We start from the raw sequence: 55,417 nt of genomic DNA on the forward strand, positions 1-55,417 counted from the left end.
CCGCCCGGCGCGCGCCACCGTCCCGCCGACGCTCCCGACCGCCTCGTTCCAGCCCGAACCGCCCCGCCGCGCCCGCGAGCCCGCCGGCCTGCGCCCGCGGCGCGCCGTGGCCATGCCGTGGCCGGCCGGACGCGCGCGCGCATGCCGCAGTCATTTCACGGAGGGTTTCTTGCTTCACGGCTCCAGCATCGACCCCGCGCTCATCCAGGCCTACCTGGAGACGCGCTATCACGTGCGCGGCGATGCGCCGCTCACGCTGGCGATCGGCGAGGCCAGCCCCGCGCTGGCCGCGCTGCACGCGGCGGCGGGCGTGGACTGCAGCGCGTTCGTGACGGCATGGAACCCGCACAGCCGGCCCGAGCCGGAGCCGGCCGCCAACGCGGCGCGCCAGCAGGCGCTGGCGCGCGAGCTGGCGCAACGGGGCCTGCATGCGATCGAGGGCATCGGCCAGCATCCGTCGGGCAGCTGGCCGGGCGAGGAGAGCCTGCTGGTGCTCGGGCTGGCGCTGGACGCGGCCCGGGCGCTCGGCGCGCGCCACGGCCAGAACGCGATCGTGTGGAGCGGCGCCGATGCGGTGCCGCAGCTGATCCTGCTGCGCTAGGCGACAGGCGACAAGCGATATAAGCGGCAGGCGCCGGGCGCGGGCCGCGCCGCCCGCCTCGGCCCGCCGCGCGGCTCAGCCGTTCTGCTGCGCGACGAAGCGGACTTCCACGCGCCGGTTGCGCGCGTCCTCGGGCGGCACGTTCGCGAGCGGATGCGAGTCGCCGAAGCCGGCCACCACCACGCGCTTGGCGACCTGCGCGTCGAGCTTGCCGATCAGCAGGCGCCGGGCCTCGCGCGCGCGGGCGGCCGACAGCGTGTAGTTGTCGTCGTAGACCGTGCAGAAGTGGCTGAAGTCGGTGACGGGGCGGGCGACCTGCAGGTTGTCGGTGTGCCCCTCGACGTAGATCTGGCCGCCCGGCATGCTGTCGAGGTAGGCCGAGATCTTGTCCTCGACCTGCGCGAACGCCGCCCTGGCTTCCGGCGTGATGCAGGCGCTGCCGCGCGCGAACACGTTGTCGCGCAGGACCACCTTGCCGGCCTGCGCGTCGATCGACACCAGCCCCTCGGCGCCCTGCTGCGCGAACGCGGCCTTCATGTCCTGCAGCATCTGCGCGATATGCTTGCGCTGCGCCGCCGAGCCCTGCTCCATCTCGGCCTTGTGGCGCACGTCGGCATATTGCTTCTGCACCACCGACAGCACCAGCAGCAGCATCACCACCGCCATCACGCCGGCCATCAGGTCGGCGATGGCCACCCATTCATTCGGCTTCTCTTTCATGGCGTGCGGCTTCAGGCGTCGGCGCGGCCGCTGCGCGCGCGGCGCTCGCTCGCGGGCGGCTTCGTCATCTGGATCACGGCGGTGTCGAGCCGGTTGTCGATGCTGTGCAGCGCCGCCAGCATGTCGCGGCGGGTACGGTCGTCCTTGTTCGCCGTGGCGGCCTGCCTGATCGTCGCGGCGGCGGCTTCGAGCGTGCCGGTGACGTTCTGGCTGACGTCGGCGATCCGTTCGTAGTGCCCGCCAAGCTCGGCGGTGCGGCGCACGCTCTCGGACACGGACTTGAGCCCGGAGACGATCTTCTCGCGCAGGTCCTCCACGAGATTGGTCATGGCCTGCACGTTGACGTTGAGCGTGTCGCTGGACTCGACGAAGATGCCGTGCGCCTTCTGCTGCGTCGACAGCGACTGGCCGACGGCCGCCTCGACGGACTTCAGGGTGGTGTCGACGCTCGTCGACAGCGTCGTGATGGAGCGCGAGATGTCGCCGGTGGCGTCGGACATCTTCTCCGAGATGACCGCCATGTTCTCGGCGAAGCGGCCGGACATGTCGGCGATGGTCTGGCCGAGGTCGGACTTCATGTCGTCCAGGACTTCCGCCACGCTGACGCGGAACTCGGAGATCGCGGCCTGCAGCTCGGCGGTCGAGCGCCCGGCCATGACGGCGGCGCTGGCCATGTTCGCCGAGGCTTCCGCCATCGCCGTGATGTTGGCGGACACGCCGTCGACGAACGTCTCGATGGCGTGGCGCGTGGATTCGTTGTGGACCACCAGCTCGTCCATCTTCGCCAGTTGCTGCGTGCCCTGCGCGGTCTGCGCCTTCAGGCCCGCGCGCAGCGCCGCCAGCGCTTCGAGCTGCTGCGCGTGGCGCTGCGCGCCGTCCTGCGCCTGCTGCGCGGCGTTGTCACGCAGCACGGCGCCCAGCGCGCCGATGGCGTCGACCAGCTGCCGGTTGTCCGCGACCTGCAGCTCGCGGGCCTCCTTGCGCCGGCGGTCCACCTCGGTCTTCATCTTGCCGATGCACCAGTTCAGGCGGCGCTCCTCGAAGCCGTTGCGGCTGCAATAGATCTTCAGCGTCAGGAACGCCAGGATGCCCCAGGTCGACGTCTTGAACTTGGAACCGAGGCCGTGCATCATCGACATCAGGTTGTCCATCATGCTGTCCATGCCGCCGCTGCCGGTGGCCTGCGACAGGATCACGGACGCCTTGTCGAGCGCCAGGCCCAGACCGACGAACGTCCCGAGCAGGCCCACGATCAGCAGCATGCCGGGCAGGATGTCGGCGAGCTTTTCCTGCGGCGTCGCCACGGCGGCGCTGAGGTCGTTGACGGAGCCGTGCTCGACGTCCAGCTGGCCGGCGTCGCTGCCCGCTTCATTGCCCGTTTCATTTCTCGCCTTGCCGTCGACCTCGCGGTGCCAGTTCCTCGCCCAGTTGTCGGGCGTCGCGTGCCGGCGCACGCCGCGCCATGCATGGATCACCGCCACGAAGATGACGGTGAAAAAGCCGATCTGCAGCCACTCCGGCGGGAGGACCTGCGGCAGGATGAAGTGCAGGATCTGTTCAAGCACGGCTCTCGACCTCCAGTTCGCCGCTGCGCGCGCGGCATTCTTCCTCGAAGATGTTGGCGAAGTCGATGATCAGCATCTGCTGGTCTTCGCTCAGCGCCTCCCAGGCCTTGCCGTTCTGCGCGCAGTCGATCAGGATCGTCCCGACCTCGCTGCCCTGGCGCAGCAGGTAGGCGCGGTCCTCGCTGGCGAGTTGCTCCTCGCTCTTCTCCAGCATCTGCATGAAGCCTTCGCTGGCGTAGACGTAGTTGCGCCGCTCGCGGTTGCGCTTGGCCAGGCTGTCGGCCTGCGCCTTGAGCGCGGGCACGGTGGACTGGAGCTCGGCCAGCATGGCGGCCTCGTCGGGCGCGAGATCGCCGAGCTTCCGGGCGGTCTCCAGGCGGCGCAGCAGCACCTGCTCCCTGGCCAGGCGCTGGTTGTCCGCCTGCCACTGCTTCTCGTCGGCCTGCAGGGCGACGTCCCAGGCCTTGGTCAGTTCCTCGAACACGAACGGCAGCAGCTTCTTGCCGTGGCGCGCGGCGATGATGGCGTCGAGCCTGTCGGTGTCGGCTGCCGACAGCGTCGGCTCGGGCGCGATCAGGTCCGACGCGACCTTGACGAGGAAGACGTCGTCGGCCGAGATGTCGGCGATGTCGCGCGCTTTCTCCAGCTTGTGCTCGGCGGACCTGAGCAGCTTCTGCGTGGCGCGCAGGCGCAGGTAGTGGTCGAAGCTCTGCAGCTCGCCCGCTTCGAGCAGGTTGTCGACGCCGGCGGTGGCCAGCACGTAGTCGTTGACCAGCGCGGCGAGGTCGAGCCCGTGCCGCGCTGTCTCGGGCAGGCGCGAGCGCGCTTCCTCGAAGGTCTTCTTGTGCCGGCGGGCCTGCGCCTCTTCCTCGGCGTTCATCTTCTTGCGCAGCTCGCGCGCGCGCTGGATCGCCCAGTTGATGGCTTTCTCCAGCTTTTGCAGGACCGGGCTGTTCTCGAGCTTCATCAGCGCGGTCAGCGCGGTGTCGATCGCCACGATGGCGTCGCCGAGCCAGGGGAGGCCCATATTCTTCGCCGCGGTCGCCGCCACCGCGAAGTACGGCTTGATCCGCTGCAGCACCGGGCGCACCTTGCGCCAGGTTTCCTTGACCGTGCCCACGAAGGTCTCGGCCTCGTCGGCCAGCCAGTCGATGGCCTTCACGGCGATGTTCCGCGCCGTGTCGTAGACGCTCCTGGCGGCCGAGACGAAGGCGCTCCCGACCGATCTTGCAAATGAAAACAGCCCCATGATTCCCTCTTTTCCTGTTAGTCGACGCCCAGCAGCCGCCGGGTCGTTGCGGAGTCGGCCGCGGGCCCGCGGCGGTGTTCCGGTGAACCGGCTACCTCGTCGCCGGCCTTGCGCACCTCGCCGATGGCGGCTTCGAGGTGCGCCAGCGCCAGGCCGGGCGGCTGGCCGTGCCGCTCGGCCTCGTGCAGCGCCTTGGGCAGCGCCAGCCGCATGCAGGTGCGGATCTCGCGGCCGGAGAAGCCGTCGCTGAGCGCGGCGCAGCGCGCCAGCAGGGGCTCGCGCGGGTCCCGCAGCGGGATGCCCGCGACCAGCATGCGCGACCACAGGCGCTGGCGCGCGTCGAGGTCGGGCAGGTCGAAGTGCACGTGATAGCCGATGCGGCTGCGAAACGCCTCGTCGTAGTTCTTGGCGAAGTTGGTGGCGAAGACCGCCACGCCGTCGAAGCGCTCCAGCTCGATCAGCAGCGTGGAGCGCATGGCGTTGACTTCGTTGTCCACGCCCTGCGTCACCGAGGACAGGCGCTTGCCGAGCAGGGTGTCGGCCTCGTCGAAGAACAGCAGCGCGCCGGCCGCGCGCGCGGCGTCGAACGCGGCCTGGATGTTCTTCGCGGTCTCGCCCATGAACTTGCTTTCCAGCTCGGCGATGCCCAGCGACATGAACGGCAGGTCCAGCGTGCCCGCCAGGGCCTCGGCCGCGAGCGTCTTGCCGGTGCCGGGCGGGCCGTAGAAGTTGAGGATGGTGCTCAGGCCGAGCGGGTCCACGGCGCCGAAGTCCCAGTCGACGTAGATGGTCTTGCGGTGGCGCAGCTTGGTCAGGCATTCGGCAAGGCGCAGCGCCGTGGCGTCGGACAGGATGACGTCGGCGCCGAGCCGGAAGCGCGGCGCGCGCGCGGCGAAGCGCGCGCCGTCGTCCGGCGCGCCCGGGCGGGGGCCGCGTTCGGGCGCCGCCAGCCGCCCGCCCCCGGTGGTGTTCTCGTTCAAAGCGTGTTCCCCATGTATTGCGCGGCATCCGGGCGTGGCTTGCCCGCCCGCGCCGCCCGCGCCGGCCCCGGTTCTGCCGCCGGGGCGCGATGCGAACGTCAAGTGACCTACTATCGGCAGCGGCCCGCAAAAATGGAGTCCTGCTTTCGGGGGGGATCGCGCCGGCTTCGCGGAAGTCTGTCCGCGTATCTGCGCATCGCGTGCGCAGATACGCGGACAGACTGTCTCCGCCCATTCCGGGCAAGTTATCCTCCATCCACGCCTCGACTACCTCACCACGCATGCAGCAAGACACCGAACTCCGCATCGCCAAGCGCAAGGCGCTGGCATTCCTGCTGTTCGCCTTCGCGGTCTTCATCGCCACCCTGTTCGTGCCGCACGGCTTCGCCGCCGGCTGGGTGCGCGCCGCGTCGGAGGCCGCGATGGTCGGCGGGCTGGCCGACTGGTTCGCGGTGGCGGCGCTGTTCCGCCGCATTCCGCTGCCGGGGCTGGCCGGGCACACCAACATCGTCGCGCGCAAGAAGGACGACATCGCCGACGGCCTCGCCGCCTTCGTGCGCGACAAGTTCCTCGACGTGCCGTCGGTGGTCGCGCTGATCGACCGGCACAATCCCGCGCAGGCAGTGGCGCAATGGCTGGCCGCGCCCGGCAACACGCGCGAGATCGGCGACGTGGTGGCGAAGGTGGCCGGCACCGCGCTGGACCTGATGGACGAGCGGGACATCCAGGCCGCGATCCGCCACGCGGCGCACGCCATGATCGGCAAGGTGGACCTGTCGCGCTCGGCCGCCACCATCCTCGAGAGCCTGACCGAGAACGGCCGCCACCAGGCGCTGCTCGACGCCTCGCTGGCGCAGCTGATCCGGCTGCTCAACGAGCCCGGCACGCGCGCGTTCATCGCCGAGCGCATCGTGGAGTGGCTCAAGAGCGAGCATCCGAAGAAGGAGCGGATCCTGCCCACGGAGTGGATCGGCAGCAACGGCGCCGATCTCGTCGCCGCGGCGCTGGGCCGCGTGCTGGGGCAGGTGGAGGCGGACACCACGCACCAGTTGCGCCGCGCGTTCGACGACGCCGTGGCCACGCTGATCGCGCGCCTCAAGGACGACCCGGCCTTTCACGCCCGGGCCGACCGGATCCGGCAGCAGCTCCAGGGCGACAGCGCGCTCAACGCCTACCTCGGCGGCCTGTGGGCGGACTGGCGCGGCTGGCTCAAGCAGGACCTCGCGCGCGCGGATTCCGTGGTCCACCGCAAGGTCATGGAAGCCGGCCACTGGATCGGCGCCGAGCTGGCGCGCAGCCCGTCGCTGCGCGCCTCGCTCAACGACCATCTGCGCGAAGCCGCGCGCGGCATGGCGCCGGATTTCGCGGAATTCGTCACGCGCCATATCAGCAGCACCGTGCGCGGCTGGGACGCGCGCGAGATGGCGCGCCAGATCGAGCTCAGCGTGGGGCGCGACCTGCAGTACATCCGCATGAACGGCACGCTGGTGGGCGGGCTGATCGGCGCGGTGCTGTACCTGGTCGCGCAGATGCCGGCGCTGCTCGGCCGCCTGTGAATGCGGTGGGCGCGATGAGCGCGATGAGCGTGGCCGGCGCGCCCTAGCCCGCCGTGTCGCCGCGGCCCGTGAAGAACTGCCAGAGCCGGATCATGGCCAGCGTGTCGAGGCCGCAGTAGTCCGTGAGCTGCCGCTCGATCTGCGCCTTGCGCGCGGGCGCGGTGCCGGGCGCGATGGCTTCCTGGTAGGCGCTCATGGCCATGCCGCCGTCCTGCACGCCGTCCAGCGCGTCGTAGCGCAGGTCGGGCGCGATGGCCGGCAGCACCTTCTTGATGCTCCAGCTGCCCTGCTGGTCCGGGTGGTAGTAATGCTGCTGGGCAACCGGGAGCAGGTCCACCACGCGCGCGCAGATGGCCAGCAGCGGGGCTTCCAGCGCCGCAAAGCGCGCGGCGAGCTCGCGCATGCGCGCGGTCTCGAAGGCGGCGTTGTAGACGAAGACCGGGCCGGCCTGCCCGCAGCCGGCCACCAGCGCCCGCGCGAACGCGAGCGAGGGATCGTCGCCGGACAGGTCGAGGAACGACCGGTGCTCCAGCTTGCCCGTGCGCGACAGCCGGTGCAGGCTGAACTGGAACGGCAGTTGCTGGTACGGCCGCGTGCCGGGCCAGACCGGCACCGCGAACTGGATCGTCTCGAAGTCCAGGAAAAAGGCCGGCAGCTTGTGCGCGGCGAGCTCGGCCGCGGCGCCGGCGGCGTCGAAGAAGACCTCGCCGGACAGCGTGTGCGCCTTCACGCGGCGCTGCCGGTCGTTGAGCAGGCGGTCCGGCACGTCGCGCATGTCGGCCACGCCGTCCTCTTCGATCAGCGCCTTGAGCGCCCTGGCCTGGATGCGGGGCAGCCACCGCACCGGATACTGCGCCGCCGGCTCCTGGCCGCGGCAATGGTCGAGGAAGCCGCATTCGTAGGGCGTGGCGCAGTGCCGGCCGGTGGCCTGCTCCGGCTCGCCGGCCCGCGCGGCGACGGCCTGCGCCTGCGCGATCCAGCCCTGGACCTCGCCGGCGCGCGCGAAGGCCTGTTCGGAGACGTCGGCCTCGGCCAGCAGGCCGCGGTAGTCGCCGCCGCCCGGATAGACCCACTGGCTGTCGATGTGCGCCAGCGCGATGCCGCTGAGCGGCACGCCCGCGCGCGTGGCCACGAAGGCCTGCACGGCGGTGTCGTCGAGGTGGTAGTCCTTCACGCTGGTGGATGACTTGACCTCGACCATGCGCCAGGTGCGCGCCGCGCCGGCGCCGTCCGGCAGCATGACGTCGGCGAACGCCAGCGCGCCCTCGGCGCGAAAGCCCGCCTCGAACACCGGCGCCGAACTGCCGAGCAGGTCCTGGCTGCGCGCGAAGGCGGCCTCGAAGCCTTCCGTCTGCGCATCCACCAGCGCGCCGGTGCCGCGCGGGTCATAGAGCCGGCGCGCGATCTCGCCGACCTGGTGCCCGATCGCGAAGCTCGCCTCGGTCGCGGCCGAATCGCTGCGCAGCGCCGGGCGGTGGATTTCCAGCCAGAGCCGCTTCGGGCATTGCCGGAAGGCCATTAGTTTGGATTTCGATAATAAGCGCATGGTCTTTCTGTCTTGTCGTGCCGGCGGGGGACGCCGCCTTTGTGCTGCCATCGTGCCGCCATTGTGCCGCACGCCGCGATGGCTGCGTGGCGGCCGCTCGGGTATTCTCGTGCTCTTTCCAAGAGACGACGGAGCATTCCCGTGGCGCGCATCATTCCCGACGGCTGGGAAACCCTGGAGGCCAGCGGCCCCGCCCAGCGCGAGCTGGAGACGCTCGCGGTGCTGGCGGCCGGCCTGCCGGACGGCTATACGGTCTACCACTCGGTGCACTGGACCAACGTGGCGCACGTGCACGCCATCTACGGCGAGATCGATTTCGTGGTGGTGAACCGCGCGGGGCAGCTGCTCATCATCGAGCAGAAGAGCGGCTTCCTCGACGAGACGCCCGAGGGGCTGGTCAAGCACTACGGCACGCGCTCGCGCGTGGTCTCGGTGCAGATGGGCCGCACCGCGGACGGCCTGCGCGGCAAGCTGATGCGCAGCCTGGGCGGCCAGCCGGTGTTCATCGAGCACCTGCTGTATTGCCCGGACTACACGGTGCGCAACCCGGTCACGGCGGGGCTGTCGCCGCAGCGCATCGTCGACGCGGGCCGGCGCGCGCAGCTGTGCGCCATCATTCGGGCGATCCTGCCGCCGGGCGAGGACGCGCCGGTGGCCGAGCGGATCCATCGCTTCCTGTGCGACACCATCGAGCTCGACACCGACGTCAGCGCGCTGATCGGCCAGGCGCGCACGCTGGTGAAGCGCGTGTCCGGCGGCCTGTCGCACTGGGCGCGGCAGCTCGACATCGAGCCGTTCCGCCTGCGCGTGACCGGTACCGCGGGCTCGGGCAAGACCCAGCTCGCGCTGGCCGAGTACCGCGACGCGATCGCGCGCGGGCGGCGCCCGCTCTACGTCTGCTTCAACCGCCCGCTGGCCGACCACTTCGCGCGCATCGCGCCGCCGGGCGGACTGGCCTGCACGTTCCACATGCTGTGCGAAGCGCTGCTGCGCCATCACGGCGGCGTGCCGGACTTCACGCAGCCCGATGCGTTCACGAAGCTGGTGGACGACGTGGCGCGGCTCGCGGTGCCCGGCGAATTCGTCTTCGACACGCTGATCGTGGACGAAGGCCAGGACTTCGCGCCGCACTGGCGCGACCTGGTGCTGCGGCACGCGGGCCCGGCGGCGCGCGCGCTGTGGCTGGAAGACCCGATGCAGAACCTGTACGGCCACCCGCCGGCCGAGCTGCCGGGCTGGGTGCGCCTGCGCGCGCGCAGCAACTTCCGCAGCCCGCGCCCGGTGGTGAAGCTGCTGCAGCCGCTGCTGCCGCCCGAGGTGGAGATCGAGGCCACCGCGCCCATCGCCACGGCGGAGGTGGAATTCCTGGTGTACCAGGACCATGAGCTGCTCGACCGCGTCAAGGACGGCCTGCGCCTGTGCTACTCCGACGGCTTCCGGCAGGAGGACGTGGTGCTGCTGAGCTACCGCGGGCGCGACAATTCCCGCCTGCTCGGCTACGACCAGCTCGGCCCGAACCGGCTGCGCTCGTTTACCGGCGCCTACGACGCGCAGGGCCAGCCGGTCTACTCGCAGGGCGACGTGCTGGCGGAATCGGTGTTCCGCTTCAAGGGACAGTCCGCGCCCGCCATCGTGTTCGCCGAGATCGATTTCGAGACGCTCGGCGAGAAGGAGATCCGCCGGCTGTTCGTCGGCGCGACGCGGGCGACGATGAAGCTGGTGCTGGTGCTGTCCGAGCGCGCGGCGGGTTTGCTGTACGACCGGCTGTAGGTTCTCCGGGGCGGCGCGGGAGGGGCGCGGGAGGGGCGGGCACGGCATCCCGTTGCCCGCCTCCCGCGACGGATTGCATGCCGGTGCCGCATCTGCGCACCGGATGCGCAGATGCGTGGCGACACTGCACTCCTCGGCAGAACAGGAGGGCAAGCCATGCAATTCGTCACGATTCCCGGAACCGTTTCCGGCACCGCCATCGCCACCTCGCAGGTCCGGCCGCAGCGCGTGCTGCTGCGCCGCTGGGGCTTCTCCGAGCAGGAGGCCGCGGGCCTGCTGCTCGACCTGCCGTCGCTGGAGGGCCGGCTGGCGTGGACGCTGGACGAGCAGGCCCGGCCGCGGCCCGACCTGGTCATCCACCTCGTGGATGCCACGCGCCTGAGCGGCGTGTTCGGCGGCGCGCGCTGGAACGCGATGGGCCCGGTCGACGCCATGCGCCGCGCGCGCCGGCGCGGCACCAGCGAGATCGCCCTGGTGCTGGGCTCGGCCCAGCACCTGCCGCCCGAGCGCGACGGCTGCTGGGTGCTGGCCGGCGAGCGCAGCCTGGCCGCGGCGCTCGACATCCTCGCGCGCACCGCCATCGAGCCGCTGCTGGCGCCCGGCGCGGGCCGGCGCACGGGGTTTCACGAGCTGGCGTCGATGAACGCGCTGTGCGTGCTGGCGCGCGAGCAGGAGCAGGACCGCGAGGCCCTGTCCCGGCGCATCGTCTCGGTCCTGTGGACGGCGGTCGAACGCTCGTACTCAATGCCCGCGCGCCTGCTGGTGGCCGCGCAGACGCACGTGATGGACCACGTGGACTCGTTCAACCCGAACCTGCTGCAGCGCATCCGCGCGCACCGGCGCGACACCGGCTCGCTCGACCTCGCGGCCGACATCACCATCGCCTATCCGTGGCCGGCGCCGTGCGTGCCGGCGCTATGACGCCCTATGTCCCTGACGCCTCCGGCGCCCCCGATGCGAGCGCGTCCGCGTAGGCGCGGCACGCCTGCGACAGGTTCCCGGCGATCTCCCTGCGCAGATGCGCCGGCGACAGGATCTCGACGCGGGCCGAGCGCTCCATCAGCAGGTTGCGGAATTCGACCGAGGGAATGACCGTGGCGGTGAGGCGGAAGCCGCCCTCCTCCTCGACGATCTCCTGGTCGTCGGCCAGCTTCTGCTCGCGGAACAGGTTCTTGATCTCGCTGTCTTCCCTGACGCGCAGTTCCACGCGCACCGGCGCCTCGGGGAAGAACGAGAAGAACTGGTTGTGCAGGACGTAGGCGTCCAGGTCGAAGTCCGGGTCGGCCCTGCCGGCCACCTCGGTGCAGGTGGCCTGGACGAAGCGGTCCAGCCGCAGCTGGTAGCGCTTGAAGCTGCCGTCGCTGCGCTCGCGGCTCGCCACCAGGTAAAGCACCGGCCCGCGCTCGACCAGCGCCAGCGGCACCACGTTGAACGCGGCGGGCTCCTCGCTGTCGAGCCGGGAGTTGCGGTAGCAGACCGACAGGACCTGGGTGGCATAGAGCGCGCGCCGCACGGCGTTGAGGATGTCCTCGCGGATCGGCGGCGAGCGCAGCGGATAACCGGCGTCGATGCGCACCGTCTTGGCCGCCCACGCGCGCGCGGTGGCCAGCGCCGGGTCCACCGGGCTTTCCTGCAGCACCCTGGCGGCGCCGACGAAATAATCCTCGAGCTGGCTGATGACGTGGCTCGGGAGATGATTGGGCGCATGCCGCTGCAGCGTGAGCAGCGCGATGGCCAGCTCCAGCGGCGGCCGGCGCGCCGTGCCCGAGACCGCCTTCTTGCCGGTGCGCCACCATTTCTTGTCGCGCGAGCGCCCTTCCTTGCCGACCAGGCCTTCCTCGCACAGGCGGTCCAGCGCGCGGATCACGGTGTCGCGCCCCGGCGCCTGCTCGCCATACTTCGCCTGCACGCGGGACAGCAGCTCCCCGGAGAAGATGCGCGCCTCCGCCTGGGGAGGCATGCAGGACAGGATATCGCTTTCGAGCCGTGGCCAGTTTGCCGAGGTCGCCATCTGAACTTGTCGCCTGTTTTATTTTTTCGGGAGGCGCTATCGTAGCGGATCTGCGCACGGCTTGCGCAGAAGCCATGCTAAGCGCGGCCCGCGGCGCGGCACCGTGGTTCAATAGCGTTCGTTCCATTGCATCGCAGACCATCATGACCCTGATCGACACCAAGAACCTCCAGCGCGCCGCGCACGAATTCGGCGAAGCCCGCGGCTGGGGGAAATACCACAGCCCCAAGAACCTGGCGATGGCGCTGAGCGTGGAAGCGGCCGAGCTGGTGGAGATTTTCCAGTGGAAGACCGAGGAGGAATCGCGCGGGATCATGGCGACCGACGAGCGGGAGCATGTGGAGCAGGAGCTGGCGGATATTGCGATTTATCTGTCGCAGTTGCTGAATGTGTTGGGGGTGGATCTGGATGCGGCGGTGAAGGCGAAGATGGTGGTGAATGCGGGGAAGTATCCGGTGCCGGGAGGGGAATAGGATTGGGGGAGTATTTGATTTCTTTAGAGTCGGCTTTGACTTCGGCTTCAAGGGATTTGGCTTCGAAGTTGGCTGCTTAACGTTAAGGTCAAAGTCAAAGTCAAAGTCAAAGTCAAAGGCTTTCGCTCCTCCGGAGCGACCTACTTTCTTTTGTCCGAAAAGAAAGTAGGCCAAGAAAGCGGACTGCCTGGCCGGCAGGGGCAGAAACGTTGGGATTTCTAATTGTTGGTGGTTTCGTGGTGGGGCCGGTGGTTCTGCGTGCATCTGCCGTTACCGGTGCGAGCGGCCACGACACTGCTGGCTGTAGTGGCTTCGTGGTCAGACCTATGATGGCGAGCGCACTGCTGGTTCGGCCATCTGCCGTTACCGGCTTTGGACACCACGACATAGCACCCTCATGGTTTCGTGGTGGGCATGGTGGACCCGGCGCGGGTGTGTCGGGTTTCGGCCCGCGTTGAGCGTTCTCGTGCCGGGCGCATTCCAAGCCGGGGCCACCGCGCCCACCACGAAACCAGTGCCGATCCCATGACGTGCCCATCTGCTTCGGTCGCGGCAGCAGCCTGAAGGGCTTGGGCCACCGCCATCATGCAGCGCCACCAGGAATCGAACGCCATTCGCGATGCCGCAGGCAAGCAAACCGGTAGCGTCAGCAGTCTCATCGAAGCCAGCGCCCGCACCACGAAACCAGCACCAGCCATAACGTCTGAGCGCCCAGCCCCCCTGCAAGGGGTCGTTTTCTTTTGGTTACTTTTCTTTGTCGAGACAAAGAAAAGTAACGATCTTCACCAAGCCCGAACCACCAAAACCGCTCGAGCCTCAAGGCCCACGAAAGTCCGAACAAGGACCCTAAGCTCAAGCCACCAATCAAGTTCGAGCCTCAAGGCCCACGAAAGCTAGAACAAGGACCCAAAGCCCAAACCACCAATCAAGCCCGAGCCGCCAGGCCCACAAAAGCCCGAACAAGAAAATCCGCCCCCCCAATCCCATATGTATTGATACGTTCATTCACGCCCCCGTAATACGTACCCGCCACAATCCGCTCCCGTCCCATCCCTAGCGCTTCCTCCTGGCCGTCGGCGTGCCGGCTTTCGTTCGCCCATGCCCGCGCGGGCCGCGCTTTCCATTCCATGTCCAAGACCCTGCTTGCGTTGCTGATGACGTTGTCGTGCCTGTCCGCTTGCGGCGGCGGCGACGACGGCGCGAACACTGTTGCCACGCCCGCGGCCCCCGCGCCGCAGGCGCCCGTGGCCGATGCGGTTATCCGCTGCGCGCCTGCCGTCAGCCCGAAATAAGCCAGCTCACCGGATCGCCGTCACATGTCCTCGAAGTCCCTGAAGAGTCGTCGCCAGTTTCTGAAGTTCGGAGCCGCTTCGGCGGGTGCCGCCGCCGCTTCGATGGTGCTGCCGCAAAGCATCCGCGACGCGCTGGCCATTTCCGCCAACCGCCGCACCGGCACGCTCCAGGATGTGGAGCACATCGTGGTGCTGATGCAGGAGAACCGCTCGTTCGATCATTACTTCGGCACCATGAACGGCGTGCGCGGCTTCGGCGATCCGAAGCCGGTGCCGCTGCGCAGCGGCAGGCCGGTGTGGTATCAGCCGGCCGGGCGCAACGCGGATGCGCGCACCGGCTATGCCAACGTGGGTTATGCGAACTGGCCGAAGACGAGCCAGTGGTACGAGAGCGATCCGGTGCTGCAGGCGCAGCAGAAGTACGTGCTGCCGTTCCGCCTGGACACCACCACGACCAACGCGCAGCATCTCGGCGGCACGGACCACAACTGGAAGCTCGAGCAAGGCATCTGGAAGCACTGGGACGCCTGGGTGCCGCTGAAGAGCCGCATGTCGATGGGCTACTACGATGCGCGCAAGGACCTGCCGTTCTACTACCAGCTGGCCAGCGCCTTCACCATCTGCGACGCCAACCATTGCTCGATCTTCGCCAACACCGAGCCCAACCGCCAGTACTACACCAGCGGCGCCAGCGTCTACACCATGAGCGGCTACCAGGCCGGCACCCGGAAGCGCCTCAAGGGCCAGGAGCTGGACAACAACTGGACCGCCAACATGGACCTCGACGAGGCCTGGGAAGGGCTGACCTGGAAGTGCTACGCCGAGCGGCTGCAGGAAAAGAAGATCGACTGGCGCGTGTACCAGGCGTATTCCAACTACGGCTGCAACTCCGTCGCCTTCCACAAGACCTTCCGCAAGCTCGACAAGCAGTCCGACGAGTACCGCCGCGGGCGCGCCTACGTGGGCAACAAGCTGGCCTCGAACGAGGCCGCCTACGACGAGGAGCTGGCCAACGCCATCGCCCAGGACGTGCAGAACGGCACGCTGCCGCAGGTGTCGTGGATCATCTGCCCGGACGCCTACTGCGAGCATCCGGACGCCTCGCCGGCGGCCGGCCAGGCGCTGGTGGACAAGCTGCTCAAGGCGCTGACCTCGAATCCCGAGGTGTGGGCCAAGACTGTGTTCATCATCAACTACGACGAGAACGACGGTTTCTTCGACCACGTGCCGGCCTACGTGCCGCCGGTCAACACCGCCATGTACGGCTACCAGGGCCAGAGCACGGTGTCGGTGGACGAGGAAAACTACAACGGCGTGCCGATCGGCCTGGGGCCGCGCGTGCCGATGATGGTGGTGTCGCCGTGGAGCAAGGGCGGCTGGGTGTGCTCGCAGGTGTTCGACCACACCTCGGTGCTGCGCTTCATCGAGGCGCGCTTCGGCGTGCCGTGCGAGTACATCTCGCCGTGGCGCCGCGCGGTCTGCGGCGACCTGACCTCGGCCTTCGATTTCACCAAGCCCAACGGCGACCTGCCCACCGACCTGCCCAACACCACGTACTACAAGGCGGACGCCGATGCGGCCCGCACCCGTCCGAGCCCGGCGGTGCCGTCCGCGCCCACGCGCCCGGTGCAGGAGGTCGGCCAGCGCCGCGCGCGCGCCTTGCCCTACGAGCTGTTCGCGCACGGCCGCGCGGATGCCGACGGCAAGCGCTTCTGGATCGATTTCGCCAACACCGGCGCGGCCGGCGCGGGCTTCATCGTCTATGCCAACGGCGCCACCAGTTACGCCGAGCCGGACAAGCCGCACGACCAGGACGACACGGTGTTCCCGCCCGCCACCTTCGACGCGCTCAACAACGGCGGCGGCGTGTGGCAGTACACCGTCGAGGCGGGCAAGAGCCTGTCCGACAACTGGATGCCGCAGCCGGCCGGCGCGCAGGATGGCCGCTACGATCTCTCCGTCTACGGTCCCAACGGCTTCCTCAACCAGTTCCGCGGCAAGCTCGGGCAGGCCGGGCCCGAGGTGGCGGCCTGCTACGACATCACCAACGGCAAGCTGCTGCTGACGCTGGTCAACCAGGGCAAGCAGGCGTGCGTGATGTACGCCGCCAACGGCTACGACAGCGCCGACGCGCGCACCTACCATCTCGCGCCCGGCGTCTCGCAGCAGGACAGCTGGGACCTGAGCGCGACCAGCCAGTGGTTCGACGTGCGCCTTACCACGGACGCCGGCGACGGCTTCCTGCGCCGCTTCGCGGGCCATATCGAAACCGGCCGCCACAGCCTGACCGATCCGCGCATCGGCGGCGCCGCGGTGGACATGCTGTGAACCGCGCCCGCACAGGAACCGTCATGAGCAAAATCGGAACGCGCGCCATGCGCACTCTCGCGGCCGGCGCGCTGGCGCTGGCCATGCTGCTGGCCGCCTGCGGCGGCGACGGCACGGCCCCGGCCGCCGGCGCGCTGCCGCCCGCGGACGCGCCGCCCGCCGCCGGCACGCGCCGCGTGCTGCTGATCGGCATGGACGGCGTGAACTATCCCGAGCTGCGCGCCGCGCTGGCGCAGCAGCAGGCGCCGGCGCTGGCGCAACTGACGCTGGGGCCGGCCTATACCGGCGGCGTCAGCGGCACGGTCACGCAGCAGGAAGCGCTGGCCGGCCCCGGCTGGGCCACCCTGCTCACCGGCACCTGGGCCAACCGGCACGGCATCACCACCGACCAGGGCGGGCAGCTGCTGCGCGCCGACACGCTGTTCGCGCGGCTGCGGCAGGCGCGCGCGGGCGGCAAGATCGCCGTGGCCGCGGGCTGGAGCACGCTCGCGCAGCAGCTGGGCGCCGACGCCTGGGCCAGCCGCATCGACAGCCTGGTGGACTGTGCCGGCGTGGACGCCTGCGTGACCGACGCCGCGCTGCGCGCCGTGGCCGACCGCGACTATGGCGTGGTGGTGGCCAACTTCCACGCGCCGGCGCAGGCCGCCGGCGGCCTGGACAGCGACTACCGCCGCGCCCTCGCCACGCTGGACCAGCAAGTGGGCCGGCTGATGGCGGCGCTGCAGGCCAGCAGCACCGCCCGTCCCGGCGAGGACTGGCTGGTGGTTGCCACCACCAGCCGCCCGATGCGCGCGAAGGACTACGCGCCGGATGCCGCGGCCATCGACGACACCAGCTTCATCGGCCTGAACCGCGCCGGCAACGCCGTCTTCGCCGCCTCGGCCAGGGACGCGATGCCGGCCTCCAGGGCCGACCTCTACACGCGCCCGGGCATCGCCGACGTGACGCCCACGGTGCTGGACTTTCTCGGCGTGGCGCCGGTCGCCGCGCAGTACGCGATCGAGGGCCAGTCGCTGCTCGGCACGCCCGGCGTGCAGCAGTTGCGCGCCAGCGCCGGGCGCGACGCCGGCAGCGTCAGCCTGAGCTGGAAGCTGGCGCCGGACGCCGCGCCGCCCGCGCGGATCGAGATCTACCGCGACGGCGTCAAGGTGGCTACGCTCGCCGGCGACGCCACCGGTTATGTCGATGCCGACGTCGGCCTGGCCGGCAAGCCCGAAGGCACCTACCGCTTCGACTACGTGGTGATGGCCGGCGCGGTGCCGCTCGCCTACCGCGCGGCCATCGCCTACGTGCCGCCGATCGTGCTGCCGGCCACGCTGCTCGACCGCCTGATGCACTTCTTCTCGTTCGACACCGGCCTGGCCGACACTCGCAGCGCCGACGCGCTGCGCGCGCTGGAGACCCCGGCGCCGGCGCCGCTGTCCGGCGACGACGGCTTCGGCGGCAGGTCGCTGGCGATCGACCCGGACAGGACCAGCTACGACCTGCCGAGCGACGTGCCGCTGCAGCCGCAGTTCTCGGTCGGCTTCTGGTACAAGTCGGACGCGCAGCAGGCGTGGCTGCCGGTGCTGACCAACAAGGACTGGAATTCGGGCGCCAACCGCGGCTTCATCATCGGGCAGTCCTCGGCCGGCACCATGACCTTCAACTTCGGCGACGGCTCGCGCCGCGCCGATGCGTTCATGGGCTTCACCGCCAACCAGTGGGTGTATGTCGCGCTGACCGTCGACACCGTGGCCAAGACCGCCACCGCCTATATCGCCGACCCGGTGCTGGGCGTGCGCAGCACCGCCATGAACCTCGGCACGCTGACGATGGCCAACCTGCGCGACACGCGCCTGGTGCTCAACGAGGACACCACCGGCACCGCCTATCCCGGCTACACCGCGCCGACGGCGGTCGCGCCCGAGTACAACGACCTCGCCTTCTGGTCGCGCGTGCTCGATGCCACCGAAGTGAAGGCGCTGTACGCCGCGGGCAAGTCGCTGTCGACGCTGAATCCGTAGCGCGATCGCCGGCATTGCCGGCATTTCCGACAATGCCGGCGACGCACGGCAAATGCCGAACGGTTTGCTCCCCTCTCCCGCCCGCGGGAGAGGGCCGGCACCCCCACGAAGTCGCCACCCGCCCCACGCGCGAGCCCCCGTTCATCAGCGCGGCGCGCAAACCACCCCCTGCCTTGCCGCGCATCCGCCACAACACTCCGAGTACCGCCAGGGCGCGATCCCGCGCGCATTCCCGGCAGAATTTCCTAGACTGCTAAGGATCGGCCCCGCCGCCGGCCATGTGCCGGCTCTAGTACAGGAGTCCGGCATGAGCGACCAGCTTCTCGTTGGCACCGGCAAGGGCCTGTTCATGTGGCGGCGCGACGGCGCGGGCGGCTGGCGGCAGGCGGCCGTGCATTTCCTCGGCGCGCCGGTGAGCGCGGCGCTGGCCGATCCGCGCAGCGGCACGCTCTATGCGGCACTTGGGCGCGGGCGCGGCGTGCGGCTGTGGCGGCGCCGGCCGCGCGACGCGGACTGGGACGGCTGCGGCCTGCCGGCCTACCCGCCGCAACTGGTGTCGGGCGCCGGGCCGGGCGGGCTCGCGCTGCAGCGCATCTGGGTGCTCGAGGCGGGCGGGCCGGACGACCCCGGCGCGCTGTGGGCGGGCACCATGCCGGGCGGCCTGTTCCGCTCGGCCGACGAAGGCGGCAACTGGGCGCTGAACCGGCCGCTGTGGGAACGTCCCGAGCGCCGCGCGTGGGCCGGCCACGGCTGCGAGGTGCCGGGCATCCACTCGGTCTGCGTGGATCCGCACGACAGCCGCCACGTCACCATCGCGGTGTCGTGCGGCGGCGTGTGGCAGACGCGGGACAGCGGCATCAGCTGGGTCCGCACCGTCACCGGCATGGCGCCGTCGCGCGACGAGCACGGCCAGCACCAGGACCCGCTGCGGCTGGTGCAGTGCGCGGGACACGCGCATGCCATGTGGGTGCAGCACCGCGGCGGCATGTTCCGCTCCGGCGACGCGGGCATGACGTGGCAGCGCCTGCGCGCGGGCACGGCGGGCATGCTGGGCACGGCGGGCTTCGGCCTGACGGTGGCGGCGCATCCGCATCGGCCCAACACGGCGTGGTTCGTGCCGCTGGCCGCCGACCACTGCCGCGTGCCCGTGGACGGCCGGCTGGCGGTCAGCCGCACGCGCGACGGCGGGCGCAGCTTCGAGCCCTGCGACGACGGCCTGCCCGCCGCGCCGGCCTACGACGTGGTCGACCGCCACGGGCTGGCGGTGGACAATAGCGGCGAATGCCTGGCGCTGGGTTCCACCACCGGCAGCCTGTGGATGTCGGAGAATGGCGGCGAGCACTGGAAGCTGCTGACGGCGCATCTGCCGCCGGTGCACTGCCTGCGTTTCTGCTGAATCCGCTTTCCGGTTTTTCTTTCTTCTTGCTTTGCCTTTCTGACAAGGATGCGCGCGCATGGCTGGAACCAGTGCCGGGAAAAAGAACGCGGCGGCGGCCGCACAGAGCGTCCAGAGCGCCCGCGTCGGCATCGGCGGCTGGAACTTCGCGCCGTGGCGCGGCAGCTTCTATCCGGCGAAGCTGGTGCAGAGCCGGGAGCTCGAATACGCCAGCCGCCACCTCACCGCCATCGAGATCAACAGCACCTATCACGGCACGCAGAAGCGCACCTCGTTCGCCAGGTGGCGCGACGAGACGCCCGACGATTTCGTGTTCTCGCTCAAGGCCTCGCGCTTCGCCACCAACCGCCGCGTGCTGGCCGAGGCGGGCGAGTCGGTCGAGCGCTTCCTGGACAGCGGCATCGCCGAGCTGGGCGACAAGCTCGGCCCCGTGGTGTGGCAGTTCGCGCCGACGAAACCGTTCGAGGCGGAGGACTTCGAGGCCTTCCTCGCGCTGCTGCCCGATGCGGTGGAAGGCCGCAGGCTGCGCCACGTGCTCGACGTGCGGCACGACAGCTTCATGACGCCGGACTATCTCAGGCTCGCGCGCAAGTACAAGGCCGCCACGGTGTTTACCGATTCGCCGAAGTTCCCGTCGTTCGCCGACCTCACCGCCGACTTCGTCTACGCGCGGCTGATGTGCAGCAGCGAGAAGATCGGGACCGGCTACGCGCCGGCGGACCTCGATGCGTGGCGCGCCCGCGTGCAGGCCTGGGCCGCGGGCGGCGCGCCCGAAGACCTGCCGCGCGTGGAAGGCAAGGCCGCGGCCGCGCGCGGGGGCGAGGTCTTCGTCTTCTTCATCAACGGCGCCAAGGAGCGCGCGCCCGCGGCGGCCGGCGCGCTGCTGGCGCGCCTGGGATGGGCGCCGCCGCCGTGGGACGAAGGCGGCAAGGCCGGCGGCAAGACCGGTACCGAAGTCGTCACCGGGACCGCAATCAAGACCACCGTCAGGACCACTACCAAGACCGCCGCCAAGGCCCGCGGCGCAGCCAAATGAGGGCGGGCGCCAGCCCGCTATAATCCGGCATGAACTCAAGCCCCGAATCCGCCGCGGCGTCTGCCGCCGGCGCCTCTTTCTCCCGGTTGCCCCTTTCGCCCGCCACGCTGGCGACGCTCGAGCAGCTCGGCTACCAGACCATGACGCCGATCCAGGCCGCCAGCCTGCCGGTGGCGCTGGCCGGCCAGGATCTGATCGCGCAGGCCAAGACCGGCAGCGGCAAGACCGCCGCGTTCGCGCTGGCGCTGCTCAACCGGCTCGACGCGCGCCGCTTCGACGTGCAGGCGCTGGTGCTGTGCCCCACGCGCGAGCTGGCCGACCAGGTCACGCAGGAGATCCGCCGCCTGGCGCGCGCCGAGGAGAACATCAAGATCCTGACGCTGTGCGGCGGCACGCCGATGCGCCCGCAGGTCGACAGCCTGGCGCATGGCGCACATATCGCCGTGGGCACGCCGGGGCGCATCATGGATCACCTGGAGCGCGGCACGCTGGTGCTCGACGGGCTCAACACGCTGGTGCTCGACGAAGCCGACCGCATGCTCGACATGGGCTTCTTCGACGACATCGCGCACGTGGCGCGCCAGTGCCCCAAGGAACGCCAGACGCTGCTGTTCTCGGCCACCTATCCCGAGGGCATCGCGCGGCTGAGCCAGCAGTTCCTGCGCAAGCCGCACGAGATCAAGCTCAAGGAGCAGCACGACGACAGCAAGATCCGCCAGCGCTTCTACGAGGTCGAGGAAGGCCAGCGCCTGAACGCGGTGGCGCTGCTGCTCAACCACTACCGCCCGGTCAGCACGCTGGCGTTCTGCAACACCAAGGCGCGCTGCCGCGACCTGGTGGAGCTGCTGCGCGCGCAGGGCTTCGAGGCGCTGGCGCTGCACGGCGAGCTGGAGCAGCGCGAGCGCGACCAGGTGCTGGTGCAGTTCGCCAACCGCAGCTGCTCGGTGCTGGTGGCCACCGACGTGGCCGCGCGCGGCCTCGACATCGCGCAGCTGGAGGCGGTCATCAACGTCGACGTCACGCCCGACCCCGAGGTCTACGTCCACCGCATCGGCCGCACCGGCCGCGCCGACCAGGACGGCATGGCGCTGAGCCTGGCCAGCATGAACGAGATGGGCCGCGTGGGCAACATCGAGCAGCAGCTCGGCGTGGAGATGGAATGGCAGCCGCTGTCCGCGCTGGCGCCGGCCAGCAGCGAGCGCCTGCTGCCGCCGATGGTCACGCTGCAGATCCTCGGCGGGCGCAAGGAGAAGATGCGCCCCGGCGACATCCTCGGCGCGCTCACCGGCGAGGCCGGCTACGCCAAGGAGCAGATCGGCAAGATCAATGTGATGGAGATGTCCACCTACGTGGCGGTGGCGCGCGGCATCGGCCGCGAGGCCGTGCGCAAGCTCAACGATGGCAAGGTCAAGGGCAAGCGCGTGAAAGTGCGCATGCTGACCGAGTGAGGGCGGCGCGCCGGCTGCCGCGGGGCCGCGCCCGATGAAGACGCCGAAGCGGCTGCAGCCGCTGGTCGAGGAAGGCCTGGTCGACGAAGTGATGCGCCAGCTCATGAGCGGCAAGGAAGCCACCGTCTACGTGGTGCGCTGCGGCGGCGAGATCCGCTGCGCCAAGGTCTACAAGGACGCGGCGCAGCGCAGCTTCCGCCAGGCCGCGACCTACCAGGAAGGGCGCAAGGTCAAGAACAGCCGGCAGGCGCGCGCGATGGAAAAAGGCTCGCGCTACGGCCGCAAGGTGGCCGAGGAAGCCTGGCACAACGCCGAGGTGGACGCGCTGTACCGCCTGGCCGCCGCCGGCGTGCGCGTGCCCACGCCCTACCTGTGCTTCGAGGGCGTGCTGCTGATGGAGCTGGTGGTGGACGCCGCCGGCAATGCCGCGCCGCGCCTGAACGACGTGGCGCTGGACGAGGCCACGGCGCTGGCCTTCCACGACGCGCTGCTCGGCCAGGTGGTGCGCATGCTGTGCGCTGGCGTGGTGCACGGCGACCTGTCCGAGTTCAACATCCTGGTCGATGCCGAAGGCCCGGTCATCATCGACCTGCCGCAGGCGGTGGACGCCGCCGGCAACAACGACGCCAGCGCCATGCTCGAGCGCGACGTGGACAACCTCGCCTTCTACTTCGGCCAGTTCGCGCCGCAACTCAACGGCACGCGCTACGGCAAGGAAATCTGGGCGCTCTACCAGGCCGGCCTGCTGCATCCCGGCATCGCGCTGAGCGGCCAGGTGGCGGTCGACGACACGCCCGTGGACGTGGACGCGGTGCTGCAGGAAGTCGAGGACGTGCGCCTCGAGGAAGAAGCGCGCCTGCGCTACCTGCAAAGCGCGGAGTAAGCCGCCGGCGTTGCTGCTGCCGTTACCCGCCGCGCACCATGCCGGCGCGGGCCGCCGCCGTTGTTCATTTCCCTGCATTCTGGTCTGAAGCGTTTTTACAAAGATTCGTGGGCGTCACCCTGTAAGACGCGCGCCGCGAGTGCTAATCTGAAAGCGCCGGGCCGCGCCGCGCAAGACTTGCGCGCGTGGCCCGACGCACCCGCCGGCGCGCGGGCGGTGGCAAATCGAGGCTGCAAATCCTTCGGACGGAACAAGGAGTGGGTGATGAAAACCGCACGGCAGGTTCTGGAATCCAAGCCGACCCAGGCTATCTACAGCATCACGCCCGGCGCCACGGTGTATGCCGCGCTGCAGCTGATGGCGGAAAAGGGCATCGGCGCGCTGCTGGTGATCGCGCAGGGCGACATCGTCGGCATCCTCAGCGAGCGCGACTACGCGCGCAAGGTGATCCTGATGCAGCGCACCTCGCGCGAGACCTTCGTGCGCGACATCATGACCTCGGCGGTCATCTACGTGCGCGCCGAGCAGAGCACCGACGAATGCATGGCGCTGATGACCCAGCACCGCCTGCGCCACCTGCCCGTGATGGACGGCGACAAGCTGATCGGCATGCTGTCCATCGGCGACCTCGTGAAGGACATCATCTCCGAGCAGAAATTCATCATCGAGCAGCTCGAGCACTACATCACCGGCAGCGTGCACCCGTAGCGCCGCCCTCGCCGACCCGCAGCCGACGTCCGTCCGGACGGCGGCCGCGGGTCGCGCGCGACACTTCCCCCGCTGAATCCGGCACGCCGCGTTCCGTCCGCGGTCATGCGCAATCGCGCGCAACGGTGCGCAACGATGCGCAACCGTGCCGCGGCAAGCCCCCAAAACACGCCAACGTCCGGCAACGCGCCGCGGCGGCCCTCCGCGCAAGCGCGCAAACCGAGTTAGCCTTGCACTTGATATTCAGTATCCGCATATAATTATGCGTTCGCTGAATTAGGCCGGCCCGCCGCGCGCAAGCGCAGCACCGGGTACGCACTAGCTCGGCTGAACTCCCTGTTGCGGCCATGTTCGCTGCTGTACGCCGGCAAACGCCACACGTTGCCGGCGGTTCGCCGCGGGCGGCCGTCCGGCCTACGCGTTCCCGCCCGCCCCGATGCCAGCCTCCGCTTCCGCCCCCGCCACGCCCGCCCTGAGCCACCAGGACATCATGCGCGTGATCGGCGGCATCATCCTCTGCATCCTGCTTGCCTCGCTCGACCAGACCGTGGTCATCCCGGCGGTGCCCGCCATCGCCAACGACCTGAACGGCTTCGGGCACCTGTCGTGGATCGTCACGGCCTACCTGATCACCTCCACGGTATCCACGCCGCTGTACGGCAAGCTGTCCGACAGCTACGGCCGGCGGCGCCTGCTGATGCTGGCCATCGCCCTGTTCATCCTGGCCTCGGTGGCCTGCGCGATGGCCGCGTCGCTGGAGCAGCTGATCCTGTTCCGCGCCTTGCAGGGCATCGGCGGCGGCGGTTTGATGTCGCTCGCGCAGGCGGCCATCGCCGACGTGGTGGCGCCGCGCCAGCGCGGGCGCTACCAGGGCTACCTCGCCACGGTGTGGGCGGTGGCGTCGATCGCCGGCCCGCTGGTGGGCGGCTGGACCTCGGACCACCTCTCGTGGCGCTGGCTGTTCTGGATCAACGTGCCGCTCGGCGTGCTGGCGATGTTCATGTGCCACCGCGGCCTGAGCCAGCTGCAGGCGCGCGGCGGCGCGGCGCGCGTGGACTGGGGCGGCGCGCTGCTGCTCACGGTGTCGATCGTGGCCTTCCTGCTGGCGATGAGCTGGGGCGGCGACGTCTACGACTGGGTGTCGCCGCAGATCGCCGGGCTGGCGCTGCTGGCGGTGGCCGCGCTGGCCGGGCTGGTCTGGCAGGAGCGCCGCGCGGCGGACCCGATGCTGCCGCCGCGCCTGTTCGGCAACCGCGCCTACGTGCTGGGCGTGGCCGCGTCGGCGATGGCGGCGCTCAACATCTTCCTGTGCATCTTCGCGCTGCCGCTGCATTTCCAGCTGGTGCGCGGCGCCGGCGCGGCGCAGTCGGGCCTGCTGGTGGTGCCGTTCCTGCTGTCCACGGTGGCCGGCAACTTCGTGGTGGCCGGGCTGGCGCCGCGGCTGGGGCGCATGCGCGGCATCCTGACCGGCGGCTTCATCGCCGCCGCGCTGGGCCTGCTGGGGCTGGTGGCGGTCTCGCCCGGCACGCCGGTGGCGCTGGAGCTGCTGGCCATGACGGTGGCCGGCGTGGGCCTGGGCATGACGATGGTCGGCACGCTGATGAGCGTGCAGAACGTGCTCGAGCGCCGCGATACCGGCGCCGGCACCGGCGCGCTGCTGGTGCTGCGCTCGCTGGGCAGCGCCTTCGGCGGCGCGCTGGCGGGCACGCTGCTGACGCTGGCCTTCCACAACGCGCTGCATGCCTCGGGCGTGACGCAGGCGCTGGACCTGGGCGCGCTGCGCCACGGCAGCGAGACGCTGGCGCGGCTCTCGCCGGCGGTGCGCGACACGCTCACCGGCGGCGTGGAGACCGGCTTCCGGCTGATCTTCGCCGGTGGCGCGCTGGCCGCGCTGCTGGCGCTGGCGATCGTGCGGCGCATGCCGGACGCGGAGCTGCGCAGCAGCGTGACCGAGCACGGCGCCGCGCTGGCGATGGATTGAGGGGCCCGGCGCATCGTTGCCCGCGGGTCGGCGTAAACTACGCTCACCCTGATCCCGGAGTGCCCTCCATGCGCCGTCTTCCCGCCCAGCGCCCGCGCGCGCTGCGTTCGACCACCGTATCGACCGCCGCGCTGGCCGGCGCGCTGGCGCTCGCCGCGGCCGCCGCCGTCGTGACGCCGCGCCCGGCGCGCGCCGCCGATGCGCCCACGCCCGCGGCCCAGCCCGCGGGCGCCTGCCCGGCCGCGCTCAATTTCAAGTTTCCGCGCCTGCAGGACGAGGCGCCGCAGAACCTGTGCCAGTACGCCGGCAAGGTGGTGCTGGTGGTCAACACCGCCAGCTACTGCGGCTTCACCCCGCAGTACGAAGGGCTGGAGGCGCTCTACGCCAAGTACCGCGAGCGCGGCCTGGTGGTGCTGGGCTTCCCGTCCAACGACTTCTCGCAGGAGCCGGGCTCGTCCAAGGAGATCGCGGACTTCTGCTACAACACCTACGGCGTCAAGTTCCCGATGCTGGGCAAGTCGCACGTGCGCGGCAGCGAGGCCAATCCTATGTACGCGCTGCTGGCGAAGGCGTCCGGCACCACGCCGAAGTGGAATTTCTACAAGTACCTGATCGACCGCAACGGCGAGGTGGCGGGCAGCTTCAACAGCGCGACCAAGCCGGACGACAAGCAGTTCGTCGGCAAGATCGAGCAGTTGCTGAACGCCACGCGCTAGCCGGCCGCCCGCCGCCGGCGCGCCGGCGGCGGGCGCCATACCCGATCCGGCGCCGGATTCGGCACCCGATTCCACCGTTCCTTGATCCGCGTCAAGCCGCCACCGCGCCGCCGTCGCTACTTTCGCCGCTTTGGGGAGAGACAAGAGCGATGGCCATCACGCTGTACGACGCCGGCGGACACACCTGCCTGATGTTTTCCGACCTGGTCGAGGAAGAGCACGGCGAGGTGGTGCAGACCAACCAGTTCCTGGTGGTGGACCACGGCCACGGCGCGCTGATCGACCCCGGCGGGCAGATGACCTACAGCGAGCTGTACCTCGCCATCGGCCGCTACTTCCCGCCCAAGCAGCTCGACTACGTGCTCGCCTCGCACGCCGATCCGGACATCGTCGCCTCGGTCGGGCGCTGGCTCTCCGCCTCCGACAGCCGCATCGCGATCTCGCGCGTGTGGGCGCGCTTCCTGCCGCATTTCTGCCAGGCCGGCCGCACCGAGGGGCGCATCATCTCCATCCCCGACGCCGGCATGCCGATCGCGCTCGGCCAGAGCACGCTGCTGGCGGTGCCGGCGCACTTCCTGCACTCGGAAGGCAACTTCCAGTTCTACGACCCGGTCAGCAAGATCCTGTTCTCGGGCGACCTCGGCGCGGCCCTGACCAGCGCGAGCGAGGCCAGCGAAACGGTGCGCGATTTCGATGCCCACACGCGCGCCATGCTGCCCTTCCACCAGCGCTACATGAGCGGCAACCGCGCGTGCCGGCTGTGGGCCAACATGGCGCGCGGGCTCGACATCGAGTGGATCGTGCCGCAGCACGGCCCGTCGTTCCGCGGCAAGGCGATGGTGACGCAGTTCATCGACTGGGTGGCCACGCTGGCGTGCGGGCTGGACCTGCTGAGCCAGGACGACTACCGGCTGCCGCCCATGCCCGCGGCGCGCGCCTGACGCCGGGCCGTCCGCGGGACCGGCGCCGGTCCGCCCCGCTCGCGTCCGGCCGCGCCATCGATTGCGCTCGATCGCGCTCGGTCGCACTCAACCGTGTCCAGCCGCGCCGGCCGCGCCCGGTCCCGCTCAATCGCGCGCCAGCCCTTCGGCCACCAGCGCCTCGCGCACGCGGGGCCGCGCCGCCACGCGCGACAGGTAGGCCTGCAGCGCCGGATACGGGTTCAGCGGCATGCGCAGGATCGTGGCCCAGTTGACGATGGCGAAGCCGTACGCATCCGCCACGCCGAAGCGGTCGCCGGCCAGGTAGTCGCGCGTGGCGAGGTGGCGGTCGAGCTCGGCGAAGCGCAGCGCCACCTTGGCCTTGCACGCCTCGCGCGTGCTCTCGGCGGTTTCCTTGTGCCACAGCCACGGGCTGAACACCTTGTGCAGCTCGGTGGAGACCAGCGTGAGCCAGCCCACCGCCTCCAGCCGCGCCACCGTGCCGGCCGGCGGCAGCAGCGCGGCGGCGGGCGCGAGGTCGGCCACGTACTGCAGCAGCGAGGCGGCCTCGGTGTGGCGCGAGCCGTCGTCCAGTTGCAGCATCGGCACGTAGCCGCGCGGGCTGACCGCGTAGAAATCGGTGCTGCCGTTCTCGGCCTCGGCCAGCGTGTGGGTGGCGAGGTCCACCTTGGCCAGCGTGAACGGCAGGCCCGCTTCGCACAGCGCGATATGGACGGCGAGCGAGCAGGCGCCGGGGGTGTAGTAGAGCTTCATCGGGATGATTCCTCTTGGAGGCTTCGGGGTTTGCCGCCACGGCTTGTGACGGGCGTGCGGGCAGTCTAGGATTGCGGATATGCAATCGCAATGCGCGCGGCTGCAAGCAATCAATGCGGATCTGCAATGCCCTACCAACTGACCTCCCCGGATCTCGACATCGTGCTGGCGCTGGTGCGCGGCGCGACCCTGGCCGAGGCCGGGCGGCGGCTCGGGCTCGACGCCTCCACCGTGTTCCGCGCCCTGCAGCGCATCGAGAAAGGCCTGGGCCGGCGCCTGTTCGAGCGCAGCCGCGCGGGCTACCTCGCCACCGAACTGGCGCAGCAGTTCGCCCAGCACGCCGAGCGCATCGAGGCCGAGCTGGGAGCGGCGCGCGCGCAGGCGTCGGTGAGCGCGGGCACGGTCACGGGGCTGGTGCGCATCACCACCACCGACACCGTGCTGCACGGCATGGTGCTGCCGGCGCTGGCGCCGCTCGGGCGCGCCCATCCCGGCCTGAGCTTCGAGCTGACCGCCACCAACGAACTCGCCAGCCTGACCCGGCGCGATGCCGACATCGCCGTGCGCGCCACGCGGCAGCCGCCCGACCACCTGATCGGCCGGCGGCTCGGCCCGCTGCGCGTGGCGGTGTTCGCCTCGCGCGAGCTGCTCGCCGCGGCGGGCGTGGCGCCGCCGCGCGACGGCGGCAGCGTGACGCCGGCGGCATTGGCCGCCCTGCCCTGGACCGCGCCCGACGAAGCCATGCCCGACCATCCTTCGGTGCGCTGGCGCCGCAGGCACCTGCCGCGCGTGTCGCCGCAGTACCGCGTCAACAGCATCGCCGGCGTGGTGGAGGTCATCGAAGGCGGACTCGGCATCGGCATCATCTCGCTGATGATCGGGCGCCGCAGCGGCCGGCTGGTGCAGCTCACCGGAGCGCTCGACGAATGCGACACCGACCTGTGGCTGCTGACCCATCCCGAGTCGCGCCACCTGCGCCGCATCGCCACCGTGGTCGCGCATCTCGCCGGGCACGTGCGGCTCGACGGGCAGGCGGACGAATGAGGTGGACCGATAAAGTGGACCGATAAAGTGGACCGATAAGGCGGACGGATAAGCGTGCCGCCGCCAATGCGGATATGCTGCGCCGGTGAGCCGAAAGCGGGCAGCCAAAAGAAAGTCCGCCGGCCGTTCCGTCACCAAAGCCAAGCCAAGGAGAAACAACGATGAAACTGGTACGTGTGGGCAAGCCCGGCGCCGAGCGCCCGGGACTGATCGATGCCGAGGGCCGCGTGCGCGACCTGTCGGGCGTGATCGACGGCCTGGGGCCGCAGCAACTGTCGGCCGGGGCGCTGGCGAAGCTGGCCGCGCTCGACCCGGCCGCGCTGCCGGTGGTGCAGGGCGAGCGCTTCGGCGTGCCCTGGAGCGGCATCGGCAAGATCGTGGCGATCGGCCTGAACTACGCCGACCACGCCGCCGAGGCCGGCATGCCGCTGCCGGCCGAGCCCATCGTCTTCCTCAAGGCCAACAGCTCGCTCAACGGCCCCGACGACGCGGTGATGCTGCCGCGCGGCTCGGTGAAGACCGACTGGGAAGTGGAACTGGGCGTGGTAATCGGCAAGCTCGCGCGCGACGTCTCGCGCGAGGAAGCGCTCTCGCACGTGGCCGGCTACTGCGTGGTCAACGACGTCTCCGAGCGTGAATTCCAGATCGAGCGCGGCGGCACCTGGGACAAGGGCAAGGGCTGCGACACCTTCTGCCCGGTCGGCCCGTGGCTGGTCACGCGCGACGAAGTGGCCGACCCGCAGGCGCTCGGCCTGTGGCTGGACGTGAACGGCGAGCGCGTGCAGAAGGGCAGCACCGCCACGATGGTGTTCGACGTGGCCACGCTGGTGAGCTACGTCAGCCGCTTCATGACGCTGCACCCGGGCGACCTGATCTGCACCGGCACGCCGCCGGGCGTGGGCATGGGCTTCAAGCCGCCGCGCTACCTCAAGGCCGGCGACCGCATGCGCCTGGGCATCGACGGCCTCGGCGAGCAGGCGCAGACGGTGGTGGCCTACGCCAAGGGGTGACGCCGCCGGCCGGTGCGTCATCGCGATGGCGACGCACCGGCCGGTGCGTGCGAAGTGGCGGCGAAGGAAAAGCGAAGGAAAAGCGAAGGGAAGGGCGGCCAGCGATCGGCCGCTTTTTTCTTTGCTGCCGCGCTTTGCTTTGGCGCATGGTTTTCTCCCCTCTCCCGCCCGGCGGGACAGGGGCCGGGGGAGAGGGCCGGCGCCCGCCGAAGCCACCGCGATCGCATCGCCCCGCACCCGCATGACGCCACGCGCGCAACGCAAACGGAGCACTCCGCATCGAAGCTGTACCGCCGGCGACACCTCATGCCGGCAAGCCACGCGGCAGGCCATCCCCAGGAAAACCGCCGCGGGAAACGGCGGCTTGTGATCCCATCCCCCGCCGCGAGTTCCCCCTGTGATCCCCGCGCGCGCAAACCGTCCCCCGTTCGCAACACTTCCCGCGCGATTTCGCTACAAAGGGTTAAACCGTTTGCGCTCCCCGGCCAGCGTGAAATACTGTTTTCTATACGCCTCGAACACGAGCCCGCCATGTCAGAACACGCCCCCGAACTGATGGAGTCACTGCTCGCCGACTCCGATCCCGATTCCGCTTTTTCCCGCCCGCAATCAAGCCCATCTTCCGGTCCATCCTCCGGCTGCGCTTCCGGCCCTTCCGTCTTCTCCGCCCGCGTTGCCCGCTTCTGCGAACTCGCCGACACCGTCGACAGCCGCGACGAGCTCGAAGCCATCCGCCACAGCATCCACCAGCATCCGGAACTCGCCTTCGACGAAGTGCGCACCGCCGAGCTGGTCGCCAGCCAGCTCGAAGGCTGGGGCTACGAGGTGACGCGCCACGTCGGCGGCACCGGCGTGGTCGGCCGCCTGCGCCAGGGCGACAGCCCGCGCACCGTCGGCGTGCGCGCCGACATGGACGCGCTGCCGATCCACGAGCGCACCGGCCTGCCCTACGCCAGCCTCAACGCCGGCAAGATGCATGCGTGCGGGCACGACGGCCACACCACCGTGCTGCTGGGCGCCGCGCGCCAGCTTGCGCGCACGCGCAATTTCAACGGCACCGTGCACCTGATCTTCCAGCCCGCCGAGGAAATCGGCGCGGGCGGCGGCGCCGAGCGCATGCTGGCCGACGGCCTGTTCGAGCGCTTCCCGTGCGACGCGATCTTCGGCCTGCACAACCATCCCGGCGTGGAGACCGGCACCTTCATGTTCCGCAGCGGGCCGTTCATGGCCGCCTGCGATACGGTGGCCATCACCATCCGCGGCAAGGGCGGCCACGCCGCGCGCCCGCACCAGTCGATCGACCCGATCCTGGTCGCCGGCAGCCTGGTGATGGCGCTGCAGAGCGTGGTCTCGCGCAACGTCGACCCCAACGAGACCGCGGTAGTCACCATCGGCACGCTGCACGCCGGCCACGCGCCCAACGTGATCCCGGAAAGCGCCAAGCTCGAACTGAGCGTGCGCTCGTTCAACCCGGACGTGCGCCGCACGCTGGAAGCGCGCATCACGCGGCTGGTGACGTCGCACGTGGAAGGTTATGGCGCCACCGTGGAGATCGACTACATCCGCGGCTACCCGGTGCTGGTCAACAGCGAGCGCGAGACCGAGTTTGCCCGGCAGGTGGCCGAGGAACTGGTCGGCCCGGACAAGGTGGTGGGGCATTTCCCGCTGATCGCCGGCAGCGAGGACTTCGCCTACTTCCTGCAGCAGCGCCCGGGCTGCTTCGTGCGCATGGGCAACGGCACCGGCCAGCCGCTGCTGCACAACGCCGGCTACGACTTCAACGACGAGAACCTGACGATCGGCGCGGCGTATTGGACGCGGCTGGTGGAGCGGTATCTGGCGTGACCCGCGGGTGCCGCGCCGGAGTGCGGCGACGGCGCGGCGATGGAGTGACGATGACATGGCGGCAGCGCGGCGTCGGGGCCGGTCCGCGCCCGGCCGCGGCGCACGTCTTCGCGCCGGCATGGCGTGCGGGTTTTCGTGAATTTCGCTATTAACGGCCGTACCTGCATCAGCCATGCCGGGCCTGCGGGCGTCGTGCCGGGAATGTCTGGCGGCGGGGTTCGCGGTCCGGGATCTTGGCTGCCGGTCCGGCTGTCGCCGGCCAGAGTTTGCCGGCCGTGCGCGCCTGCCAGGTACGCGGCAGGCCAAGCAGGCAGGCTCGGGCACGCAGTCCCGGGTACGCGGCGAGGCATCCCCGGCCGGTGCCGGAGCTACCTGAAGAAAGCGCTCGGCGGCACGCCGAACTGCTTGCGGAACATCGTCGAGAAGGCGCTCGGGCTGTCGTAGCCGAGGTCGAGCGCCACGTCCACCACCTTGGCCCCCGCGGCCAGCCCTTCAAGCGCGGCCAGCAGCCGTGCCTGCTGGCGCCACTGCCCGAACGTCATGCCGGTCTCGCGCGCGAAACGGCGCTGGATGGTCTTGGGGTCCATGCCGAGCCGTTCGCCCCACTGCGCCAGCGTGAGCGCCGTGTCGGGCGCGCCGACGATGGCCTCGCAGATCTGGCGCAGGCCGGCGTCGGCCGGGCGCGGCAGGTGCAGGGGCAGGGTGGGCACCAGCATCACTTCGTCCAGCAGCAGCCGCATCAGGCGCCCGTCGCGCGAATCGGCCTTGTAGGGAATCAGGATGTCGATGGCGGCGAGGATCAGCTCGCGCAGCAGCGGGCTGATGCCGAGCACGGTGCAGCGCGTGGGCAGGTCGGCGGCGGCGTCGGGGCGGATGTAGGCGGTGCGCATGCGCACGTGGCCGACCATGCGGATCCAGTGCACGGTGCCGCCCGGCATCCACATGCCGCGCGTGGGCGGCACGATCCACTGGCCCTCGGCGGTGGCGACCACCATCACGCCGTGCACGGCATGGACCAGCTGCGCGTGCGGATGCTGGTGGGGCTTGGTGACATGGCCGGGCAGGTAGTCGGCCGCCATCGCGGTGACGGGCATGGGGCCGCGGTCGTAGCGCAGGTAGGCCGGCGCGGCGCTGTGGGTGTCGGCGCGGTCCTCGGCGTGGGCCGGGAGGTGTGGTGCGAGGTGCGGCGCGAGGTGGGGAGGGCGGTGTGACGGATCGAGGGGATCGGGCGGCGCGAGCGGCATGCCGGGCATGCCGGACGGCGGCGTGGCCGGCGCGCCATCCGCATCATCCGCGCGCGCGCGGGCGGTGGCCGGGCGGCGGCGCTGGCCGGTCGTGGCGGTAATGGCAGTAGCGGTGGTAGCGGCAGTAGCGGCGGTCGTGGCTGCGGTAGCCGCGGCGGCTGCGGTGGCGGGACGGCGCGGCATGTCCTTTTCTCCAAGGTTCTGGCCCTATTCTCGCAGGACAGGCGCCATCGCGCCAATTAGCATGGCTGCCAGATTCCCAATCTTGTTGTCTCTCCAGCCCCCGACTCCATCATGAGCAGCCGCATCGACACCGCGCCAGGCGGCGCGACCGCCTCGCCGCAGGGCCAGGCGCAGCCTTCCCACAGTACGCAGTCCGCCGAGCGGACCGGTTTCCGCGTGCTGTCGGCGATCAGCTTTTCGCATTTCCTCAACGACATGATCCAGTCGCTGATCCTGGCCATCTATCCGATGCTCAAGGGCGGCTTCAACCTCAGCTTCACGCAGATCGGCCTGCTGACGCTGACGTACCAGATCACGGCGTCGCTGCTGCAGCCGGTGGTGGGCCTGTACACCGACAAGCATCCCAAGCCGAAGTCGCTGCCGATCGGCATGGGCTTCACGCTGTGCGGGCTGCTGCTGCTGTCGGTGGCGCCGACCTACGGCGTGCTGCTGGTGGCGGCCGCGCTGGTGGGCACGGGTTCCTCGATCTTCCATCCGGAGTCGTCGCGCGTGGCGCGCATGGCCTCGGGCGGCCAGCACGGGCTGGCGCAGTCGATCTTCCAGGTCGGCGGCAACGCCGGCAGCGCGGCGGGCCCGCTGCTGGCCGCGGCGATCGTGCACCGGCAGAGCAGCCTGGCGTGGTTCTCGGTGGCGGCGCTGCTGGCCATCGCCGTGCTGTGGCAGATCGGCGGCTGGTACGGCCGCGAGCTGGCCCACACCGCGCGCAAGCGCAAGGCCGCCGCCGCCGTCTCGCCGCTGCCGCGCAGCACCGTGGTGCGCGCCATGATCGTGCTGATGCTGCTGGTGTTCTCCAAGTATTTCTACATGGCGAGCCTGAACACCTACTACACGTTCTACCTGATGGAGCGCTTCGGCCTGGACCGCCAGAGCTCGCAGATCTACCTGTTCGCGTTCCTGTTCGCGGTGGCGGCCGGCACCATCCTGGGCGGCCCGATCGGCGACCGCATCGGCCGCAAGCGCGTGATCTGGGCGTCGATCCTCGGCGTGGCGCCGTTCACGCTGATGCTGCCGCACGCCAACCTGTTCTGGACCGGCGTGCTGTCGTTCATCATCGGCTTCATCCTGGCCTCGGCATTCTCGGCCATCCTGGTGTTCGCGCAGGAGCTGATCCCGGGCAAGGTGGGCATGGTGTCGGGCCTGTTCTTCGGCTTCGCCTTCGGCATGGGCGGCATCGGCGCCGCGGTGCTGGGCACGCTGGCCGACGCGCACGGCATCGAGATGGTCTACCAGCTGTGCGCGTTCCTGCCGCTGCTGGGCCTGCTGGCGGTGTTCCTGCCCGACCTGGGCGGGCGCAGGAAAGCGGCCTGAAGCTGACCTGAAACGGGTTTGAAGCTTGCCCGGCGGCGGCCCGAAAGCGCGGCCCGGCGGCGGCCCGAAGCCCACCTGAAACCGGACCGATCCGGCAGCCGGAGCCCGCCGGAAATCCGCCGGCCAGCTTCCGCCGGCGCGGGCGCGGCGCACTCGCAAGTGGCGTGAGGCGCACCGCAATGGCGGCGGCGCATGCCGCGCGCACCACGGCGGTGCGCGTGGCCGGCCGCGCCGGCGCCCGCCGCTTTCAGGCGCGCCGCGCCGCGCGGCCGGGCTGCTGCTGCTGGACGATCACGCCATACCAGCCCAGCCCGGCGTAGGTTTCGTAGCCGGGCGTGCGCGCGAACGCCACCAGCGCGCCGTCGGGCGCCTCGTACCAGCCGGCGGGATTGCCCTGGTCCTGCAGCGCGAAGGTCTCGGCCAGCGCGCCGGCGCCGTCGGAGGCGGCGATCACGCGGTGCTGCGCGTCCACCAGCAGGCAGCGGGTGCGCTGCCAGTCCTCGGCCGACAGGCGCACGCCGCCGACCACGGCCTGCGCCTGCGGCGCCCAGTTGAAGAAGATCGCCAGCACGCCCTGCGGCGCGCCGTCCGCGCGGCCGCCGGCGCGGATCGCGGTGGCGTAGGTGGCCACGCTGGCGTTGTCGAGGAAGCGCGAGACGGTGATGTCGTGCGCGACGTAGTCGTCGCCGGAGCGGGTCGCCATGGCGCGCTGGAACCAGTCCACGCCGCGCACGACGCGCCCGGCCACGCCCGGGTAGTTGCGCGGGCGGCCGTTGGCGATGACGCGGCCCTGCGCGTCGATCACCCAGAGATCGAGATATACCGTGTAGCTGTTGAGGATGACGCCGAGGCGCTCGCTGGCGAAGGCGGCGGCCGCGCCGTCGCCGGGCCGGCTCGCGGCGGCCACGATGGCCGCGTCGGTGGCCCACCAGCGCACGTCGCAGGAGCGCTCGTAGAGGTTGCGGTCGATCACGTCGATCATGTTCAGCGCCAGGTCGGCCAGGCGCTGGCCCTGGTGGCCGCGCATCTGGCGGATCATGGCGTCGCCCAGTTGCGTCAGCTCGGCGATCGAGCCGCCCAGCTCCGTGGTGAGCTCGCCGGTGATGCCGGAGATGCGTTCCGAGACGTGCTTGACCTGGTTGGCCACCACGCTGAAGCCCCGGCCGGCCTCGCCGGCGCGCGCGGCTTCGATGAGCGCGTTCAGCGCCAGGAACCGGGTTTCGCGGTTGATCTCGGCAATGCTGGAGATCTTGTTGTCCGCGATTGTGCCCACGTGATGGGACAGCTCGACGATGCGTTCCGCGCTTGCCATACGGTATCTCCCATTCAGATCACTGACCCGCCAGGCGCGAGGCGTGTGCTGTGAGGAGATGGCGGTATCCCGGCCGCACCGGTTGTCCTGTCCCGCGCCTGGTGAATCACCATAGGCGAGAAACGTGCCAGCCCGGACGCATGGCCCGGGCCGGTCCGGCGGAGAGGTTCAGCGCCCGGTCTTGTCCTGCGACACGTCCATGATCATGCGCGTGAGCAGGTACAGGCGCGGCGTGACCGAGTTCAGGTCGACGTACTCGGCGTCGTTCGAGTGCGCGCCGAAGCCGCGCAGGCCGAAGCGCTCGATCACCGGCGCCTTGGTCGCCGCGGCGGCGAAGGCCGCGTCGGTGCCGCCGCCTTCGGCGGTGTCGTAGACCAGCAGCTTCTCGCCGATCTCGCCGTACACGCCCTGCGCGTGCGCGGCCAGCTTGCGCGCCGCGTCGGTGACTTCGAGCGGCGGGCGGCGGCGCTCGAACTTCACCTCGACGCGGGTATCGGGGATGAGCTGCTTCTTCACGCGCTCCTGCAGCGTGTGCTCCAGGCCGTCGTAGTCGGCCGTGCGCAGCACGCGCACGTCGGCCTGCGCGGTGGCGATGGCGGGAATCACGTTGCGGTTGGTGCCGGCCGACGAGATCGTCCAGTTCACCTTGAGGCCGGTGTCCGGGTTGGACAGGTCGCGCATCTGCAGGATCTGGTGCGAGAGCTCGTACAGCGCGTTGCGGCCCTGCTCGGGCGCGCTGCCCGCGTGCGAGGACTTGCCGTGCACGGTCAGCGAGATCGCGCCGATGCCGCTGGTGGCCAGCGACAGCCGGTCGCCGGTCACGCGCGTGGCCTCGCACGAGAACACCGCGTCCTGCTGGCTGCCCATCTTGGTCAACATCGCGCGCGCGCCCGGCGAGCTGATTTCCTCGTCGCCGTTGATCAGCACGGTGAGCGTGCCGTAGTCCTTGAAGCCCATCTTCTGCAGGATCGCCACGGTGTGCAGGATCACGGCCACGCCGTTCTTGTCGTCGGCGATGCCCAGGCCGTAGGCGCGGTCGCCGTCGACGCGGAACGGCTGCTGCGCCAGCATGCCGCGCAGGTAGACCGTGTCCATGTGGCCGATCAGCATGATGTTGCGTTTTCCGGTGCCCTTGAACTGGGCCATCACCATCTTGCCCACGTCCTTGGGCGTGTCTTCCATGCGGTAGACGTCGGCCGGCGCGATCAGTTGCGCCTCGCCGCCGAGCGCGGCCAGGCGGTCGCGGATCAGCGCGGCGATGCGGTCCAGGCCCTCGATGTCCTTGCTGCCCGACTCGATCGAGACCAGGTCCTTGAGGGTGGCGATCAGCGCCGGCTTTTCCTGCTGCGACAACTGGTAGGCCGGCTCGACCGGCGCGGCCTGGGCGGCTTGCGCGGCGCCGGCGCAGAGCAGGGCGGCGAGCCTCAGCGAGGGGCGCAGCGAAGCACGGGCCGCCGGGCGGCGCAAGGACGCGCCGGAGCGCGGGCGGATGGACAGGGGCATGCGGGTGGTCTCCGGAATGAGCGGGGTGAAAAGCGAAGAGGGTAACAGCGCGGGCCGCCGTATGGGTAGCGAACGCGGCGGCGGGCAGCAGGCGCGCCATTGCGCGCGCCGGCGTGCGGGCAGACTCGCGGATGAACGGCTGTGCCGCTTGCAGGCTTCGTGCCCGGGCCGGTTGCGGCGACGGTCGGCGTGCCGCTGCCGCTGCCGCTGCCGCTGACACCGACACCGACACCGACACCGACACCGATGCCGATGCCGATGCCGATGCCACCGGCACGGCACCCGGTCCGCCGTGCGGGGCCGGGGTGGAATCGCTTCCCAATCTGCTCCCAACCGGCCCTGAACAGGCCCCCAACCAGCCCCGAACAGACGCGAAACCGGCGCACGGAAGCGCTCCTGCAACAGGTCGACCCGGCGGAAATGAAACCCGCCCCGTTTTTGCGGCATCATGGCGGGCATGACGTCCGTTGCGCCTCCTTCCCATCCCAAGCCCGCGCCCGCCATCCGCGCCGCCTGCGGGCACTGTCTCGCGCTGGCCGCCGATCCGCGCCGGCGCGAGCCGCACGAGCGCCTGGCGCTCAAGCACACCGCGCCGCTGGTGAGCCAGAGCGCCGCCGGCGTGCCGTTCAGCATGCTGACCTTCACCTGCCGCGAATGCGGCACGACGTGGCGGCTGTACGACCGCGCCAACGAACTGTTCGTGTCGTGGGTGCCCGAGTGCGCGCTGGAACCCGCGGAACCGGGCTCCGGCCCGCGCGGTGGCGCGCCGGCGATCGGCTAGAATCGGTCCTTCGTTTTCCATCCTCTCCGCGGTCCCGCCACCGCCGTGCCTGCCATGTCCGCCATGCCCGCTTTCCGCCGAATTTCCCTGCTGGCCGCCGCCGCGTCCGCCATCGCGGCGAGCCTGTCTGCCGGTCCCGCCGCCGCCGCCACCGCCGATGCCTACCCCTCGCGCCCGATCCGCCTGATCGTGGCCTATCCCACCGGCGGCATCAGCGACGCCGTGGCGCGCGCGCTCGGCGAGCGCCTGTCGGCGCAGATGGGCGGCTCGGTGGTGGTGGAGAACAAGGCCGGCGCCGGCGGCAGCATCGGCATCGACGCCGTGGCCAAGGCCGCGCCGGACGGCTACACGCTGGGCTTCGCCTCGACCAGCCCGCTCACGCTCACCCCGCACGTGGGCCACGTCAACTACGACCCGCAGCGCGACATCGCGCCGGTGATGAGCGTGATGTACTCGCCGGTGCTGGTGGTCGCCACGCCGAGCTTCGCCGGCAAGTCGTTCCAGGACCTGCTGGCGCAGGCCAAGACCCGACCCGGTTCGGTGCGCTGGGCCACCTCGGGCCTCGGCACGATCGGCCACGTCATGCTGGAGCAGGTCAAGTCCAAGGCCCATGCCGACCTGACACTGATCCCCTACAAGGGCGCCGGCCAGCAGATGAACGACGCGCTCGGCGGCCAGTTCGAGGTGATGAGCACCAACGCCAGCCCGATGCTGACCCAGCACATGGAGGCCGGCCGCCTGCGCGCGCTGGCGGTGGGCGCGCCCAGGCGCATCGCCTCGCTGGCGGGCGTGCCCACGCTGGCCGAACTCGGCTACCCCAAGGCCAACCTGACCTCGACCTTCGGCATCTTCGCGCCGGCGCGCACGCCGCCGGCCATCATCGCCCGGCTCAACGCCGAACTGAACAAGGCGCTGGCCGAGCCCGAGGTGCGCGAGCGCCTGCTCAAGGGCGGCGAAGTGCCCACCGGCGGCACCGCCGCGCAGTTCGCCGCGGCGATCCGCGCCGAGTACGACGACAACGCGCGCATCGTCAAGGAAGCCGGCATCAAGGCCGACTGAGCGGCCATCGCGGATCATCGGACGGCCCCGCTGGCGCCGCCCCGGCTGCGGCTGCCGCGCTCCGGCCGGCCGGCGCCCGCGGGTGTATCGGCGGGTTCGGACGCGGCGATTGGCGCGGCGATTGGCGCGGCGTCCGACGCAACGACCGATGCGGCAGCCAGCGCGTCAGCCGGCGCAACCGCCGGCATAACGAGGTCGAGCCGGCACCCGATCGCATATACCGACGACAGCCGCACGCCGTTGCGCGGCTGCAGCGCCAGCTTGGCGCGCAGGCGCGACAGGTGGCTGTCCAGCGTGCGCGAGCCGCGCGGCATCGCGCACCGCCACACCGCCAGTTCGACGGCCCGGCGCAGCAGCAGTTGCCCGGCATGGCGGAACAGCAGCACCGCCAGCTCGAATTCCTTGGGCGACAGCCTGACCTGCCGGCCGCCGACGAAGGCGCGCCGCTCGTCCAGCGCGAAGCGGTAGGGGCCGAGTTCGAGCCGGTCGCGCCGCGGCGCCGGCACGCGCCGCAGCAGCGCCTGCACGCGCGCCGCCAGCTCGGCGCCGCGCACCGGCGCGGGCACCACGGCATCGGCGCCGAGCGCGATGCATTCGGCGATGTGCGCCTCGCCGCCGCGCCCGCCCAGCACCATCACCGGCAGCGCCCCGCCCAGCGCGCGCCGTATCCACAGCAGCACGTCGCGCGCGGGGATGCCGGGAATCTCCCACGCCAGCAGCAGCAACGCGCAGGGCTCGCTGCGCAGCGCCTGCATCAGCGCGCGGCCTTCGCGGAAGCGCGCGGTGTCGTGCCCGCCCAGCGCGAGCATCTGCTCCAGCCGCAAGGCCCGGGCCGGGTCGTCCTCCAGTATCGCGATTCGCATGCGGCGTCTCCTGGCGCGGCAGGGGTGCCGCTTTGCCAATGATCGTGCGGCCGCCGCCGCGGCGGAATGCGAAAACTCTCATATGCCGGCCCGCCGTCCGGGCATGTAATGGCATGGAGCCCCCGCATTGCCGGGCATGCCGGGGCGCCGGCGCACCGGCCGCCGCGAGATCCGGTGCGTGAAATCCGGCGCGTGAAATCCGGCGCGCGAGATCCGGCGCGCGAGATCCGGCGCATGAGATCCGGTTTGCGAGATCAATGCGCGAGATCGATGCACGAGACCAACCAACGCGAGACCGGCCAGCTATGGGAATGAAGATCGCTTCACTGGAAGACCATCCCGCCGAGGCGGCCCTGATCCGGCGGATCCTGGGCGAGGCGGGGCACGACTGCATGACCTTCGGGCGCAGCCGCGAGATGCTGCTGCGCCTGCGCGAGGAGAACTTCGACCTGCTGCTGCTCGACTGGCACCTGCCCGACCTGTCCGGCAAGGAGGTTCTGACCTGGGTGCGGGCCAACCTCGACCGCCGCGTGCCGGTGATGTTCGTGACCGGCCGCAGCGCCGAGGAAGACATCGTCGACGGCCTCGCCACCGGCGCCGACGACTACATGCTCAAGCCGGTGCGGCGCGGCGAGCTGCTGGCGCGCACCGCGTCCCTGCTGCGGCGCGCCTACCCGGAGCCCGGCAGCGGCTGCGCGCGCGTGGCGCTGGCCGGCTACGTGTTCGATTGCGCCGCGCGCACGGTGGTGCGCGGCGCCACGCCGCTGCGGCTCACGCCGAAGGAGTTCGACCTCGCCGTGCTGCTGTTCCGCAACGAGGGCCGCATCGTGTCGCGCGACCATATCGTGGCGGCGGTGTGGGGGCGCGAGATCTCGCCGCTGTCGCGCACCATCGACACGCACATGTCGCGCGTGCGCAGCAAGCTGGGGCTGGCGCCCGAGCACGGGCTGCGGCTGCTGCCGGTCTACACGCACGGCTACCGGCTCGAGCTGGTGCCGGCCACGGCGTGGGGTCGCGCGAGAGCGGGGGATAGCGGGTGAGGGAGGGCGAGGAGGGCGAGGAGGGCGAGGAGGGCGAGGGCGAGCGAAACGCCGGGACGGCGGCCCGTACGCGGATGCGGATGTGCAGCTGGCCCGCGCATGGCTTGCCCGGCTGCCGCCGCCACTGTCATGCCCATCGCCGATGCCGCCGATGCCCGCCAAAAGCAAGAAAGCCCCCGAAGGGGCTTTCTTGTCGGCTGGAACCTGAAGTGTCCCCGCGTGGGGCGGGGACTTGCCCGTGAAGGCAATCAGGCCAGGAACGATCAGAAAATGTGGCGGATGCCCAGGGCTGCGCCGGTCTGGTTGTTCCTGCCCGGCAGTTCGGTCTGCGTGCCGCCGGTCAGCTTGTTGTAGTCCACGGTGCCGTAGACCTGGGTGCGCTTGGACAGCGAGTACTCGGCCAGCAGCACGCCGGTGTAGCGGTTGCCTGCGTTGTTCGCCACGCCGTTCGCGTCCTTGACGTGGTCGCCGTAGAACACGCCGGTCAGCGCCAGGGCCGGGGTCAGCTGATAGGTCAGACCCAGGTAGCCGATCATGTCCTTGCGCGGGTTGGCCGTGAAGTTGCCGGCCGGCACCGCGTTGGCGCTGCCTGCGGCCAGCGCGTCGCCGTTCAGGCTGGCGTCGACCGAGCCGGTGCGGTCCTTGCCACCGACGTAGCCGAGGAACACCTTGGCCGGGCCGATGCTGTACTTGCCGGACGCGCCCCACATCTGCTGCTTGTTGCCGTTGGCGTCACGGGTTTCCTGGAACACGGCGCCGACGCCGAACGGACCGAACGTGTACGCGGCGCGGGTACCCCAGTACTGCGACGAGGTGAAGCTGCCCGCCTTCTCGCCGAAGCCGTAGCTGGCGCCGACGTTCAGGCCGCCGAACTTGCCGTCGTAGCTGACCACGTTGTTGTTGCGGAAGTTGGTCAGGAAGAACGGCCAGGCGTTGCCGGTGTAGTTGCCGATGGTCAGCGGATCGTAGTCGCCGAAGAAGTTGAAGCCTTCGGTGTACTGGCGGCCCAGCTTGATGGTGCCGAAATCACCCGACAGGCCCACGTAGGCCTGGCGACCGAACAGGCTGTTGTTCTGGTTGGCGCGGCCGGTATCGGGATCGAAGCCGTTTTCCAGCTGGAAGATCGCCTTCAGGTTGTTACCCAGGGCTTCGGCGCCCTTGATGCCCCAGCGGCTGTTGGTGATGGCACCGTTGGTCAGCTGGAACTGGTTGTCGTTGGCACCGTTCGAGTTGCTGGTGTAACGGATGCTCTGGTCGACGATACCGTACAGGGTAACGGACGACTGAGCGTAGGCGCTGCCGGCCAGCAGCGTGCCAATTGCGAGGGTCAGGGCTGATTTCTTCATAGTGCTCCTTTTCTGTTCTGTCGTGTCCGCTGCCGGATCACGGTGGCGGACGGGTTTACGTTTCGTGTAAACGCCGCGAAAATTTAACAAAACGGAAAAGATTAGGACACTAATGGACGTTGTTGGCCGCCTCTAAGCGGGCAAATGGTGCAAAAACCGTTGTGATGCCGCGACAAAACGACAAAATGGTGCAGCGCGAAATGACCGTGGTGCAGCCTGCTTACCCCGCCGTGGGAGGGCTTTCAGCCCGGTTTTCCGGGGCTCGGGTTGGCTGAGGAACCGGGTCGGCCGAGACGGCGCGCGAGGCCGGCAGCGAAGCGCGGCGAGGCCGGCGCCTGGCGAGCCGCCGTGACGCCGCATCGGGCGGCTTGCCGGCGCGCCCGGCCAACGCACCCGGCCAACGCACCCGGCCAACGCGCTAGGTCGACGCGCTAGGTCGACGCGCCTAACACGCGCCCGATCACGCACCCAGTCAACGCACCCGGTCAGGCCCAGTCAGGCGCGCTCAACGAACCCGCTCAACGAAGCCGGGATGCGGGGCATCAGCCCTGCGGGATCTCGATCTTGACCTCGAGCACCTCCAGGTTGTCCTGGCGCTCGAGGCTCACGCGCAGGTCCTGGTCGCTGATTTTCACGTATTTCGAAATGACCGCGACCAGTTCGCGCTGCAGGGCGGGCAGGTAGTCGGCCGGCGCCGAATGGCCGGTGCGTTCGTGGGCGAGAATGATCTGGAGCCGCTCCTTGGCAACGGAGGCGGATTTCTTTTTCTCGCCGAGCAGGAAGGACAGGATCGACATGGTGGCAGGCCCTCCTTACTTGTTGCCGAAGATGCGGGAGAGCAGCCCCGGCTTCTGGTAGTCGGTGAAGCGCATCGGCTTGTCCTTGCCCAGGAAGCGGTCGACCACGTCGCCGTAGGCGTCGGCCACGTCGCTGCCTTCCAGGTGGATGGCCGGCGTGCCCTGGTTGGAGGCGTGCAGCACCGCCTCCGACTCCGGCACCACGCCGATGAGCTTGATGCGCAGGATTTCCTGGATGTCGGTCAGCGACAGCATCTCGCCGCCGTGCACGCGCTTGGGGTTGTAGCGCGTGATCAGCAGGTGTTCCTTGATCGGCTCGCCGCCTTCGCTGGCGCGCTTGGTCTTGGACGCCAGGATGCCCAGGATGCGGTCCGAGTCGCGCACCGAGGACACTTCCGGGTTGGTCACGACCAGCGCCTCGTCGGCGAAATACATGGCCAGCAGCGCGCCCGACTCGATGCCCGCGGGCGAGTCGCACACGATGTACTCGAAGCCCATCTCGACCAGGCCGTTGATGACCTTTTCCACGCCTTCCTTGGTCAGCGCGTCCTTGTCGCGCGTCTGCGAGGCCGGCAGGATGAACAGGTTCTCGCACTTCTTGTCCTTGATCAGGGCCTGGTTCAGGTTGGCCTCGCCCTGCACCACGTTGACCAGGTCGTACACCACGCGGCGCTCGCAGCCCATGATCAGGTCGAGGTTGCGCAGGCCGACGTCGAAGTCGATCACGGCAGTCTTGTGGCCACGCAGGGCCAGCCCGGCGGAGAAGCTGGCGCTGGTGGTGGTCTTGCCTACGCCTCCCTTGCCGGAGGTCACAACGATGATTTTTGCCATGGCTCTTGGATCCAGTAATGGTTGAAGCTTGCGCTGCTGTGGTTGGTGCTCGGCGGCGGTGTTACTTCATCCGGAGCGGTTCGAGGATCAGTTTTTCGCCGTCCAGGCGTACCTGGGCGGGCTTGCCCAGCACGTCGGCGGGCAGCGACAGTTCGCCGGTGCGGTAGATGCCGGCGATGGAAAGCAGTTCGGGTTCCAGGCAGGTGCAGAAGATGCGCGCCTGCGTGTCGCCCTTGACGCCCGCCAGCGCGCGGCCGCGCAGCGGGGCATAGACGTGGATGTTGCCCTCGGCGATGACCTCGGCGCCGTAGCTGACCAGGTCCAGGATCACCACGTCGCCGGCGGCGTAGACCTGCTGGCCCGAGCGCAGCGGCTTGTCGATCAGCATGGTCGGCACGCTGCGCGCGGCGGCGTCCGCCACCGTGGCCGCGACCACCTCGGCCGCGGCCTGCGCCGGCCCGGGCGGGGCTTCCGCCGGGGCCGCGGCGGGCCCCTCGGCCGGCCCGGCCTGCGTAGTCTGCGTGGCCGGCGCGGCTTCTTCGCGGCCGCCGCGCCGGCTGTGGCTGTCCAGCAGCGGCAGGCCGAAGGACGCCGCCCAGCCGTGCTGGGCCTCGCGCGCCACCACGCCGATGGCGCGGGCCTTGAGCTGGGCCAGGGTCTCGATCACCGTGTCGAGCGCGATCCGCTCGTCGCCTTCCAGGCGGCGCAGGTCGAGGGCGACGACATCGTTGGAGAAGAAATCGGGGGTCGATTCGAAGCGGGACAGGAGGTCGTCCCGCAGCGCTGCCATGTCAGCGGACTTGAGCGCGAGGAGGAGGGCGTCGACGTTGCCACTGCGCAGTTCGAAGCGTGGCGATTTCTTCTGGGACATAGTCGGTGACCGTGGAAATGGGACATTCTAACGTCAGCTGGAGGCAGAACTGTAACAAATACCCCTGCCGGGCTTTCCAGTGCCGGATGGGGCGCGCGCCAGGCCGCCGCGGCCACCCGCCGCGCACGCGGCCGCACTTCGTCGCACTTCGTCGCCCTGCGCCGCAGGGCGGCCGCATGTCCGCTGCCGGTTCGTCGCCGGTTCGCCGCCGCGCCGCCCCCGCGCGGGCCGCGCTCTTGTTACGATTGCGCCATTCGGACAAGGGAGCAGGCATGGGTGCGATCGTCAACAGCGTGGCTTACCGCGACGGCAAGCGGCTCGGGGATGTGGCGGTGGACGAGATCAGCGACGCCATCGCGGTGCCCGGCACCTTCGTCTGGCTCGGCCTGCACGAGCCGGACCTGCCGCTGCTGCGCAAGGTGCAGCAGGAATTCGGCCTGCACGACCTCGCCGTGGAAGACGCCCTCGACGCACACCAGCGCCCCAAGCTGGAGACCTACGGCGACTCCATCTTCGTCGTGCTCAACACCGCCCAGCTGGTGAACGAGGAGGTGGTGGTGGGCGAGACTCACCTGTTCGTGGGGCCGCGCTACGTGGTGTCGGTGCGCCACGGCGCCAGCAGTAGCTACGCGCCGGTGCGCGAGCGCTGCGAGAGCGACCCGCGCGCGCTCGCCAACGGGCCGGGCTACGTGCTCTACGCGCTGATGGATTTCGTGGTGGACCACTACATGCCTATCGTCACGCGGCTCGAGGACGCCTTCGAGCAGCTCGAGCAGGGCATCTTCCGCGACGAGTTCGACCGCGCCGCCATCGAGCACCTGTACCACATCAAGCGCCAGGTCCTGCGCCTGCGCAACGCGGTCTACCCGATCGAAGAGATCTGCGGGCAACTGATCCGGTTGCACGAGGAACTGGTGCCCAAGGAGCTGCGCGCCTACTTCCGCGACATCGAGGATCATGCCAGCCGCCTGGTGCGCACGCTCGACGTGGTGCGCGAAATGCTGACCACCGCGGTGCAGGTCAACCTGGCGCTGGTCACTGTCGGCCAGAACGAGATCGTCAAGCGCCTGGCCGGCTGGGGCGCCATCCTGGCGATTCCCACCGTGGTGTTCAGCCTGTACGGGATGAACTTCAACTTCATGCCGGAGCTGAAGTTCCACTACGCCTACCCGACCGTGATCGGCGTGACCGCGCTGGCCTGCGCGGGGCTCTGGCGCAAATTGCACAAGTCGGGCTGGATCTAGCCGGACGGGTGCCCGGCGCGGCTTGCGCCGGTGCGTTTCAATTGCCGCAAGCGGCGGGCTGATCTTTGCCGGCCACCGCGCGCCACCACCACTCCCCCGTCTTTATATCTTCTTTACACCCCCCTTCCCCCTCTCTACCCCGTTTTTACCGCGCCATCCCTAACCTGCCATCTGTGAATCACTCACGGTGTTTGTCATGGACGGGATCTATTTCATTGGTTTGTTGCTGTTCGGTGCGCTGACCGGCGCACTGCTGGCGCTGTGCGCCGCGCTGGGTGGCAAGCCGCCGGGCGCGGCCGACGGTCCGGGAGCGGACGGCGCCGACGCGCGCCGCAAGGACAGCGCCGCGGACAGGAGGCTGTGATGGACTGGGCCGATCTGCTGGGCGGCGTGCTCGCCGCTGCTGTCTTCATCTACCTCCTGATTGCCCTGTTCCGGCCGGAGAAATTCTGATGTCAACCGAATTCCTGGGACTGCTCGTCCTCTACCTCGCCATCCTGCTGGCGCTCGCGCCGTTCCTCGGGCGCTACATCCGCCGCGCGATGGAGGATGGCGGCTACCGCGCCACCGCCTGGGGCCGGCCGCTGGAGCGCCTGCTGTACCGCGCGGGCGGCGTGCGCGCCGACGCCGGCATGGGCTGGAAGCAATACACGGTGGCGCTGGTCGCCTTCAACATGCTGGGCGTGGTGGCGGTCTACGCGCTGCAACGGCTGCAGGCGTGGCTGCCGTTCAACCCGCAGGGCTTCGGCGCGGTGTCGCCGGACTCGGCCTTCAACACCGCGGTGAGCTTCGTCTCCAACACGAACTGGCAGGGTTATGCCGGCGAATCCACCATGAGCTACCTCACGCAGATGCTGGCGCTCACGGTGCAGAACTTCTTCTCGGCGGCCACCGGCATCGCCGTGGTGTTCGCGCTGATCCGCGGCTTCGCGCGCCAGAGCGCGGCGACCATCGGCAACTTCTGGGTGGACGTCACGCGCTGCACGCTCTACGTGCTGCTGCCGCTGTCGGTCGCCTTCGCCGTGGCGCTGGTCGGCCAGGGCGTGATCCAGAACTTCGACGCCTACAAGGAAGTCGCGCTGGTGACGCCCATCGAGTACAGCCAGCCCAAGGTGGACGCCGCCGGCCAGCCGGTGCTCGACGCCAAGGACGCGCCCGTCACCGAGGCCATGAAGACCGGCACGCAGACGCTGGCGATGGGCCCGGTGGCCTCGCAGGAAGCCATCAAGATGCTCGGCACCAACGGCGGCGGCTTCTTCAACGCCAACTCGGCGCATCCGTTCGAGAATCCGACCGAACTGGCCAACCTGCTGCAGATGCTGGCCATCTTCCTGATTCCGGCGGCGCTGTGCTTCACCTTCGGCGAGATGGTCAAGGACCGCCGCCAGGGCGTGGCGGTGCTGGCGTCGATGACGGTGATCTTCGTGGCGATGGCGTGCGTGGCGGCGCTGTCCGAGCAGCAGGCCAATGCCGCGCTGGCGGGTTTGCCGGTCGACCACGTGGCCAGCGCGCTGCAGGCCGGCGGCAACATGGAAGGCAAGGAAACCCGCTTCGGCATCGCCGCCAGCGCGCTGTTCGCCACCATCACCACGGCGGCCTCGTGCGGCGCGGTCAATGCCATGCACGACTCCTTCACCGCCATCGGCGGGCTGGTGCCGATGCTGCTGATGCAGCTCGGCGAGGTGGTGTTCGGCGGGGTTGGCTCGGGCCTGTACGGCATGCTGGTGTACGCGGTGCTGGCGGTCTTCATCGCCGGCCTGATGATCGGCCGCACGCCCGAATACCTGGGCAAGAAGATCGAGGCCTACGAGATGAAGATGACCGCGGTGGCGATCCTCGTCACGCCGCTGCTGGTGCTGCTCGGCACCGCCGTGGCGGTGATGGTGGAGGCCGGGCGCGCGGGCGTGTTCAACCCCGGCACGCACGGCTTCTCGGAGATCCTCTACGCGCTCTCGTCGGCGGCCAACAACAACGGCAGCGCCTTCGCCGGGCTGTCGGCCAACACGCCGTTCTACAACGGGCTGCTGGCCGCGGCGATGTGGCTCGGCCGCTTCTGGATCATCGTGCCGATCCTCGCGCTGGCCGGCTCGCTGGCCGCCAAGAAGCGCGTGCCGGTGACGGGCGGCACCATGCCCACGCACGGCCCGCTGTTCGTGGTGCTGCTGGTCGGCTCGGTGCTGATGGTGGGCGCGCTGACCTACGTCCCGGCGCTGGCGCTGGGGCCGGTGGCGGAGCAATTGCAGGGCGCCGTGGTCACGGCGGCAGGAAAGTAGCCCGGGGCCGCCCGCCCGCCGCGCATCGCCGCGCGGGCGGCATCCCCAGGCAGATCAGCGTATTGCGGAGAAACGCATGCAACAAGAATCGATGGTGACGCGCGGCAAGCAGGCCGGCGCGGCACCGGCAAGCACCACCCCGGCGGCCACTGGCGGCGCGCCGGCCCCGGGCGGCACCCACAAGGCAGGCGCCCACCAGGGCGGCGGCCACCAGCGCCCGCCGCGCGGCGGCATGTTCGCGCCCGAGCTGGTCAGGCCGGCCCTGCTCGACGCGGTGAAGAAGCTGTCGCCGCGCGACCAGCTGCGCAACCCGGTGATGTTCGTGGTCTACGTGGGCAGCATCCTGACCACCATCCTGTTCTTCCGCGCGCTGTTCGCGCCCGCCAGCGCGGGCGGCGAGAGCGCGGGCTTCATCCTCGCGGTGTCGGTGTGGCTGTGGTTCACCGTGCTGTTCGCCAACTTCGCCGAGGCGCTGGCCGAAGGGCGCAGCAAGCAGCAGGCCGAGGCGCTGCGCGGGCTCAAGACCACCGTCACCGCGAAACTGGTCAAGGAAGGCCGGCGCGACTGGCGCGCCGCCGGCGCCACCGAGGCGCGCGCGGCCACCGCGCTGCGCCGCGGCGACGTGGTGCTGGTCGAGGCCGGCGACATGGTGCCCGGCGACGGCGAGGTGATCGAAGGCGTGGCCTCGGTCGACGAAAGCGCCATCACCGGCGAGTCCGCGCCGGTGATCCGCGAGTCGGGCGGCGACTTTTCCTCGGTGACGGGCGGCACGCGCGTGCTGTCGGACTGGATCGTGGTGCGCATCACCACCAATCCGGGCGAGAGCTTCATCGACCGCATGATCACGATGGTCGAGGGCGCCAAGCGCCAGAAGACCCCCAACGAGCTGGCGCTGACCATCCTGCTGGTGGGCCTGACCATCGTGCTGCTGCTGGCCACCGCCACGCTGCAGCCGTTCTCGGTGTACAGCGTGCTGGTGACGAAGGCCGGCATGCCCGTCACCATCACCGTGCTGATCGCGCTGCTGGTGTGCCTGATCCCCACCACCATCGGCGGGCTGCTGTCGGCCATCGGCGTGGCGGGCATGAGCCGCATGATGGAAGCCAACGTGATCGCCACCTCGGGCCGCGCGGTGGAAGCCGCCGGCGACGTCGACGTGCTGCTGCTCGACAAGACCGGCACCATCACCCACGGCAACCGCCAGGCCGCGCGCTTCATCGCCGCGCCCGGCGTCGGCGCGCAGCAGCTTGCCGAGGCCGCGTGGCTGTCGTCGCTGGCCGACGAGACGCCCGAGGGCCGCAGCATCGTCACGCTGGCGCGCCAGCAGTCCGGCGCCGCCGCGCCCGACATCAGCGCGCTGCGCCCGATCTTCGTGCCGTTCACCGCGCAGACCCGCATGAGCGGCGTGGACGCGGGCGGGCGCAGCGTGCGCAAGGGCGCCGCCGACGCCGTGCGCCGCTACGTGACCGAGCGCGCCGGCAAGTTCCCCGAGGCGGTGATGCAGGCCGTGGACGACGTGGCCCGCGCCGGCAGCACGCCGCTGGTGGTGGCCGAGTCGTTCGACGACGGCCGCGGCGAGACCGTGCGCGTGCTCGGCGTGGTCGAGCTCAAGGACATCGTCAAGTCCGGCATCCGCGAGCGCTTCGGCGAGCTGCGCAAGATGGGCATCCGCACCGTGATGATCACCGGCGACAACCGCCTCACCGCGGCCTCGATCGCGGCCGAGGCGGGCGTCGACGACTTCCTCGCCGAGGCCACGCCCGAAGCCAAGCTCAAGCTGATCCGCGACTACCAGGCCGAAGGCCGCCTGGTGGCGATGACCGGCGACGGCACCAACGACGCGCCCGCGCTGGCGCAGGCCGACGTGGCCGTGGCCATGAACAGCGGCACGCAGGCGGCCAAGGAAGCCGGCAACATGGTCGACCTCGACAGCAACCCGACCAAGCTGATCGAGATCGTGGAGATCGGCAAGCAGATGCTGATGACGCGCGGCTCGCTGACCACCTTCAGCGTGGCCAACGACGTGGCCAAGTACTTCGCCATCATCCCGGCCGCGTTCGCCACCACCTATCCGCAGCTCAACCTGCTCAACGTGATGGGCCTGGCCACGCCGGCCTCGGCCATCCTGTCGGCGGTGATCTTCAACGCGCTCATCATCGTGGTGCTGATCCCGCTGGCGCTGCGCGGCGTGGTGTATCGCCCGCTCGGCGCGGCCGTGCTGCTGCGGCGCAACCTGCTGGTCTACGGCCTGGGCGGCATCCTGGTGCCGTTCGTCGGCATCAAGATCATCGACATGATCCTGGTGCTGTTCGGCTGGGCGTGAGCCACGCCCGCGTCCAGGTCCATACCCAAGCCCGCGCACCGCACCCGCAAAGACATTGAACGGAGTCATCATGCATACCCAAGCCACAGCCCCCCGCGGCGTCAATGGCCAGTCCGAAACGCCCGTGCAGGGCGGCCTGCTGCGCCCGCTGCTGACGCTGTTCGTCGCGCTGTCCGCCGTCACCGGCCTGCTCTACCCGGGCGTCGTCACCGGCATCGCGCGCGCCGTGTTCCCGCACCAGGCGGCCGGCTCGCTGATCGTCAAGGACGGCAAGGCGGTCGGCTCCGAGCTGATCGGCCAGCCCTTCTCCGACCCGAAGTACTTCTGGGGCCGCTTGTCGGCCACCGCGCCGATGCCCTACAACGGCGCCGCCTCGGTCGGCTCCAACTACGGCCCGAGCAACCCCGCGCTGACCGACGCCGCGCGCGCGCGCATCGACGCGCTGCACGCGGCCGACCCGGCCAACCAGGCGCCGGTGCCGGTCGATCTCGTCACCGCCTCGGCCAGCGGCCTGGACCCGCACATCAGCCCGGCCGCCGCGCAGTACCAGGCCGCGCGCGTGGCGCGCGCGCGCGGCCTGCCGGCCGAGCGGGTGCAGGCGCTGGTGGCGGCCAATACGCAAGGGCCGCTGCTGGCGGTGCTGGGCGATCCGGTGGTCAACGTGCTCAAGCTGAACCTGGCGCTGGATGCGGAAAAGCCGTGACGGCGCGGGCTTTGCTCCCCTGTCCCGCGCGCGGGACAGGGGCCGGGGGAGAGCGCCGGCGCATCAACCGCCGCCGCGCCCGGCCGCGCGCCGCCGTGGCACAATCGTCCGCATCCTCCCGCCTTGCGCGCAGCGCGCCTTCCCATGCCTGACACCGCCACGCGCGACACGCCGCCGCGGCCCGATCCCGACGCCCTGCTGCAACGCATGCAGGCCGAGGGCGAGCGCGCCGCGCGCGGCAGGCTGCGCGTGTATTTCGGCGCCTCGGCCGGCGTGGGCAAGACCTTCGCCATGCTGGCCGCGGCGCGCGCGCTGCGCGAGCAGGGCAGCGACGTGCTGGTCGGCGTGGTGGAAACCCACGGCCGCGCCGAGACCGAGGCGCTGCTCGACGGCCTCGAGCGGCTGCCGCCGAAGGCCATGCCGCACCAGAAGCTGGACGGCCGCGTGCTGCACGAGTTCGATCTCGACGGCGCGCTGGCGCGGCACCCGGCGCTGATCCTGGTCGACGAGCTCGCGCATTCCAACGCGCCCGGCAGCCGCCATCCGAAGCGCTGGCAGGACATCGAGGAACTGCTCTCGGCCGGCATCGACGTGTGGACCACCGTCAACGTCCAGCATCTCGACAGCCTCAACGAGGCGGTCGGCGGCATCACCGGCATCCGCGTGTGGGAGACCGTGCCCGACACGGTGTTCGACGATGCCGACGAAGTGATCCTGGTGGACCTGCCCGCCGACGAGCTGCTGCGGCGCCTGCGCGACGGCAAGGTCTACATGCCGGAGCAGGCGCGCACCGCGGCCAGCAATTTCTTCCGCAAGGGCAACCTGATCGCGCTGCGCGAGCTGGCGCTGCGCCGCACCGCCGACCGCGTGGACGACGACGTGCGCGCCTACCGCCACGCCGAATCGATCCGCCCGGTGTGGCGCACGCGCGAGGCGGTGCTGGCCTGCATCGGCACCGGCGACGATGCCGCGCAGGTGGTCAAGAGCGCGCGGCGGCTGGCCGGCCAGCTCGATTGCGACTGGCACGTGGTGACGGTGGCCACGCCGCGCCTGGCGCCGCTGGCCGCGCCGGCGCGCGCCAGCCTGGAAGCGGCGATGCGGCTGGCCGAGGAGCTCGGCGCGCGCACCGAGACGCTGGCCGGCAGCGACATCGTGCAGGCCGTGACCGGCTACGTGCGCCGCCACAACCTGACCAAGGTGGTGGTGGGACGCGCGCCCGGCGCGTGGCACCGCGCCGGCGGCGGCGTGCTGGCGCGCGGCCGCGCGCTGCTGGCGCTTGCGCTGGCGCCGTTCCTGGGCGCGCGCGCGTGGCTGTTCGGGCGCCACAGCTTTGCCGATTCGCTGGCGCTGGGCTGCCCCGAGATCGACGTGATCCGCGTGGCCGCCGACGCGATGGCGGCCGACGCGCGCGGCCGCGCGCAGCCGGCGGCGGGACCGGGTTCGCGCGCGGACGTGCGCGGCGACCTCGATGCCGGCGCGGCCGGCGTGGCCGACGGCGAGCGCGGCGTGGCGGCGCGTCGCCTCGACTACCTGTGGGCGGTGGCGTGGTGCGCCGGCGCCAGCGTGCTGTCGGCGCTGGCGCGGCCGTGGTTCGAGCTGGTCAACATCGCCATGCTGTTCCTGGCCGCGGTGGTGGCGGTGGCGCTGCGCCACGGGCGCGGGCCGGCCGCGCTGGCCTCGGTGGTGTCGGTGGCGGCCTTCGACTTTTTCTTCGTGCCGCCGCGGCTGTCGTTCTCGGTCAGCGACGTGCAGTACCTCGTGACCTTCGTGGTGATGCTCACCGTGGGCCTGGTGATCGGCCAGCTGACCGCCGGGCTGCGCGAGCAGGCGCGCGTGTCGGTCGAGCGCGAGACCGAGGCGCGCACGCTCTACGAGCTGGCGCGCGAGCTGTCGGCCGCGCTGGTGCCCGAGCAGATCGTCGCCATCGGCAGCCGCTTCCTGCAAGCCGCGCTCGGCGCGCGCTCGGCCTTTTTCCTGGTCTCGCCCAAGGGCCGCCTGATGGCGCCCGCGGTGGACCCGGACCAGCGCGCCAGCGGCGCCATCGACCCGGTGCTGGCGCAATGGGTGTTCGACCACGGCCAGCCCGCCGGCACCGGCACCCACACGCTGCCCGGCAGCACCGTGCTCTACCTGCCGCTCAAGGCGCCGATGCGCACGCGCGGCGTGCTCGCGGTGGAGCCGCAGGCGTGGCGCGCGCTGGCGCAGCCCGAGCTGCGCCGCCAGGCTGACGTGTTCGCCACGCTGATCGCCATCGCCATCGAGCGGCTGCACTACGTGGAGGTGGCGCAGCAGGCGCTGGTGTCGATGGAGTCCGAGCGGCTGCGCAGCTCGCTGCTGGCCGCGGTCTCGCACGACCTGCGCACGCCGCTGACCAGCCTGGTCGGCATGGCCGAGACCATGCAGCGCGCCGAGCCGCCGCTGCCGCCGCCGCTGGCCGAGACCGTCGCCGCCATGCGCGAGCAGGCGCTGCGCATGCGCACGATGGTCATCAACCTGCTCGACATGGCGCGCCTGCAGAGCCGCGACGTGCACATGCGCAAGGAGTGGCAGTCGTGCGAGGAAATGGTCGGCGCGGCGCTGGCCGCCATGCGCGACGCGCTCGCGCGCCACCGCGTGTCGGTGTCCGGGCTGGCCGCGCTGCCGCTGGTGGAATGCGACGCCGTGCTGATGGAGCGCGTGCTGTGCAACCTGCTGGAGAACGCCGCCAAGTACACGCCGGCGGGCACCGCTATCCGCGTCTCGGGCGAGCTGGCCGACACCGAGGTGCGGCTGGTGGTGGCCGACCAGGGCCCGGGCGTGCCGCGCGGGCAGGAACAGTCGATCTTCCAGAAATTCACGCGCGGCGAGCGCGAATCGGCCACCGCCGGCGTGGGCCTGGGCCTGGCCGTGTGCGAAGCCATCGTGCAGGCGCACGGCGGGCGCATCTGGGTGGAGAGCGCGGGCGGAGACGATGGCGAAGGCCGCGGCGCGCGCTTCGTGGTGGCGCTGCCGCGCGGCACGCCGCCCGCGGTCGAGCCCGAAGCCGCGGCGGGCGCAACACACAAGGAACCTCACTGAGATGGCATTCGATTTTTCGCCCACGGTACTGCTGGTCGAGGACGAGCCGCATATCCGCCGCTTCGTGCGCGAGGCGCTGCAGGCCGAAGGCTGCGCCGTGCACGAGGCCGAGACGCTCAAGCGCGGCCTGATCGACGCCGGCACGCGCCAGCCCGACATCGTGATCCTCGACCTCGGCCTGCCCGACGGCGACGGCATGACGCTGATCCGCGAGATGCGCACCTGGACCGAAGTGCCGGTGCTGGTGCTGTCCGCGCGCAGCGGCGAGGACGACAAGATCGCCGCGCTCGACGCCGGCGCCGACGACTACCTCACCAAGCCGTTCGGCGTCGGCGAACTGATCGCGCGCGTGCGCGTGCTGCTGCGCCGGCACGCCCGCCTCAATCCCCAGGGCAGCGCGCTGGTCGCCTTCGGCGACGTGCAGATCGATCTCGCCAACCGCGTGGTCACGCGGGCCGGCGAGGACGTCCACCTGACACCGATCGAATACCGCCTGCTGGCGGTGCTGATCGCGCACCGCGGCAAGGTCATGACGCACCGCGAGCTGCTGCGCGAGGTGTGGGGGCCGGCGCATTCGGAGAGCAGTCACTATCTGCGTGTCTATATGGGGCACCTGCGGCAGAAGCTGGAGAGGGATTCGGCGCAGCCGGTGCATTTGATGACGGAGTTGGGGGTGGGGTATAGGTTTGTGGGATAGGGGTTTGTTTGTGTTTTGGCTTTAAAGTCGAAGTCAACTTCTTAACGTCAAAGTCAACATCAAA

Annotated in this window: 46 protein-coding genes; 31 read left to right on the top strand and 15 right to left on the bottom strand. The window is 70.4% G+C overall.

Features of this window, described 5'->3' with window-relative positions:
- The first annotated feature begins 169 nt into the window (after positions 1-169).
- Positions 170-601: a DUF3293 domain-containing protein gene (locus tag KF708C_RS05570; RefSeq protein ID WP_020204185.1), complete on the top strand. Its 432-nt coding sequence runs from the start codon at positions 170-172 to the stop codon at positions 599-601.
- Positions 602-676: 75 nt separating this feature from the next.
- Here KF708C_RS05570 and KF708C_RS05575 read toward each other — a convergent pair whose 3' ends face one another.
- From KF708C_RS05575 to KF708C_RS05590, 4 genes are read right to left on the bottom strand one after another with little or no spacing between them, the layout of a single operon-like run.
- Positions 677-1,321, bottom strand: a complete 645-nt coding sequence (locus KF708C_RS05575) for an OmpA/MotB family protein (RefSeq protein ID WP_020204184.1) — start codon at positions 1,319-1,321, stop codon at positions 677-679.
- Between the two features lie 11 nt (positions 1,322-1,332).
- The gene (locus KF708C_RS05580) at positions 1,333-2,886 is read right to left on the bottom strand and encodes a hypothetical protein (protein WP_059411009.1); all 1,554 of its coding nucleotides are present in this window, start codon (positions 2,884-2,886) and stop codon (positions 1,333-1,335) included.
- A complete protein-coding gene (locus KF708C_RS05585) occupies positions 2,879-4,135 on the bottom strand; it encodes a hypothetical protein (RefSeq protein WP_059411010.1) in 1,257 nt (418 codons plus the stop codon). Before KF708C_RS05585 ends, KF708C_RS05580 begins: the two co-directional genes overlap by 8 nt.
- A gap of 17 nt (positions 4,136-4,152) precedes the next feature.
- Positions 4,153-5,115 carry an ATP-binding protein gene (locus tag KF708C_RS05590; RefSeq protein WP_063922975.1) on the bottom strand — a complete coding sequence of 321 codons (963 nt, stop codon included), beginning with the start codon at positions 5,113-5,115 and terminating at the stop codon, positions 4,153-4,155.
- Positions 5,116-5,396: 281 nt separating this feature from the next.
- Between KF708C_RS05590 and KF708C_RS05595 the strand changes: the two genes are divergently transcribed.
- Positions 5,397-6,671, top strand: coding sequence for a DUF445 domain-containing protein (locus tag KF708C_RS05595; RefSeq protein WP_020204180.1), 1,275 nt, complete (start codon positions 5,397-5,399; stop codon positions 6,669-6,671).
- Positions 6,672-6,714: 43 nt separating this feature from the next.
- On the opposite strand, the gene KF708C_RS05600 is transcribed toward KF708C_RS05595, so the two are convergent.
- Complete coding sequence (locus KF708C_RS05600) at positions 6,715-8,190, bottom strand: DUF2779 domain-containing protein (protein WP_082079442.1); 1,476 nt, start codon at positions 8,188-8,190, stop codon at positions 6,715-6,717.
- A gap of 168 nt (positions 8,191-8,358) precedes the next feature.
- Here KF708C_RS05600 and KF708C_RS05605 point away from each other — a divergent pair, with 168 nt between their 5' ends.
- Positions 8,359-9,987 (top strand): ATP-binding domain-containing protein, encoded by a 1,629-nt coding sequence (locus KF708C_RS05605; RefSeq protein ID WP_059411012.1) that lies wholly within the window; start codon positions 8,359-8,361, stop codon positions 9,985-9,987.
- Positions 9,988-10,143: 156 nt separating this feature from the next.
- The gene (locus KF708C_RS05610; protein ID WP_059411013.1) at positions 10,144-10,908 is read left to right on the top strand and encodes a hypothetical protein; all 765 of its coding nucleotides are present in this window, start codon (positions 10,144-10,146) and stop codon (positions 10,906-10,908) included.
- Positions 10,909-10,912: 4 nt separating this feature from the next.
- On the opposite strand, the gene KF708C_RS05615 is transcribed toward KF708C_RS05610, so the two are convergent.
- Complete coding sequence (locus KF708C_RS05615; protein WP_059411014.1) at positions 10,913-11,998, bottom strand: helix-turn-helix transcriptional regulator; 1,086 nt, start codon at positions 11,996-11,998, stop codon at positions 10,913-10,915.
- 143 nt (positions 11,999-12,141) lie between these two features.
- Between KF708C_RS05615 and KF708C_RS05620 the strand changes: the two genes are divergently transcribed.
- The 12 genes from KF708C_RS05620 (at position 12,142) to KF708C_RS05670 (ending at position 27,206) form a co-directional block, all read left to right on the top strand.
- The gene (locus KF708C_RS05620; protein WP_020204175.1) at positions 12,142-12,471 is read left to right on the top strand and encodes a nucleotide pyrophosphohydrolase; all 330 of its coding nucleotides are present in this window, start codon (positions 12,142-12,144) and stop codon (positions 12,469-12,471) included.
- A 1,127-nt stretch (positions 12,472-13,598) separates the two neighbouring features.
- On the top strand, positions 13,599-13,763 hold the full coding sequence (locus KF708C_RS35480; protein ID WP_156173742.1) for a hypothetical protein: 165 nt from the start codon (positions 13,599-13,601) through the stop codon (positions 13,761-13,763).
- 24 nt (positions 13,764-13,787) lie between these two features.
- Positions 13,788-16,091, top strand: a complete 2,304-nt coding sequence (locus KF708C_RS05625) for a phosphocholine-specific phospholipase C (protein ID WP_082079443.1) — start codon at positions 13,788-13,790, stop codon at positions 16,089-16,091.
- Positions 16,092-16,114: 23 nt separating this feature from the next.
- Positions 16,115-18,097, top strand: coding sequence for a LamG-like jellyroll fold domain-containing protein (locus KF708C_RS05630; protein ID WP_059411016.1), 1,983 nt, complete (start codon positions 16,115-16,117; stop codon positions 18,095-18,097).
- 307 nt (positions 18,098-18,404) lie between these two features.
- Positions 18,405-19,493, top strand: a complete 1,089-nt coding sequence (locus KF708C_RS05635; protein ID WP_059411017.1) for a WD40/YVTN/BNR-like repeat-containing protein — start codon at positions 18,405-18,407, stop codon at positions 19,491-19,493.
- 58 nt (positions 19,494-19,551) lie between these two features.
- Entirely contained in the window at positions 19,552-20,529 is a 978-nt protein-coding gene (locus tag KF708C_RS05640) for a DUF72 domain-containing protein (protein WP_059411018.1), read from the top strand.
- Between the two features lie 29 nt (positions 20,530-20,558).
- On the top strand, positions 20,559-21,977 hold the full coding sequence (dbpA, locus tag KF708C_RS05645) for an ATP-dependent RNA helicase DbpA (protein WP_059411021.1): 1,419 nt from the start codon (positions 20,559-20,561) through the stop codon (positions 21,975-21,977).
- Between the two features lie 34 nt (positions 21,978-22,011).
- Positions 22,012-22,860 (top strand): PA4780 family RIO1-like protein kinase, encoded by an 849-nt coding sequence (locus tag KF708C_RS05650; protein WP_020204656.1) that lies wholly within the window; start codon positions 22,012-22,014, stop codon positions 22,858-22,860.
- Between the two features lie 264 nt (positions 22,861-23,124).
- Positions 23,125-23,568 carry a CBS domain-containing protein gene (locus KF708C_RS05655; RefSeq protein ID WP_020204655.1) on the top strand — a complete coding sequence of 148 codons (444 nt, stop codon included), beginning with the start codon at positions 23,125-23,127 and terminating at the stop codon, positions 23,566-23,568.
- Positions 23,569-24,058: 490 nt separating this feature from the next.
- The gene (locus KF708C_RS05660; RefSeq protein ID WP_082079444.1) at positions 24,059-25,549 is read left to right on the top strand and encodes an MDR family MFS transporter; all 1,491 of its coding nucleotides are present in this window, start codon (positions 24,059-24,061) and stop codon (positions 25,547-25,549) included.
- Positions 25,550-25,617: 68 nt separating this feature from the next.
- Positions 25,618-26,265 (top strand): glutathione peroxidase, encoded by a 648-nt coding sequence (locus KF708C_RS05665; RefSeq protein WP_059411025.1) that lies wholly within the window; start codon positions 25,618-25,620, stop codon positions 26,263-26,265.
- A gap of 149 nt (positions 26,266-26,414) precedes the next feature.
- Positions 26,415-27,206: an MBL fold metallo-hydrolase gene (locus KF708C_RS05670; protein WP_020204649.1), complete on the top strand. Its 792-nt coding sequence runs from the start codon at positions 26,415-26,417 to the stop codon at positions 27,204-27,206.
- Between the two features lie 126 nt (positions 27,207-27,332).
- Here the strand turns inward: KF708C_RS05670 and gstA are convergent, their stop codons facing one another.
- Positions 27,333-27,959 (bottom strand): glutathione transferase GstA, encoded by a 627-nt coding sequence (gene gstA / locus KF708C_RS05675; protein ID WP_059411029.1) that lies wholly within the window; start codon positions 27,957-27,959, stop codon positions 27,333-27,335.
- Between the two features lie 126 nt (positions 27,960-28,085).
- Between gstA and KF708C_RS05680 the strand changes: the two genes are divergently transcribed.
- From KF708C_RS05680 to KF708C_RS05690, 3 genes are all read left to right on the top strand, one after another.
- On the top strand, positions 28,086-29,003 hold the full coding sequence (locus tag KF708C_RS05680; RefSeq protein WP_059411031.1) for a LysR family transcriptional regulator: 918 nt from the start codon (positions 28,086-28,088) through the stop codon (positions 29,001-29,003).
- A gap of 161 nt (positions 29,004-29,164) precedes the next feature.
- Positions 29,165-30,013 carry a fumarylacetoacetate hydrolase family protein gene (locus tag KF708C_RS05685; protein ID WP_059411033.1) on the top strand — a complete coding sequence of 283 codons (849 nt, stop codon included), beginning with the start codon at positions 29,165-29,167 and terminating at the stop codon, positions 30,011-30,013.
- A gap of 531 nt (positions 30,014-30,544) precedes the next feature.
- Positions 30,545-31,858 carry a M20 aminoacylase family protein gene (locus KF708C_RS05690; RefSeq protein ID WP_029043944.1) on the top strand — a complete coding sequence of 438 codons (1,314 nt, stop codon included), beginning with the start codon at positions 30,545-30,547 and terminating at the stop codon, positions 31,856-31,858.
- Between the two features lie 368 nt (positions 31,859-32,226).
- Here the strand turns inward: KF708C_RS05690 and KF708C_RS05695 are convergent, their stop codons facing one another.
- Complete coding sequence (locus KF708C_RS05695; protein ID WP_059411055.1) at positions 32,227-33,111, bottom strand: AraC family transcriptional regulator; 885 nt, start codon at positions 33,109-33,111, stop codon at positions 32,227-32,229.
- Between the two features lie 285 nt (positions 33,112-33,396).
- On the opposite strand from KF708C_RS05695, the gene KF708C_RS05700 reads away from it, so the two are divergent.
- On the top strand, positions 33,397-34,653 hold the full coding sequence (locus tag KF708C_RS05700; RefSeq protein WP_020204643.1) for an MFS transporter: 1,257 nt from the start codon (positions 33,397-33,399) through the stop codon (positions 34,651-34,653).
- 247 nt (positions 34,654-34,900) lie between these two features.
- On the opposite strand, the gene KF708C_RS05705 is transcribed toward KF708C_RS05700, so the two are convergent.
- Together KF708C_RS05705 and KF708C_RS05710 are read right to left on the bottom strand one after the other, a co-directional pair.
- On the bottom strand, positions 34,901-35,965 hold the full coding sequence (locus KF708C_RS05705) for a methyl-accepting chemotaxis protein (RefSeq protein WP_059411035.1): 1,065 nt from the start codon (positions 35,963-35,965) through the stop codon (positions 34,901-34,903).
- A 168-nt stretch (positions 35,966-36,133) separates the two neighbouring features.
- Positions 36,134-37,468: a M20/M25/M40 family metallo-hydrolase gene (locus tag KF708C_RS05710; protein ID WP_020204641.1), complete on the bottom strand. Its 1,335-nt coding sequence runs from the start codon at positions 37,466-37,468 to the stop codon at positions 36,134-36,136.
- A 448-nt stretch (positions 37,469-37,916) separates the two neighbouring features.
- Between KF708C_RS05710 and KF708C_RS05715 the strand changes: the two genes are divergently transcribed.
- Positions 37,917-38,249, top strand: coding sequence for a hypothetical protein (locus KF708C_RS05715; protein ID WP_020204640.1), 333 nt, complete (start codon positions 37,917-37,919; stop codon positions 38,247-38,249).
- Positions 38,250-38,312: 63 nt separating this feature from the next.
- Positions 38,313-39,308 carry a Bug family tripartite tricarboxylate transporter substrate binding protein gene (locus KF708C_RS05720; RefSeq protein WP_059411057.1) on the top strand — a complete coding sequence of 332 codons (996 nt, stop codon included), beginning with the start codon at positions 38,313-38,315 and terminating at the stop codon, positions 39,306-39,308.
- Between the two features lie 14 nt (positions 39,309-39,322).
- Here the strand turns inward: KF708C_RS05720 and KF708C_RS05725 are convergent, their stop codons facing one another.
- Complete coding sequence (locus KF708C_RS05725; protein ID WP_059411037.1) at positions 39,323-40,171, bottom strand: response regulator transcription factor; 849 nt, start codon at positions 40,169-40,171, stop codon at positions 39,323-39,325.
- 311 nt (positions 40,172-40,482) lie between these two features.
- Here KF708C_RS05725 and KF708C_RS05730 point away from each other — a divergent pair, with 311 nt between their 5' ends.
- Positions 40,483-41,211: a response regulator transcription factor gene (locus KF708C_RS05730; protein ID WP_020204637.1), complete on the top strand. Its 729-nt coding sequence runs from the start codon at positions 40,483-40,485 to the stop codon at positions 41,209-41,211.
- Positions 41,212-41,474: 263 nt separating this feature from the next.
- Here the strand turns inward: KF708C_RS05730 and KF708C_RS05735 are convergent, their stop codons facing one another.
- From KF708C_RS05735 to minC, 4 genes are all read right to left on the bottom strand, one after another.
- The gene (locus KF708C_RS05735; RefSeq protein WP_020204636.1) at positions 41,475-42,557 is read right to left on the bottom strand and encodes a porin; all 1,083 of its coding nucleotides are present in this window, start codon (positions 42,555-42,557) and stop codon (positions 41,475-41,477) included.
- Positions 42,558-43,099: 542 nt separating this feature from the next.
- Positions 43,100-43,354 (bottom strand): cell division topological specificity factor MinE, encoded by a 255-nt coding sequence (gene minE / locus KF708C_RS05740; RefSeq protein WP_006164360.1) that lies wholly within the window; start codon positions 43,352-43,354, stop codon positions 43,100-43,102.
- Between the two features lie 15 nt (positions 43,355-43,369).
- Positions 43,370-44,185: a septum site-determining protein MinD gene (gene minD, locus KF708C_RS05745; protein WP_020204635.1), complete on the bottom strand. Its 816-nt coding sequence runs from the start codon at positions 44,183-44,185 to the stop codon at positions 43,370-43,372.
- A 61-nt stretch (positions 44,186-44,246) separates the two neighbouring features.
- Entirely contained in the window at positions 44,247-45,056 is an 810-nt protein-coding gene (minC, locus tag KF708C_RS05750; RefSeq protein WP_020204634.1) for a septum site-determining protein MinC, read from the bottom strand.
- A 272-nt stretch (positions 45,057-45,328) separates the two neighbouring features.
- On the opposite strand from minC, the gene KF708C_RS05755 reads away from it, so the two are divergent.
- From KF708C_RS05755 to kdpE, 8 genes are all read left to right on the top strand, one after another.
- A complete protein-coding gene (locus tag KF708C_RS05755) occupies positions 45,329-46,300 on the top strand; it encodes a magnesium and cobalt transport protein CorA (protein WP_020204633.1) in 972 nt (323 codons plus the stop codon).
- Positions 46,301-46,496: 196 nt separating this feature from the next.
- Positions 46,497-46,664 (top strand): hypothetical protein, encoded by a 168-nt coding sequence (locus KF708C_RS35485; RefSeq protein ID WP_020204632.1) that lies wholly within the window; start codon positions 46,497-46,499, stop codon positions 46,662-46,664.
- On the top strand, positions 46,664-46,753 hold the full coding sequence (gene kdpF / locus KF708C_RS05760) for a K(+)-transporting ATPase subunit F (protein WP_020204631.1): 90 nt from the start codon (positions 46,664-46,666) through the stop codon (positions 46,751-46,753). The genes KF708C_RS35485 and kdpF overlap by 1 nt, the downstream gene beginning before the upstream one ends.
- Positions 46,753-48,573 (top strand): potassium-transporting ATPase subunit KdpA, encoded by a 1,821-nt coding sequence (gene kdpA, locus KF708C_RS05765; protein WP_059411039.1) that lies wholly within the window; start codon positions 46,753-46,755, stop codon positions 48,571-48,573. The genes kdpF and kdpA overlap by 1 nt, the downstream gene beginning before the upstream one ends.
- 76 nt (positions 48,574-48,649) lie before the next feature.
- Positions 48,650-50,896 (top strand): potassium-transporting ATPase subunit KdpB, encoded by a 2,247-nt coding sequence (kdpB, locus tag KF708C_RS05770; protein WP_020423867.1) that lies wholly within the window; start codon positions 48,650-48,652, stop codon positions 50,894-50,896.
- Between the two features lie 70 nt (positions 50,897-50,966).
- Entirely contained in the window at positions 50,967-51,599 is a 633-nt protein-coding gene (gene kdpC / locus KF708C_RS05775; RefSeq protein ID WP_059411042.1) for a potassium-transporting ATPase subunit KdpC, read from the top strand.
- Between the two features lie 144 nt (positions 51,600-51,743).
- Positions 51,744-54,656 (top strand): DUF4118 domain-containing protein, encoded by a 2,913-nt coding sequence (locus tag KF708C_RS05780; protein ID WP_156173743.1) that lies wholly within the window; start codon positions 51,744-51,746, stop codon positions 54,654-54,656.
- Between the two features lies 1 nt (position 54,657).
- The gene (kdpE, locus tag KF708C_RS05785) at positions 54,658-55,353 is read left to right on the top strand and encodes a two-component system response regulator KdpE (protein WP_020204626.1); all 696 of its coding nucleotides are present in this window, start codon (positions 54,658-54,660) and stop codon (positions 55,351-55,353) included.
- Positions 55,354-55,417: the final 64 nt, after the last annotated feature.

It is taken from the genome of Cupriavidus basilensis (assembly GCF_000876015.1).
Lineage (GTDB): Bacteria > Pseudomonadota > Gammaproteobacteria > Burkholderiales > Burkholderiaceae > Cupriavidus > Cupriavidus basilensis_B.

Excerpts from the sequence above, each read along its gene's own strand:
- KF708C_RS05575 (WP_020204184.1), bottom strand. The coding sequence starts at position 1,321 with ATGAAAGAGAAGCCGAATGAATGGGTGGCCATCGCCGACCTGATGGCC.
- KF708C_RS05585 (WP_059411010.1), bottom strand. The coding sequence starts at position 4,135 with ATGGGGCTGTTTTCATTTGCAAGATCGGTCGGGAGCGCCTTCGTCTCG.
- KF708C_RS05595 (WP_020204180.1), top strand. The coding sequence starts at position 5,397 with ATGCAGCAAGACACCGAACTCCGCATCGCCAAGCGCAAGGCGCTGGCA.
- KF708C_RS05600 (WP_082079442.1), bottom strand. The coding sequence starts at position 8,190 with ATGGCCTTCCGGCAATGCCCGAAGCGGCTCTGGCTGGAAATCCACCGC.
- KF708C_RS05610 (WP_059411013.1), top strand. The coding sequence starts at position 10,144 with ATGCAATTCGTCACGATTCCCGGAACCGTTTCCGGCACCGCCATCGCC.
- KF708C_RS05615 (WP_059411014.1), bottom strand. The coding sequence starts at position 11,998 with ATGGCGACCTCGGCAAACTGGCCACGGCTCGAAAGCGATATCCTGTCC.
- KF708C_RS05620 (WP_020204175.1), top strand. The coding sequence starts at position 12,142 with ATGACCCTGATCGACACCAAGAACCTCCAGCGCGCCGCGCACGAATTC.
- KF708C_RS35480 (WP_156173742.1), top strand. The coding sequence starts at position 13,599 with ATGTCCAAGACCCTGCTTGCGTTGCTGATGACGTTGTCGTGCCTGTCC.
- KF708C_RS05625 (WP_082079443.1), top strand. The coding sequence starts at position 13,788 with ATGTCCTCGAAGTCCCTGAAGAGTCGTCGCCAGTTTCTGAAGTTCGGA.
- KF708C_RS05630 (WP_059411016.1), top strand. The coding sequence starts at position 16,115 with ATGAGCAAAATCGGAACGCGCGCCATGCGCACTCTCGCGGCCGGCGCG.
- KF708C_RS05635 (WP_059411017.1), top strand. The coding sequence starts at position 18,405 with ATGAGCGACCAGCTTCTCGTTGGCACCGGCAAGGGCCTGTTCATGTGG.
- KF708C_RS05640 (WP_059411018.1), top strand. The coding sequence starts at position 19,552 with ATGGCTGGAACCAGTGCCGGGAAAAAGAACGCGGCGGCGGCCGCACAG.
- dbpA (WP_059411021.1), top strand. The coding sequence starts at position 20,559 with ATGAACTCAAGCCCCGAATCCGCCGCGGCGTCTGCCGCCGGCGCCTCT.
- KF708C_RS05650 (WP_020204656.1), top strand. The coding sequence starts at position 22,012 with ATGAAGACGCCGAAGCGGCTGCAGCCGCTGGTCGAGGAAGGCCTGGTC.
- KF708C_RS05655 (WP_020204655.1), top strand. The coding sequence starts at position 23,125 with ATGAAAACCGCACGGCAGGTTCTGGAATCCAAGCCGACCCAGGCTATC.
- KF708C_RS05660 (WP_082079444.1), top strand. The coding sequence starts at position 24,059 with ATGCGCGTGATCGGCGGCATCATCCTCTGCATCCTGCTTGCCTCGCTC.
- KF708C_RS05665 (WP_059411025.1), top strand. The coding sequence starts at position 25,618 with ATGCGCCGTCTTCCCGCCCAGCGCCCGCGCGCGCTGCGTTCGACCACC.
- KF708C_RS05670 (WP_020204649.1), top strand. The coding sequence starts at position 26,415 with ATGGCCATCACGCTGTACGACGCCGGCGGACACACCTGCCTGATGTTT.
- gstA (WP_059411029.1), bottom strand. The coding sequence starts at position 27,959 with ATGAAGCTCTACTACACCCCCGGCGCCTGCTCGCTCGCCGTCCATATC.
- KF708C_RS05680 (WP_059411031.1), top strand. The coding sequence starts at position 28,086 with ATGCCCTACCAACTGACCTCCCCGGATCTCGACATCGTGCTGGCGCTG.
- KF708C_RS05685 (WP_059411033.1), top strand. The coding sequence starts at position 29,165 with ATGAAACTGGTACGTGTGGGCAAGCCCGGCGCCGAGCGCCCGGGACTG.
- KF708C_RS05690 (WP_029043944.1), top strand. The coding sequence starts at position 30,545 with ATGTCAGAACACGCCCCCGAACTGATGGAGTCACTGCTCGCCGACTCC.
- KF708C_RS05695 (WP_059411055.1), bottom strand. The coding sequence starts at position 33,111 with ATGCCCGGCATGCCGCTCGCGCCGCCCGATCCCCTCGATCCGTCACAC.
- KF708C_RS05700 (WP_020204643.1), top strand. The coding sequence starts at position 33,397 with ATGAGCAGCCGCATCGACACCGCGCCAGGCGGCGCGACCGCCTCGCCG.
- KF708C_RS05705 (WP_059411035.1), bottom strand. The coding sequence starts at position 35,965 with ATGGCAAGCGCGGAACGCATCGTCGAGCTGTCCCATCACGTGGGCACA.
- KF708C_RS05710 (WP_020204641.1), bottom strand. The coding sequence starts at position 37,468 with ATGCCCCTGTCCATCCGCCCGCGCTCCGGCGCGTCCTTGCGCCGCCCG.
- KF708C_RS05715 (WP_020204640.1), top strand. The coding sequence starts at position 37,917 with ATGGCGGGCATGACGTCCGTTGCGCCTCCTTCCCATCCCAAGCCCGCG.
- KF708C_RS05720 (WP_059411057.1), top strand. The coding sequence starts at position 38,313 with ATGCCCGCTTTCCGCCGAATTTCCCTGCTGGCCGCCGCCGCGTCCGCC.
- KF708C_RS05725 (WP_059411037.1), bottom strand. The coding sequence starts at position 40,171 with ATGCGAATCGCGATACTGGAGGACGACCCGGCCCGGGCCTTGCGGCTG.
- KF708C_RS05730 (WP_020204637.1), top strand. The coding sequence starts at position 40,483 with ATGAAGATCGCTTCACTGGAAGACCATCCCGCCGAGGCGGCCCTGATC.
- KF708C_RS05735 (WP_020204636.1), bottom strand. The coding sequence starts at position 42,557 with ATGAAGAAATCAGCCCTGACCCTCGCAATTGGCACGCTGCTGGCCGGC.
- minE (WP_006164360.1), bottom strand. The coding sequence starts at position 43,354 with ATGTCGATCCTGTCCTTCCTGCTCGGCGAGAAAAAGAAATCCGCCTCC.
- minD (WP_020204635.1), bottom strand. The coding sequence starts at position 44,185 with ATGGCAAAAATCATCGTTGTGACCTCCGGCAAGGGAGGCGTAGGCAAG.
- minC (WP_020204634.1), bottom strand. The coding sequence starts at position 45,056 with ATGTCCCAGAAGAAATCGCCACGCTTCGAACTGCGCAGTGGCAACGTC.
- KF708C_RS05755 (WP_020204633.1), top strand. The coding sequence starts at position 45,329 with ATGGGTGCGATCGTCAACAGCGTGGCTTACCGCGACGGCAAGCGGCTC.
- KF708C_RS35485 (WP_020204632.1), top strand. The coding sequence starts at position 46,497 with ATGGACGGGATCTATTTCATTGGTTTGTTGCTGTTCGGTGCGCTGACC.
- kdpF (WP_020204631.1), top strand. The coding sequence starts at position 46,664 with ATGGACTGGGCCGATCTGCTGGGCGGCGTGCTCGCCGCTGCTGTCTTC.
- kdpA (WP_059411039.1), top strand. The coding sequence starts at position 46,753 with ATGTCAACCGAATTCCTGGGACTGCTCGTCCTCTACCTCGCCATCCTG.
- kdpB (WP_020423867.1), top strand. The coding sequence starts at position 48,650 with ATGCAACAAGAATCGATGGTGACGCGCGGCAAGCAGGCCGGCGCGGCA.
- kdpC (WP_059411042.1), top strand. The coding sequence starts at position 50,967 with ATGCATACCCAAGCCACAGCCCCCCGCGGCGTCAATGGCCAGTCCGAA.
- KF708C_RS05780 (WP_156173743.1), top strand. The coding sequence starts at position 51,744 with ATGCCTGACACCGCCACGCGCGACACGCCGCCGCGGCCCGATCCCGAC.
- kdpE (WP_020204626.1), top strand. The coding sequence starts at position 54,658 with ATGGCATTCGATTTTTCGCCCACGGTACTGCTGGTCGAGGACGAGCCG.